Below are 48,672 nucleotides of genomic sequence, written 5' to 3' on the forward strand. Positions count from 1 at the left end.
CCTAAAAAGGGGTTTTCTTCATGGGGAATGGGTAAATAGGGTAGGGGTTTATCTCCACCTACGTCTAAAGTCCGAATAATTAATGGTCTATCCTTCCCTAAAACCCGGGCAATACTACTATATATTTCCGTTTGTTCGTCTTCTGTGGGGGCAGATGTCCGCTCCATAAATACAAATTCTGTTCGCAATAAACCGACCCCTTCTCCCCCCAATTTCACGGAAGTTTCTGCCTCGGGTTTCCCCCCAATATTGGCAACAATTTCCATCCGGTGTCCATCGGTGGTGATGGCGGGTTTCATGGCATTAGCTAGATCGGTTTGCCGTTTTTTCGCAATTTCAACTAGCTGGGTTTTAACCCGCTCCATTTCTGCCACCGTCGGATTTAATTTTAATGTGCCTTTACTGCCATCTAAGATAACAGGTGTACCGTCGGGTAAATCTAAGACTTGAGGTTCAGTTCCCGCGATCGCTGGAATTTCCATAGAACGGGCTAAAATTGCCACATGAGAAGTCGAACCCCCGGCAACGGTACAAAATCCAATCACTTTTGAGCGATCCAAAGTTGCCATATCCGAAGGGGTTAAATCCTCAGCAATTAAAATAGTATTCTCAGGATAAATCGGCCCGGTTAAGGTAACTCCGGTGAGAATTCTTAATACCCGTTGCCCCACATCTCGAACATCATTTGCCCGTTGGGATAACAATTCATTTTGCAATTTTGCCAGTTGGGCTGCACTATTTGTAAAAGCTTGTTTCCAGGCAAAAGCAGCACTTTTTCCCTTATCAATGGTGCTGGTAGCAATATCAATTAATTCAGGATCTTCTAATAATTCCTGATGGGCGGCGAAAATAGCTGATTTACTCGGATCGCCCTGGCCATGAACATTAGCGCGTAACGCTTCTACCTCTAATTGGGCCTGTTCGATCGCCGTTTCTAACTTCCGCCTTTCTGTATTGGGGTTTTCGGCCTTTTCCGTCACCTCAATTTCCTGTTCCCTCACCCGGAAAGTTTGACCCACGGCCACCCCCGAGGATGCAGCTACCCCTAAAACCACATTAGGATCGTCCGAACGCCGACGGGGGGCCGGATTCGAGATTTCTCCTTGGGCGACACTGGCGGGGGCGGAAATGGGCAGACTGCCTTCTTCCCCTAACCCGGAACGCATGGCTTCGGTGAGTTCGGCGATCGCTTCAGCCGCATCTGGCCCCTGGGCCACCAAAACCACCCGATCGCCGTTATTGACTTCCATGGCCATTAACCCGACCACACTCTTAACATTGGCGTCTTGTTCGCCCCGTTGTAACCGAATTTTAGATTGATATTTTTTAGCTAAATTGGCTAAGACGGCCGAAGGTCTAGCGTGGAGTCCGGTAGGATTAGGAATAATAATTTCATCGGAGGTAATTGTCTCGGCAGAAATTGGGTTATTTTCAATTACTGTTGGGGCGAAAGTCAGTTCTAAAATAACGGTTTCTCCGGCCACAACATGACCCGAACTAGCTTGAAAAGTTGCCAATTGATCACTATTCGTAATCACAATTTGGGTGAGTAAACTTTTAGCATTTAGAGCGATATAATCGGGATCAAATTCTATTAAGGGATCGCCTGTTTGAATGCGATCGCCCATTTTAACTTTAGGACTAAACCCTTGCCCGCGTAACTTAACGGTATCTAACCCAATGTGCATTAATACTTCTAACCCTTCTGGGGTTTTTAATGTCACCGCATGATGGGACGGATGCAGTTGGATCACTTCCCCATCACAGGGGGCAATTAAAACCTGACTCACGGGGTCAATGGCTATTCCATCCCCAACCATTTTTTGAGCAAATACGGGGTCGGGAACCTGTTCAATGGGTAGAATATGTCCCGATAAAGGTGCTTTTAATAGAACGCCAATCCCTTTAGGAACTGGTGTTACAGTATTAATCATTGTCAAGTCCTATTTAAATGGTGTTTTTTAATCTGGGTGGGTTGTTCAACTCTGGATATTGTTTAAGATACAATTAACCTTTTGCCATTGTTCAAAAGTTTCTATTTTGTTTTAATTTGAAACAATTCTTAATATAAAACGGCAACTTATGGCAATATCAATGTCTACTCATCTTCAACTTCATTTTCATTGATCAAAATATCTTGTTCCTCTGCTTCTACATTAAATTCCACACGACTTTGTAAAACGATTTCTTCAATAACAGATGCACCTTTACCCCGTTCTAAAACCCTATCAAAATGACTCATCAGTTCGGGAATATTAATCACTTCTTCTACAGATTCCATATATTTTCTAACAATAGCTTTAATATTATATTTTTCCGTCGCTTTTTCTCTGATTTTGTTTAAGATTGTTTCAACGGTATGTTCTGTTTTCACAACAAAAGTAATCGGATATCTCTGAACCTTATCAATATCGAGAAAATATTTACCTGCATCAAGAGTTTCTGTGACTTGGAAAAATCTTCCCAGGGGTTTCATTACAAAATCTATACCCCCATCATTTGCGTTGGTTCGACCCGTTTTATATAAAACCAAATATTCCACGTTTAGTTCATCGAGTGACCAACCCCAATATATTTGTTGGTCTGCATAATATTCCTTCAAAATGGCGTAGCTGACAATTTCAAAAACTCTTGCATCTATATTAGGTTTCAGTAAATCTTTAATAAATTTAACCGCTTGTGAAGGATCTTGTTTCTGAATATCGATCATCTGTTGACAATAGATCATAAAGTCATTGAATGCTTGACCACGCGCCGCTATATAAGCATCAATAATATCTTTAATCGCTTCAGCAATATTTATTTGAGAATTATCAATAGAACATTTTAAGAGATTTTCATTAATCCAATATTTATTGGTTTTAGAATCTCTGATTATAGGTACATAAGATGACGTTGGAAAGTATTTTTTAAATTCTTCATTTAGTCTACTATTCAGGGCATGATTTTGGAGTTTACTTCCAAATGGAAGTTCTCGTTGTCTCTGAAGAAGTGTTGTAAATTTTGCCCCTTCATAATCACTATAACTGCCATTAATATGAAACTTATTATTTAGATAGTCCTCGATCAAGACATATATAGCATAATGATTTGCCAATCCTGCTCGTGACTTGGAACCACGATTAGCAGCTTTTGTCTTAATATTTAGATATTGTAATAACTCGCTAGAATCCAAGATTTTACTTCCCTGTTCAGGGAAATATATATTTAAAATTTCAGTAATCTTATCGGTAAATTCATGCTGTACTGTCGGCATTAAAAAGCTCCTTTTGGATGAAATCAAAATTTTGAATATTTTTATTTCTTCTAGTCTGTTTTTTCTGTGGAGGTAATAGCTTCTCACCTTTATATTCTTGCCATCCCAGAACTCGCCTTAGACCAATTTTAAGATACTCCTCTTGAGATTCTATGCTAATAGAAATTCTTCCTAATCGTTTGGCTACCGCACCTGATGTAAATGTCCCTCCAAATGGATCAAGTACAATACCACTCTCCTGACTACTAGCAAGAATTATCCTCTCTAGCAATGCTTCAGGCTTTTGGGAAGGATGGTTTTCGTATTCTTCCATAAGATATCTAACACGAGGAAAATACCAGACATTCCCCGGTACTTTTTCCGAATTATAGGGACTAGGAACAGATTTTCTATAATCAATTAACTTCCGTTGCGCGCCTGTTTTTGCTTCTATTTTAATATTATTCGAGTTGAATACATAATTACTTTTATTTTTAACACAATGAAGTAGGGGTTCATACATTGATCCAAAGTATTTTTTGGCTTGAACTCCTGAACTATCATAATGCCATATAATGCGACTCAGAATTACTATTTTATTTCTTAAATAAAGATCAAAATATGGCATCGCTTGGGTACTTGCCATCACATATAAACTTCCATTAGGCTTTAATATCCGAATACACTCATCTAGTAATTTATAAGCCCATACTGCATATTCTTCATCAGACTCCCACTTGTCATGGAAATTAGAGAATTGTTTCCCGATATTATAGGGAGGATCAATAAAAATTAGATCTACAGATTCAGATGTTATTTCACTTGACAAAATAGGTAAAGAATCACCGTGAAATATAATATGTCCCTGGTCTTCATATCGTTCAAACATTACCATTTTTTAGGAAAGTAATTGATAAACTAATAAAGTGTTTCGAGCTATTAGCGATCGCCCTAATCTAAAGTTACTAAATATCACCTTAGATCAGGACTTATTATAACTTTTTTTCACTATTTAACAACAACTAGAACTCGCAGGAGCGCAACAGGAACTATCAGAATTATTGATGGTAACGTGATAATGCTCTCCCTTGGTTTCTTCCGGTTTACGAATGGCATTCCGTCTACAATCGAATTCCGGGGCTGATTCTAGGGGGATAGTTTCATGGGGTAAAATTCCTAAAATATCTTGATAATAGGGGCCGTTTATGTTACTATAAATTTGGTAGGTTTTATCACAAACTGCCATCCGTTCCCCCCGATATAAAATATGTCCGTCATCGTCCATTACCTGTTTCCAGGGCCCTTTATAAATCACGGCTTGGTTTACATCTAAACAGGGGCCGTCTTTGCCTTTAAATGCAGTAACTGTTAGGGAACGAAACTCAATGCCATCAATCACTTGCCAAGGTTCCTCCTGTCGGGCTAATATCTCAACGCCATAAAATCCAGCCTGTTCAAAACGTTCTAAAAACTCATTTTCCCGAAAAGCTCCCGCAATACAACCACTCCAAAGATCGGGATCATTTAAAATTCTAGGTGTCGGATCTTGATCGCAAACAATATCAGAAATAACTGCCCGTCCGCCCCGTTTTAAGACTCGATAAATTTCTTGAAAGAGTTGATCCTTATCCTGGGGACGGACTAAATTTAAAACACAATTAGAAATAACAACATCAACACTGTTATCGGCAATTAAAGGGTTTTGTTGACGCAGGCGATCGCATTCTAACTCAAATTTCCCTAAGTCTTCAATTGATTGAATCGGATTAACCGTTAACCACCGTTGCACTTGATCTAAATCCAAGGCTAAATCCTGAATTTTTGCCTTAACAAAACTGGTATTCAAATAGCCTAATTTCTGAGCCATTTCCGGTTGATGGCTGCGGGAAAGAGCCAACATTGTATCATTAAAATCCACCCCGATCACTTGACCGGATGATCCCACTTTTTGGGCGATCATATAACAATTTTTACCCGCCCCGGAACCCAAATCAACTACGGTTTCCCCCGGGTTAACATAACGGGTGGGATCACCACAACCATAGTCCTTATCTATAATTTCCTGGGGAATAATTTCTAAATATTGATTTTCCTGATATTCCACCGGACAACATAGGGAAGGTTGTACTGTTTGCGCTCCGGCTTTGTAGCGTTCAATAACTGTTTCTTCAATATTGTAATTCATAGATTGTTGATAGCTTTAATTCAATTATAGTTTACAATTATGTTTCTTTCTCTAGGTTAGATTCGCCTAAATCCCTGAAAAGGGGGACTTTGAACTTTGGTTTTATCCTAGGTTAGATCCCCCTAAATCCCCCTTAAAAAGGGGGACTTTGAACTTGAGTTTTATCTTAGAGGGGTACTTTGAACTGGGGTTTTATCCTGAAAAAACGAGGAGTTAAATTGTCCATTTCCCCCCTTTTTAATGGGGTTAGGGGGGATCGAACATTTAGCCTCCCCAGATTTTTTTAATTACCTGCTCGGGAGAGATATCAGACATTTTGCCCGAAGGAGATTTAATCCCAATTACCCGATCGCTTTTTGGTAATAATTTAGCGGGTTCAGTTGGGCCAAATAAGGCAATTGTATAGGTTCCCACCGCAACGGCCAGGTGCATCGGGGCGCTATCGGTACAGAGCATTAAATTTGCTGAGGCGATCATCGCCGATAATTTACCAATATCCTCCGGTTGGGTGACTTTAACCTGGGGACAAGATTCGACAATTTGCCGCACTAACGCCCCATCTTCTGGCCCCTGGACAATGATCACGGGGAGGTTGGGTTGGCGCTGTTGAATATCTTGAATAATTTTTTGCCAACTGGCCACGGGGTAGATTTTATCAATGCCTTTTAGTTGGGCTAACTGGCTAGATCCGCCATGAATCAAAATATAACCACTATCCTTGACTCCTAAGCGTTTTTGTTCCGCTTCTCCCCAGTCGAGATCCAATTTAGGCACATTAATCGATAATCCTGAAAAGGGGGTAATAATGTCCAACCCTTTGAGCAGGTCATAATACATTTCGGCGGCGTATTGCTCTGGTTTTAAGGGGACTGGGTTGCTAATAAATAGCCCCTCACCCCCGCCTGCGTAACCAATGCGGGTGGGAATACCCGTTAACCACAATAACAATCCCACTGTCCAACTTTGACCCAGGGATACCACCACCTCATATTCCCGGTCACGGACAATTCCTAAAAAATTTCCCCAGTCGGCTAAACTGTTTCGTCCCTTGAAGTCATAGGTGAGAGTTTCAGAAACGGACTTACAAACCCGATAAGCTCCCCTGGCTCTGGGTTCTACCATAACAGAAATTTGGGCTTCAGGATAGGCTTGCTTGAGGCCATCCAGGGTGGGAAAAAACAGGATTTGATCGCCTATTCCACCTGGGACAAGGGCTAGTATTCTCATCATTAAAGAGTTAATCTACAAGATCAGCTTAATTCTAATACGAACACAGAGTTGTCAATCTTACCTCTAAATTTTCACAATGCACTTATTAATTCCGGCGGCGGGTATGGGACGCAGAATGGGGAGCGATCGCAACAAATTGCTCCTGACCCTATGGGACAAACCCCTATTAGCTTGGACACTCGAAGCGGCGGAGGCTTCAGCTTGTATTGACTGGATCGGGATCATGGGTCAACCCGTGGATTTTCCCGACTTTCAGGAAATTTTGGCCAGTGTTAATCTAACTAAACCCGTCGAGTTAATTCAGGGGGGCGAAACCCGTCAACAGTCGGTTTACAATGGCTTACAGGCCTTACCACCGGATGCGGAGCGGGTCTTAATTCATGATGGGGCGAGATGTTTGGCCACACCGGAGTTATTCGAGCGCTGTGGGGCGACGTTGCAGACCTGTTCGGGGTTAATTGCCGCTATTCCAGTCAAGGATACAATTAAGGTTGTTGATGAAAATGGGTTAATTTTAGATACACCCGATCGTCAACAATTATGGGCGGCGCAAACGCCCCAAGGGTTTGAGGTGAAATTATTAAAAGAATGTCATGATCAAGGAATTCAACAGGGTTGGGAAGTTACTGACGATGCGGCCTTATTTGAAAAATGTGGGTTATCCGTTCATATTGTCCCAGGGGAAGAAACTAATTTGAAAGTGACAACCCCTGTGGATCTAAGTGTGGCAGAATTTATTTTAAGATCAAGACTCAAGAATCGTGAATAAAAATATGATCACAATAACAACATTTAAGCAGAACTGGCTAAATATCTTAATTCGGGAGTTTATTAACCTCGGAATTATTAATTTATATTTAGCCTCATCCTTTAGTATTTTAGTAACATTAAATTCCCTAGCCTTAGTTAAATATGGTATTGATGGCTTTAACTACGGGATTACAATTATGGGCGCATTAGTTTTAGGAAAGGTGATTCTTTTATCGGAAAAACTCCCCATTGTAGAACGCTATGAACATAAACCCTTAATCATTTCGGTGGGTTATAAATCCGTTTTATTTACCCTCATTGCTTTATTTTTTAATAGTGTGGAACATTTAATCGTCGGTTTATTTCAACAAGAATCCCTGGAACGGATTTTAATAGAACTGCAAAATCAAGTTTCTCAAATTGATTTGTTTTATCAAATTCTCTGTTTATTAATTGTTTTTATTCCCTTCTTTACAATGAGAGAATTAAATAAAATCTTAGGAAAGGGAACCTTATTCAACTTGTTTTTTACCCGTAGGGATTTTAAGGTTGAGGAAGCTGCTTCAATGCTTGCTGAAGAACTTCTACTCCAGCATGGGTCAGATAGGCATTTTCACTAATATAACGTTTCCAGGCTTTGGTTCCGGGTTGTCGGGCAAATAACTCTAAAAAATGGCGGGTCATACTATTTAATTTTACCCCTTTTTGTAACCAATATTCCAGATAAGGATACATAGCTTCTATGACTTCCTGGCGGGTCAAGGGAGGTGTTTTTTCTCCATAGATTTCTTGATCCGCCGTTGCGAACAAATAGGGGTGATCATAAGCAGCGCGTCCGATCATCACAGCATCAACAAATTGTAGTTGATCTTTGACTTCTGCTAAGGTTTTAAACCCACCATTAATTTCAATAAATAGATGGGGAAACTCTTGTTTTAAACGATGAACTTCTTCATATCTTAAAGGGGGAATAGTCCGGTTTTCTTTAGGACTTAAACCCTGTAACCAAGCTTTGCGAGCATGAACACTAAAGTATTGACATCCGGCGTTAGAAACGATTCTGACAAAATGGGCCATATCTTCATATTTATCCTGGTCATCAATACCAATTCGATGTTTAATAGTCACCGGAATATTAACCACTTTTTGCATCGCTTCTACTGCTTGAGCGACTAACTCCGGTTGCGCCATTAAACACGCCCCGAAATTGCCATTTTGCACTCGATCACTGGGACATCCGACGTTTAAATTAACCTGATCATATCCCCGATCTTCGGCTATTTTGGCACAGGTTGCCAGATGATTGGGATTATCTCCTCCTAATTGTAATACGAGGGGTTTTTCTTCGGGAGAAAATCCTAATAACTGCTCTTGATCTCCATGTAAAATTGCCGCCGTTGTCACCATTTCTGTATAGAGCAAAGTTCGCTGGGTGATTTGTCGCATAAAATAGCGATAATGGCGATCTGTGCGATCCATCATCGGTGCAATACTGAGGGGATAAATCGGATTTAAGGTTAAAGTTGAAGTCGAAAAATTCATTAAATTTAGGATTTTGTTGCTTTTAATTCTAGGGTGATTTTGAGTTTTCCGGTTACGGGGTTAGAAGGTTGCCAAGTTAGGAGCGATCGCCGAATTTGATCAATAATCATCGCCTGTTTGAGATTATTCTCTAAATCCAGATTAGAGTCAATATCATCAAAAATGGCTCGTTGGACATTCCCTCGATCAATGATCATTTCAAAGGTGACTTTTCCATTGATTTCATCAGCTAAATTCAACCCTTGGAAATAACGGTTGAGGTCATTAATTAGGGTGCGATCGCTAATTCCCGTAACTTCAACAACTGTTATTTTTACCGGACTATTTCCAATTAAATTAATATTTGTGGGTTCCGGGCTTATTCCCCGAACGGGAGGGGGCGGTGGCGCAATTTCTGGACTACGTTGACTGCCATAATTATTATAACCAGATGCAGAACGAGTTGGCCCGAAATTAATAGCAGCAGATGAGGGTAATTGAGTGGGCTTGGCTGCGTCAAAAATACCGCCATAACTCACCCCTTGGGGCAATTCTAGGGGAACTTCTACGGTGTGACGAGTTCCATTGGGATCGACCCGAACTTCTTCGCTCACGGCGACAAAAGCGGTATATTCAGACAGTAATTGATAGGCTAAAGCGGTGCGTGTTACCCCTTCAACCCCCGATTTTGTTTCCCCAGAAAACATTTGATTCATCAGGTCTTTAATTCTCGCCCGCCCCCACAATTTAGCAATGGCAATGTTACCCGATTCGTTATTATTGATCTCAGGAAAATTAACGGGTAAGGTTTGTTCATAGCGATCGCCTTTTGCAGTTATTCCGGTAATTTTTAATAAGCCATTGCGACGATCTAATTTACGTCCAAATAAGACTAAGGGTTGATTATCAAACAAATCCGATAAGCTGACCGGATAAATTTCTGGTTTTAATCCTTCTCCTTGCCAACTGATTTCAATATCTGTTAGAATGGGGCTATTAATTTGTCTAAAAAAGGTTTCTACAACAGCTTCTGTGGCTTCATCTTGACGCACAATTTGGGTTGTTCCCCGGCCAATTTCTCCCAAACGATTGAGTAAAAATCTATTTACAGAACTTCCCACCCCAAAGGCATAAAATCTATTTCCGGGTTTAAGTTTATTTTGAACTTCTGCAATCACTTCCTGATCATTTCCAATATATCCATCTGTTAATAGAACAATACTGCGTAAGCGACCCTGAGAGGGAGAGGGAAACTTCATAACCGTCTGGATTCCATTTAATAATTCCGTCCCGCCATTAGCTTCTAATTGATTAATATAATTGATCGCTTTTTGTCGGTTATCTGGGGTATTTTCTAAGGGAGTTTCTGATAAAGTATTGGTGGTATTAGCAAAATCAATAATATTAAAGGTATCTTCGGGATTTAATCCTTGAATAAATCGTTTCATTAATTCTTGAGATTTTTTAAGCGGATCTCCTTCTTGGGAACCGGAAGTATCCATCAGAAAAATAACGTCTTTTGGAATAATTTGATTCGGATTATAACGAATTGCAGGTAACAAATAGGCGGCAAAATGTCCCCCCTGTTGATTCGCTTCTGTTAATACCGTTGCTCTTGTATTTTCTCCTGAAATTTGATATCTTATAATTAGATCTTTATTAGGAATTTGATCGGATTGATCTAAACTAACAAATATCCGATTTCCCTGCTGTTGGGTAATAATTTTATGGGAAGTTGAACGCACATTTTCAATCGAAACTCCGGCATCAATTTCCAGATCAACTTGAATTTTATGGGGGGATTTTGTCTCTCGGTCAATAATAGGAGGCGTGATTCGATCCGCATCGGGAACCTGATTAGTATTGGGTTGATTTTTATTAATTAATTGACCGGGAATATAACGGGGGCCAACCACCATGGGAAACACAAATTCATAGTTTCCTCCTTCAAATTTTAATTGATCAATATAGCGAATAGTTACGGATATTTGTTCGCCGGGTTGAATATTAGCAAGAGATTGGGTAAAGATATTATCTCGCTCCTGCTCTAATAAGGCGGTAGTGCGACCTTGATCTTTTGCCCGTTGATAGATTTCCTTCGCGTCTTCTCGGGTTTCAATTCTGGATTTGATGGTGCGATCGCCGATTTTAATTACCATCTGATCAACGGCGGCTTGATCAGGGAGAGGAAATACATAAATCGCTTCTAAAGGTTCTTTAAATGGATTTTCAAAGGTTTGAGAAACTTCAACCTGTGAAACATTCCCGGAAATTTTAGCTTTAACTTGGGTTTGTTTTAGGGGAAAAACTTGGCTTTGAGTTGCAGACTGAACATATAAACCCCCTAATGGTTTTTCCGAGAGTTGTTGAGGAAGTTGTGCTAATTTCAACCCTGAAGATTGACGATTCAACTGTTGAGGTAAACTAGCAAAAGTTGGGGGTGTATTTCCAATAAAATTTAAACTACTAAAAATCATAATTCCCAAGGAAAGTCTGGCTATCGTTGATAAAGAGTTCATAAATAAAATTGTCATTATTTTAGTTAGACTATCAGTTAGGTCTACTGACTAAGACCCAATTCTGAGTATAAACGTTCCTGAGCTAGATCACTTTTTGAGATTCCCAAGACTCCTGTAGGAAAAGCTAAGTTTGCTGTCTGTGAGTGACGATTGTATCGTTTTTTGCCGCGTCTGAATCATCAGATTTTTAGGAAAATCCAGCAGGGACTCAATAAACGGCTATAATCCATAGTGAGGTTATTAATAAAACGGCTCTAGTCCGTCCTCAAGTTATTAATTATTGATTTCTAATGCTGGCAAATAAACCCCCAATTCGGATTTTTATTAGTACGGGAGAAGTCTCAGGCGATTTACAAGGATCAATGTTAATTGAAGCTCTGTTAAGACAAGCCAAAAACCAAAATATCTCTACAGAAATTATAGCATTGGGTGGGGAAAAAATGGCCGCAGCCGGAGCAATATTATTAGGAAATACTACAGGTATCGGTTCCGTTGGGCTTTTAGAATCTATCCCTTATATTATTCCGACTTATTTAATCCAGCAAAAAACCAAACAATATTTAAAAAGTCATCCTCCCGATATTGTGATTTTAATTGATTATATGGGGCCGAATATTGGCATCGGAAATTTCATTAAAAATCACTTCCCCCAAGTGCCGATCTTCTATTATATTGCACCGCAAGAATGGGTGTGGTCATTGGGTTCAAAGAGTACGGAACAAATTGTGAAATTAAGCCACCGAATTTTAGCGATTTTTCCTGAAGAAGCCCGTTATTTTCAATCAAAAGGTGCTCAGGTAACTTGGGTGGGCCATCCCTTATTAGACCGGATGAAAACGGCTCCCAGTCGAGAAGAATCTCGGATCAAATTAGGGATAGAACCGGATGAAATTGCGATCGCGTTACTTCCGGCGTCCCGATGGCAAGAAATCAAATATTTAATGCCGATATTGTTGGAAGCAGCACAACAAATTCAAGATAAAATTCCTGGAGTTAAATTTTGGATTCCGGTGTCTTTACCCGAATATGAAAATGCCATAGAAACAGCTATTAAAAACTATCAATTAAATGCGGTTTTAGTTTCAACAAAATCAGGAAATTGTCAAACCTTAGAAGTGATATCTGCCGCTGATTTAGCAATTACCAAATCAGGAACCGTTAACTTAGAAATTGCCTTATTAAATGTTCCCCAAGTTGTGGTTTATCGGGTGAGTAATTTAACCGCTTGGCTGGTTCGTCGTTTCTTAAACTTTTCAGTTCCGTTTATTTCCCCTACCAATTTAGTCCAAATGCAAGCCATCGTGCCTGAACTGGTACAAGAAGAAGTAACCCCTAAAAATATTGTACGAGAAGCAATAGAATTACTCACAAATCAACCCAAACGACAGGAAATATTAAATCGCTATCAACAGATGAAACAAGCATTAGGAGAGGAAGGAGTGTGCGATCGCGCAGCTTTAAAAATTCTCAATAGTGTAAAATTGACATAAGATAAAATAAGATTTAAAATAGGAGGAATACACAGATTAACACAGATTAAAAATCCGTGAAATCCTCTTAAATCCGTGATCCCCATTACCTATTAAAAAAAAATTAGGAACTAGGCAGGGAAACAATATAACCCTAATGCCTAATTCCTAAACCCTTGATTAATTTTTTAGGGGTTTTATCTTTCAAAATTGGAAGAACTATCAACCTCATCATCAGAATAGTCTACGGGTCGATATTCAACATAATCCGTTGAATTATCATTCGGACGGCGATCTTCAGAATAGCGATATTCCGAAGAAGCAGAGGGACGACGGCGAGACCGTGGTGCATCAGAAGCAGAAGTTGTCCAATCCTCTCGATCTACCGCAGGCGCTGCGGGAGGACGGTTAGAGCGACTTTTGGGAGGTCTTTGTTGCCGTTCTCTAGGGGGTTCTCCCCAATCCGAGGTCGGTTCTGGACGAGATTCTGGACGAGATTCTGGACGAGATTCTGGACGGGGACGACGTTTGCGAGGACGCTCCTCCGACGGCGGGTAGTCAACGGTGCTACTTTTGCGACTAGAGGGACGCCGACGCACCGAATCATCTTCATAAGCATCGGCTCGGCTCAAACGAGTATCACGACTCCCGCGAATTTGACGGGCCATTGGCTGATATTCTCCCGTTGGTTCGAGTTCGTCCAATTCTGCATCCACCCGATAAACGTCACTGACATAGCGTTCATCGTCTACAATTGGCCCTCGTTCCTTAGCTTGGACAACAGCAATTCCTCTGAGGCGAACACTTTCCACCGCAAAGAAAACTGCACTTCCAGTTAATAAAAATTGACCAAAGGCTAGAATTGGATCAAGTCGCCATCCTTGAAACAACAGAATCCCGCCACAGAGTAAGGCAATGGCGGCAAAGAAAATATCATGATCCCGTGCTAGTTTTGGCCGCCAAGAACGCAGGAAATATAATCCAGCACCAGAAACCGCGAGGGCAATCCCCACTAAGCTGCTGAAATTTAAACCTAAATTAACCATTATTTTTTCTCCTATGCCAGTCCTATTTTAGCGATTTCTTTTGAAAATCTCTAATCACCGACGCTTGGGGCTGGGTATTTTGGCAAAAATAAACATTAGGGGCCATCGATTCAGATAGAATTCTGATTCTTAGCCCCTAAGTCTATAGGTTCAAGCAGGATTTTGGCAAGTCTGCCTAGACCCGTTTCCAGATCACCAGTCTAGGAACGAATGACTTTATCTTTTTTGCTGATAAAGAGCAGACCGACAGTTGCAGGAATTACCACAATTAGGATTCCAGCCAGCAAACTATAGAAAAAGTTCATTAATGAAGGTGTCATAACAAATGTAATCCTTGTCTTAGATTGATTTCTTGGTTTACCAGTTTAACAAAATTTCACAATATTGAGAAGACATTCCTCTATTTATGAGAAAATTTCCCAAAACCGCTAAAATTGATCTGATAAACAGTAACAAAACTTAAAATATTTTTTCTGATCCTATGGATACAACAACGATTTTAACGTGGGGTTTAGGTTTGATTCTGGGTTTGATGACCTTTTTGTTTATTTTCCGAATCGTCCTCACCTGGTATCCCCAAGTCAATCAACAGCGTTTTCCCTTTAACCTAATTGTTTGGCCCACCGAACCCTTTTTAGTCCTTACCCGCAAAATAGTTCCCCCAGTAGGAGGAGTAGATATTACCCCGATTATTTGGGTGGGACTATTTAGTTTGTTACGAGAAATGCTCCTCGGTCAACAGGGTTTATTAAGAATGATGTGAACTCCCCAACAAACAGGAGGATAAAACGGATATTTTCCTTTTCACCCCAAAGGGTGAGAGGTTAACCTTTGAATATTAGTGGATCAGGATTTAGATCAAAACGGTGTATTATGTCCGAAGATCCTGGTCGTTTTGCCCAGAATCCTAATAACAACTATATTTCTAAGTCTATTTATGTTACGCCGAATTATTCAATTTTTCAAACGACTGATTCAACGGCTGTTCGGGAAGCAACCTACTCCTCCATCGCCCTCCGTCCAGACGACTCCAACTCGGACAGATACGGAATATGAAGCCCTATTTCTGCAACTGTTAGACACCTTACAACCCGCCAGCAGTCGGGGACAAATTAAGGGATGGTTGATAGGTAATCGGGTGCAAGAAACGGAGTTAGTGGCTTGGTTGGAACGGTTTGGAACTCGTTTACAGGAAACACCCAGTCAACACGAAGAACTCGCACAACGCTTGGTATTTTTAGCGGGTCTGGATGTTGGTGATTTGGGAGATGTGGCGGGAAGTATTGGGAGAAGCATTTTAGCTCAATTAACTTCAGAAGCTGAGGTGACAACTTCAGATATTAATGAGATTAAACCGATCATTGATGCAGAATTTATTGAGGATGGATTGAGGGTTGCTACTCCGGTGAATCCTTCTAATAATATTGAGGTTTCTCCGATTATTGATGCGGAATTTATTGGGGGTGGTGTTACCCATTCAACAGAAGAAGAAACTCCAATAGTTGACGAAACTCCCGTTAGTTACCAACCGGAAATTATTCCCGAAGAAACTCCAATAGTTGACGAAACTCCCATTAGTTATCAACCGGAAGTTATTCCCGAAGAAACTCCAATAGTTGAGGAAAACCCCATTAGTTACCAACCGGAAGTTATTCCCGAAGAAACTCCAATAGTTGAGGAAAACCCCGTTAGTTACCAACCGGAAGTTATTCCCGAAGAAACTCCAATAGTTGACGAAACTCCCATTAGTTACCAACCGGAAATTATTCCCGAAGAAACTCCAATAGTTGACGAAACTTCATCGGAGGTTAAAGAATGGTTCGAGCAAGGAATTAAACAAGATGAAGCTGGAGATTTTCAGGGAGCTTTAGACTCATTTGATCAAGTGCTTAAACTGCAACCGAATCATATTTGTGTTTGGTTTTATCGAGGTAATACCCTCAGAAATTTAGGCAGAATTGAAGAAGCCTTATCCTCCTTTGAACAGGCGATTATCCTACAACCCGAATATGCAGATGCTTGGAATAATCGAGGTAGTGTTTTAGAAGTTTTAGGGAATATGGAAGAAGCCTTAAAATCCTATCAACTTGCAGTTGATTTAGAACCCAATGATCCCTATATTTGGAATAATCGAGGAAACGCTCTATCGGATTTAGGACGATTAGAAGAAGCCTTAGAATCCTATCAACAGGCGATTCAATTAGAGCCTAATTATTTTAATGCTTTATATAACCAAGGCATTTCACAACTCAATTTAGGAAGATTAGAAGAAGCCTTAATTTCCTTTAATCAGGCGCTGGAATTGCAACCGGATGATGCCGATGTTTGGTATAATAAAGGTCTGACATTACAGGATTTAGGACAAACAGAAGCAGCCGTTGCAGCCTTTGAAAAAGTCAAAGAATTACAACCGGATGAAATCGAAGGTTAAACTGGTAGGGGTTGGGTCTCCCAACCCTCTTGGGCTGTGGGTTTAGAGAGAGGCTACCCTACAAATTTCATCACAAATCCTACAAGGATTACTATTGCTGTGGTATTTTGTGGGGGATTTCATATATAGCAGTTGCCACATCTATTAGGACATTCTTGAAAGCTAAAAGCTACTTATAGTAAGTATTTACCTATTGCCCATTGCCCATTCCCTATTGCCTCTTGCTATAAAATGCGATCGCTATCCTTCCAAAACACCGGACAATAATTAAGGCTGAATATCCTAAAATATTGTGAAACTTTTTGACGAAATTCGTTTTAACCCCTATTTATTAAAGATCGTGACCGTGGTTGCGATCGCATTTTCCCTAAACAGTTGTAGCAGTAAACCCGCCGACTGCATCAAACTAATCGGTATGATCAATGAAGGTCAAACCTTAGTAGTTAACCTCAGTCCTAAATTAGATGGGACAACCACCCAACAACTGTCTCAAGAATTAAACAGTATTGCCAAGGAGATAGAAACCCTAACCATTAAAGATCAATCCCTACAAACCTTTCAAAAAAACTCAACCCAACAGTTTAAAGACTTATCTAATAGTCTCAAACAAATCGCTGAAGCCCTAACCATTGCGGAGAAAGCCCCCGTTACTCCCGAAGGGAAAAAACAACTATTAGAAGCTCAACAAAAGGTCAAAGAAGCCGGAGAAAAAGCCAAACAAATTGTTTCCAACAACGAGGTATTATTCAAAGAATTAGTTAACTATTGCCCCAGTAAAAAACCCTAATGATGAATTTCCAGACTTAAAACATAACGACCCATTTGCAAATTTTCTGACCAGAGTTCGTATTCCAAACGCACATATTCCGGCAGAGGATGTCCGACCAATTCCAACTTCCGAGTAAAATTACGCAGACGCAATTGACTGGCCATAGCTTGTAAATCCGTTTGTAAATAATAGCGACTCAAGCCATACATTCCCTGTTGCCATAAATGACGATAACTATATTTCCCCTGTCCCTGCATCGTCATCACCGCCCGATAGGGAGACACCTCCAGCCACAATAGACGGGGTTTCTGGGGAGGTTTTGCCGTTTCCTGGGGCAAAATATCAGGCTCCCATTCCACTAACGCCGGTTCATGTAACAATAAATGGAATTGATCTCGCTCCTTCTGATAGAGGGTTGCCGACCCCTCAATTAAAGAGCGCAGGGGTAAGTCTACGGCAACTAAAGACAGACTCACGGGGACGCGATAGTGTGTTAACATAACTCATCTCAATATTAGGTAAAATTCTCGATGTTTCCAATTTGCTTAGAGTCGAGAAAGCGGTAGGATCACTTTTAGAAATCAGTGGCCTAATCTAAAATCATAAAATGCAAGAGACTATCGTAACAACAGAAAATACAGAAACTGAGCAAATATTAACAATACACCCCCCCAAATCGGGATTATCCTTACAAGGTCGCATTCGCATTCCTGGGGATAAATCGATTTCCCATCGCGCCTTAATGTTAGGAGCCTTAGCCCAGGGTGTCACCACCATCGAAGGGTTATTGTTAGGAGCAGACCCCCGCAGCACCGCCGAATGTTTTTCTCGGATGGGGGCAGAAATTTCCGAGTTAAATTCCGAACGGGTAGAAGTCAAAGGCATTGGACTGGGTAATCTGCAAGAACCCCTGGAGGTTTTAGACGCGGGAAATTCCGGTACAACCCTACGGTTAATGTTAGGAATACTCGCCTCCCACCCCGGACGATTTTTTAGTGTTACCGGGGATAGTTCCCTGGTACGTCGGCCCATGTCCCGGGTAACTAAACCCTTACAACAGATGGGGGCTACCATTTGGGGCCGTCAAGGGGGATCTTATGCGCCCCTAGCGGTTCAGGGCCAAGCCCTGCGCCCGATTCATTATATTTCCCCTATTGCTTCAGCCCAGGTGAAATCCTGTATTCTGTTAGCCGCGTTGATGACGGAAGGAGAAACCACCGTTACCGAACCCGCCCTATCCCGGGATCACAGTGAACGAATGTTAAGGGCATTTGGGGCTAATTTAACCGTTGAACCGGATACTTATAGTGTAACCGTTAAAGGCCCAGCAGAACTGCACGGTCAGCACGTTGTGGTTCCGGGGGATATTAGTTCGGCGGCTTTTTGGTTAGTGGCGGCGGCCATTGTTCCCGGGTCGGAATTAGTGGTAGAAAATGTGGGGGTGAACCCGACTCGCACCGGAATTTTAGAAGCCTTAGAAAAAATGGGAGCCAATCTGCAATTAGAGAATGAACGGACTGTGGCGGGGGAACCAGTGGCGGATATTCGAGTGAAATATGGCGCGTTAAAAGCCTGTGAAATTGGGGGGGATATTATTCCTCGATTAATTGATGAAATTCCAATTTTAGCGGTAGCCGCGACTTTTGCCGAAGGAACAACGATTATTAAAGATGCGGAAGAATTAAGGGTGAAAGAAAGCGATCGAATTACGGTAATGGCGACTCAAATGAGTCAATTGGGAGCTAAAATTAGTGAACGTCCCGACGGCTTAGAAATTACAGGGGGTTTTGCTTTAAAGGGGACAGAAGTTGATAGCGATACGGATCATCGCATTGCTATGAGTTTAGCGATCGCGGCTTTAAATTGTCAAGGAAAAACCACGATTCACCGCGCCGAAGCCGCCGGAATTTCTTACCCGAATTTCGTTGCTACGTTAACCGAAATTTGTACGGTTTAAAATTATCACAAACACTCAAGAAACCGGGTTTCTGATTATTTGAGAAACCTGGTTTTAATAAGAGCGATCGCAGTTAACCAAACCTGAGCATTATTATACTCAAAATAACCAGTATTTCACAATCAAATGAAGCAGAAACCCAATTTTAATAAGATGCTATTCAAGATTATTCATACACTTGACGGCGATGTGCAATCACAATCACAATAACTATAATTTGCTTTTTTTCCTCATTAATAGAATAGATAACTCGATAGTCTCCAACACGATAACGATAATATCCAGCTAACTCGCCTTTAAGGGGTTTAATATTAGGATGGTAACGAGGGGTAATTTTAATTGTATGAAAACAGCGATCTAACTTTTTCTGAAGGGAAGCAGATGCTTCTTCAAAAAAGTCCTGAGCTTCACTATTAATAACAATTTCATACATAAAATTAATATTTCCGTTTGAGTTTATCAACAGAAATCAATCGTTCTTCTAAAACATCTTCTTTGCCTTTTTCAAAAGATTCTTTAAACCCAGGAATTTTCAGTAATTCTTCTGTTGCTTCTTGACTTTCTCGTTCTGCTAAATACGATAAAAAATCCGCAGCTACCATCAGTTTTTCAGGAGATAGCTGATCAACATACTGTTTAACTTGATTGCGAATATCGGTAACGTTCATAAAGTGCTTTTGAATTTGGTTATTGTCTATTATATAATTTTTTTGAAGAATGCGATCTCTCACCCATAAACCTACTTATAAACACCATTTTTACTAAATTTAACTTTCATCCTTCACCCAATTTGTCATATCTACAAAATCATGTTCATCATATTTTTCAGGTGAATAAAAATTTTTACTAATTTCTTTCATCTCTTGATCACTGACATCAGGAATTAAAACTTGCATTAACGAGAGACGTTCTTCTCTAAGAACTTCTCGAATGCTTTCTTTCATCAGTTGTTTTAAGGTTTCCATTTCCATAAGTTTAGAAAAGCGATCGCTCTTATAATTTAAGTATCTGAATTGTTGCTGATTCGGCTAATATAATCAAGGATTGTTCCTAAATTATTGCGGATTTTTATAAGTTTTTGCAACCCAGTATTAGAAGCTGCTATCGCCTCTTGTTGGTCTTGGCGGGCTTGGGCTATTTTCTTGTCAATTTCTTCATAAACTTGCTGCTCGAAATCCTTCTCATGCTGCAAGATTTGATCTTCTAAATCTTTAGCAATGACTTGAAAATGACTGGTAATATCTCGGCGTATATCTGCCATTTTTTGTTGACGTTGATGCTCATTGTGCATTTCCCAAGCCTCAACCCCAACAGACACTAACGCTAAAGCAGGGCCTAAAAAACTAGCAACATTTCCAATATCTTTAGCAATTCCCACTGCTTGCCAAGGTTTAAACTTAAATCCGACAAATTTGCCAACTTCTAAAACAGCTTGATGCAAACTACTACCCGCTACATCTATAGAATGTAAAAAGCCTTCTGCTCCAGTTTTTAGAAAATTGTTGGTAGCCAGTTTAGAAACTTGTACTCCTGCGGTTTCGCCAATGGCTTTAATCCAGGTGACTTGACTTTTTAGACGTTCCATATCTATGCCTGTGCTAAAATTATTAGCCGAAACTGTTTGATTTTTGTCGAGGCAAGCAACAAAAGACTGAACTAAATTATCCTGAAAAATGGCTTCAAATTCTTGGCGAACATCTTCTACCGCAGCAGTAAGTAGGTGGGCGAGAAAATCAACAAGTATGTAACGAAAAGTTAACTTGGTTGTTGCTCCGAGTGAAATTTCATCCGTTGTGTGGTGTAGTTTCCTCTTTCTGCCCTAGCTTGAATACCATTAATTACCGCATAAGCTAGGTCTAATTCATCCTCAAATGTTTGTCCTGATAGTTCATCTTTTTTGAGATGTTGCCACTCTAATTCAATCGGATTCATTTCGGAACAATATTTAGGTAAACAGAAAATATACAAACCCATACTTTCCCATTTTGGCCAGAGTTTTTTCACCTCATGGCATTGATGTATCGGGCTATTATCTTGGACAATAACTCTCATCCGTCCGGCTTTTTCAGCCTCTGTTGCTTCTTGTTCCATCATTTGGATATAACACTTGCGATTCACACCTCCAATCACCAAGCCGTAAACAAAACTGATTTGCTGTTGCAAAAACCCAATAATACTTAATCTTCGACCCCGACGATGTGTTTGTTCTAAACGTTTTTGTTCCCCTCTAAAATAATAGGTGTAACCCGGTTCACTCCACAGACAAAAACCCGATTCATCTAAATACTTTAAGTCAATTTCTCCAGCCGCAGCCGATAATTCCAACATCTCTAAATCTGCCTGTTTCTGAGCACGGACTATCGGATCTTGTTTTCCTTTGTGGCTCTTTCTGGCTCGCTTCCAATTCACCCCCTTTTTTTGAGCACCCGTCTTAATCTATCGGGACTCAATTTAATCGACCGTTCTTGTTCTAATTTTTGGGCTAATTGCTCAGAGTTGTATGTCCGGGGTTCTCTTCTGAGACATTCTTCTAAAAATACTAAGTCCTCTTCTTTCCACTTGGCTTTCCCCCCGCGACCTGGTTTTTCCCATAACCCTTCTAGCCCCAACTTTTCCCATTTGTGCAACACTTCTCTGACAGTCTGTGCCGTCCAATTGAAATAAGTTGCTATTTTTTCGACGTACCAACCTTGTGAGTTTAAGCGAATCACTTCGGCTCGGTCTTTAACTTTCTGTGGTATATCTGCTGTTCTCAGGTTGAACAGGGTTTTGTCTTGCTCACGAGTTAGAAATACCCTTAAACGAGCACCCATATTTTCATGACCTCGGTAGATTTCTTCTTCCTCTTTATTTATCTTTACATACTTTCGTTTCTTCCTGCCTACCTACTTAATAACATTTTGTAATTCTGCTTCGGCTGTTTCATAATGTTTTTTAACATTCAGTTCACTTTGTTGATTTAAGAGAGCGAAATCTTCTGTTCCTACCGCATTTGCTAAAACTGTTCCTTCTTTGACAATATGTGAGGACATTTTTAAAGTAATATTTTTAACTTTCGTTTGTAAACGACTGCGTTCTTTACGAAGAATGCGGGAAAGACGAGTTAAAATCTCTAAAAAAGCATTATCTTCAGGGGAATTTCGAGTAAAAATTAATTCCGCTTCATCAACAAAACCTAAAGCAATCCGAATGGGAGTATCGAATTTCACGAAAGCAGAGCGTTTTTGAACAAATTTATTTAAAGCATCAATAAAAGTTTGAAAACGACTAATTTCTATCAGAAAATCTTCTTTTTCATCAATACCTTCACAGTAATCTTTTGCATCAATAAAACAAACCGGAAATTCATCAAAACTATAGGGTTTTAGTGCTTGAGCTAAACTTTCACGATAATGAGCAATCAGTTCTTCTTCTTCTCCGGCTCCATCTGACATTTTATTAACAACTAACATCATTTTCCAGCGATAACCTTTGTTATAGGCTAAGTTTTTGAAATTCTCAACTGTGATAGAGTCAAACAGCATATAAGTTAGACAAAATACCAGTAAGTCAGCTTTATTAATTGCCTCGTATGTAATTTGATCATGATCTTGGCGTTCAGTAAATAACCCTGGCGTGTCAATAATTTTAATCCCATTCCAGTTATAAGCGGTTGTTATATCGGTAGCAATATCCGCATCAATTTTAATATCTCTGTTTCCCGTTAATGCAGAAATTATAGTTGATTTACCTGAGCTATATTGCCCAATAAAAGCAACGCTTAAAACCCCATCTTCTCGATATACTTTTAACTCCTCTCGCAGCTTTTTCTGAATTTCCGTCAGTTCCGGGAGATTGGCTTCAGCGAGTGATTTCTCAAAATAAGCCAAGATTTTATTAAATTTTTCACCTACTATAGCTGATTTAAAGATAGAGTTTTGAGCAGCCATTTTTTTCTTCCTTAATTTAAGGTTTACAAGATTTTATTATCATTGATGATTAGATCCTCTTGAAGTACACTCTTAAGTTCTTCTGAGGATTTATTGACCGAAATCTTAACTTTTGTCTGGATCAGAATTTTCTGACCAAAATTTCTCTCAACTTTTTTAATGCTGTTATTGATATTTTGAGGATTTAATTCTTCATCTCGATCATTCAGCCAGTCAATAATTCGTTTAGCATAACCCCGATTAAGCCAGTTAGAATTATCCTTAAGTTCATTATTTGCCTTGTCTAACTGTTTAGCAATATCATCTAATCCTTCGATTAACTTATTAAAATAAACCTCGATTGCTGTGATAATACTTTGACAAGATTGAATGAAATTCTCATCGGCTTGCTTAAGATATTTGCGTTTCTCCTGGTTAAGCTGTGTATATAATTCCTCAGAGATTTTTTGAACGGCTTCTCGTCTTTTTTGCTCCTTAGACTTAAACAAGTTTTTAGCAAAACCTACCAGTCCACCTACAATGCTAACAACTAAAGCTATAGGGGGAGAAACAAACGCTAAAATAGCAGAAGCTATCAGTAAAATACTACCACTGATTCTAAAAATATCGCGAAAATTAATAGAGCCTTGTTCCTTAAAACTAAATTTATATTGTCCAATTTGGGCGACAAGCTCTAGCTCACGACCGACTTCCTCTAATATTTCTTGAACTTCTTTATTAAAGGTTTTACTCGATTCTTCATAACTCCCTCTTAACCGTTGCTCAAATTGTAAGAAGTTAAGGGTTTTCTCCCATCCTAATGTTAATTCCTGTTCCTTAGACTGCCAATGCTGTTCTGCAAAAGTCGGAACTGCATTAATTGCATCTTGAAAAATTGTCTCAGTTTGTTGCAATAAAAAAGCTTGGGTATCTTTTTGGGTTTTCCGAACCTTGGTGAAAATTCCTCCTCGTTTACTCTTAAGAGTCTCGCTAAGTTGATGATAAATTTTTGATTGTTCTTGAACCCATTGTAAGGGTGCTTTTTCAGCAGTTGTTAAGTTAGGATTATCAATTGAGCCAACGGTAGAACCGAGTAAAGTTTGCGATCTTCTGATTTTTCCATGTTTAATTAGAGAAGATCGAATTGAGTCTAAAAAGTTTTGGATTTTACTAGCTTGAAAAAGTTGATCTTTATGATGCTGATGTTCAGGTTCACGGGACATTTGAGCAGCCAATAACATTACAGGAATAATATCAAAGTAATCATTGGCATAATATTCTTGAGCATAACGTTTAATTCGCTCAATATGTCCTTTTAAACTACTTTGACCTTCCATAGCAAACAGTTTATTAGGATCTTTGAGAAATTTCTCTAATTCATAAGGGCCACGTTTTGAGTCTTTAAAGTTTTTGTGAACGTTCAATAGAATAATTAAAGGCTTGGCTTTTTCTTTTAAAAGGCGTAAAAAATGAAATTCGCTTTCTTGAATACTATCATTGGTAACAACATAACAAATAATATCTGATTCATCAATGATACTTTCAGCAATTTCTTCATCGCTTTTCCCTCCCGGCGCACCAATGCCAGGGGTATCAATAATTCTGATATTTTTCCATTCATAAATACGATTAAATCGAGTAGTTCGCTGTTTTCCGACCCCGATCGCATCCCACCCATCATTAGTAATAATAGCGTGAAGTGTCGTTTTTCCGGCTTTAGTTCGACCCATAAACGCAATACTAAAGTAATTCAATGCCTGTCTTTTAGAACGCAGTGAATCTTGTATACTTTCTAGTTGTTGAATAATTTGTCCAGTCAGTACTTCTTCAGTTGCTTTAAGCTGTTTTACGACTTCCTGAGTCGTTAGGTTTGCTTGAGCGTTCCCTGTTTTTTTGTCTTCAATAGATTGAACCGTTAATTTAATGCTTTTCTGTAAATTTTTTAAAGCCGAGTCAGTTTTCACGAATGCTAAATACGCATATTGATAATCTTCTTCTGCAATAGCAGCACATTGACGGATTGCTTGATCATATTCTGGGCCAGATAATAAAATTTCCTGCCGTAGTTGCTCAACTTTTTCGGTTTTCCCTACAAATTTAGCTAAATTATCAATTAGTGATGGGGACAGAATAGTACCCGCTTTTTTCAGTAAACGCGCTCCAATTGAAAGTTCTTGCTTCTCAATACCAATAATTGAATGAGTATCGGAAAATGCACCTGCTTCGATTAATTGTTTCTGAACTTCTCCCTCTGGCCAATTCCAAAGTTGAGCGACCTGTTGCGCCATTTTTCGCTCCAACACAGAACAAAATCCATCAACATAAGCGATCGCTAAAATTTGGTTCATCGCTTCTTGTTGCTGACCGGGTAGGATCTGCTTTGCGATCTCCTCAATGGATAGGTGATCGTCCTCTTGACCTAATATTTTTTCCATTTCTGTGATCGTGCGTTCTCCGATCTGAACTTCAACTGCAAGTTCATGAAGTGTTTTGGATTCTTCACTGTGAATCTGTTGATCAGCACAGACCATGTGAGTCACCAGCAAAAACTGATAGTCGAGGGACGGGTCAACGACTGGGGAATAATTAGACATAATTTACGTTAGGACTGGACGAACGGAAAAATGCAGAAGATGTGGAGCAGTCTTAACGTTTTGAATTATACAACAGAAAGAAAAATTTTAAAATCCCTAACTTAATGGGCGGCGGGAGCTTTTGCACCTTTACCTCCTTTACCTAAAAAGAATAATAACGGTAAAGAACATAAAAATGTTATCCCCACCACCCTAAAAATATCAGCAAAAGAGAGAACCGCCGCCTGGGTATCGACAATTTGGCTTAATGACGCTAAAGCCTGTTGCTGGGCTGTGACTCCATCCATTCCTTTACTTTGGAACATCGCCGTCAGGGTTTCTAACCGTTGATTTGTGGCAAAATCATAGGGAGTCAGATGGGTGAGAAGTACCGCCCGATGGAAGGCTTCTCGCTGACTTAACAAACTGGTGAGGGCGGCAATTCCCACACTTCCGCCTAATTGTCGGGTTAAATTATAAAACCCCGACCCGGCCGATACCGCTTGTTGGGGTAATGCTCCCAAAGTGGCTAAACTCAAGGGTAAAAACATCAACACCGTCACCCCACCCCGGGCAACTAACGGCCAAAATAGTTGATCTGTACCTGTTTGGGCGCTAATAGTGGAGAGGTCAAACATTACCAAAGCTGAACCAATCGCCCCTAAACCAATTAATAACCGAGCATCGACTTTCGTTGAGATTTTTCCTAATAGTATCATCATCACCGCCGAACATAACGCCCCCGGAGCTAATAAAAAGCCCGTTTGCGTCGCGGAAAAATGAAGAATGCTTTGGGCAAAAATCGGGACGACAAATAACGTCCCATACAGTCCCATTCCCAAAATCCCAGAATATATACTCCCGGCGGCTAAAGACCGATACCGCAAAACCCGCAGGTCAACGGCCGGATTTCGGGTCGTGAGTTCCCGCCAAATAAACAACGCCATTCCCACCGTCGCCGTAATCGCTAGAGTCCGAATAAAACTGGATGAAAACCAGTCCTCCTGTTCTCCTTCTTCTAACAACCCTTGGAAACTGCCAACGGCCACCGTTAGCAAAATAATCCCCCACCAATCAACTTTGGTACTTTGGGAGTTGTTTTCTTCATTCTTGGGCAAAAATAGCCAAGCCATCAAGGTTGCTAAAATACCAACGGGCAGATTAATAAAGAAAATCCACCGCCAACCCAGGGTATCGGTCAGGTATCCCCCTAAAGTGGGGCCAATGGCGGGGCCGGCAATTACCCCAACGCCAAACACCGCTTGGGCGATACCTTGTTCATGGGGGGCAAAGGTTTGGAACAGAATGGCTTGACCCTTTGCCAATAACCCACCCCCGCACAACCCTTGCAGAATCCGAGAAATAACTAACATGGGTAAGTTAACGGCTAATCCACAAAGAATAGATGCCAGAGTAAAACCGACTAAGGAGAAAATAAAATAAGATTTACGACCGAAAAAATCTCCGAGCCAAGCGCTTAAGGGAATTAAAATTACGTTAGCGATCGCATAACCCGTGACCACCCAAGCAATTTCCGTCACCGTCGCCCCTAAACTCGCCTGCATATCCGTCAGGGCAACATTCACAATACTGGTATCAATAACTTCTAACATGGCTCCCAAAGCGGCTGTTAATGCGATCGCCCACTTCAAATAACCCTGAATATAATGGGGTTGATTCATAATAGATATTGACGGTTGACGGTTGACGGTTGGCTGTTGACAGTTAGCTATTAGCAAGCGATGGCAAGCGTACCAATATTTTTCTCCCCTGCTCCCCCTGCTCCCCCTGCTCCCCCTGCCTCCCCTGCTCCCCTTNCTCACCGTCACACTCAAACCCGCCCGCAGTTTGTGTTCTGGGTCAGCATTGGCAACAAACGCTAACCGCACGGGAACCCACTGCACAACTTTGTTAAAATTGCCTGTGGCATTGTCGGGAGGTAACAAAGCAAACTGAGCCCCCGTTGCCGGACTAATTCCGGTTACCTTTGCCCGAAACACTTCCCCCGGATAGGCGTCTACCCGCACTAACGCCATTTCCCCGACTCGTAAATCCTTTAACTCCGTTTCCTTAAAATTCGCTTCAATATAAAGGTCATCGGTCTTTAGGGGCACCAGCGCTAATAACGGTTGTCCTGGTTGAATTTTTTTCCCAACTTCCGCCGTCAGTTGACCCACATACCCACTCACCGGGGCGGTAATGGTGGTATAGGTAAGCTGTTGACGAGCTAAGGCAAGGGAGGCTTGCGCCTGTTTGATCTGGGCTTGGGCCAGTTGGGTTTGATCTTGTTTGACAACCACTTCCTGACCTGAAGCTTGGGTTTCTGCAACCTGAGCTTGAGACGCCCCCGTTTGAGCTAAGGATTTTTCTACCTCGGCTTGGGCTTGACTGACTTTAGCCTTCGCTTGTTGGAGTCGAGCTTGGGCGGTTTTTACGGCCGATTTGGCTTGGGCGAGTTCAGCTTGGCTGTTAATAACTTGGGCTTGAGCTTGTTGCAGTTGGGACTGGGCATTATTCACCGTTGCTTGAGCCTGTCCTACCCCCTGTTGCACAACGGTTAAACTCGCTTTAGCTTCTGCAAAGGCAGCTTGGGCTGTATCCCTTTGTTGAGCAGAAACCACATTTTGCTCATATAGAGATTGATAGCGTTGAAAATCCTGTTGGGTTTTAGTCACTTCAGCCTCCGCCTGAGCAACTTTAGCCCGGGCGGCATTCACCCCTAATTCCGCTTCCTGAATTTGAGCGCGTTGGGCGGCAATATTGGCTTGGTCTTGTTGCAGTTGAGCTTGGGCAACATTAACACCGAGTTGAGCCTGTTGGAGTAGGGCTTGGACGGCGATCGCTTCTGATTCAGCTTGCTGAACATTAGTTTGTTCGGCGGTAACTGCCGCTTGTTGCGCTTTTAAATTGGATTGTGCTTGTTCAACTTGACTAATATTAGTATTGGCGGTTAAAGAAACATTATCCTTAGCAGTTTGTAATTGAGCTTCGGCTGCATTTAGATTAGCTTCTTCCTGTTTAATTTTTAATAATAAATCTTGATCTTCTAAAATCACCAAACGTTGACCCGCTTGCACATAATCCCCATTTTTAACTAACACTTTTTGAACAGTAGCCGCAATTTTGGGGGCAATGGGAGAAATATGGCCTTCAATTTGGGCGTTATCCGTTGTGGCGTGGGTGCTTTGATATTGCCACCAACGGGTTCCGAAAACGGCTCCTGTAATTAATGCGATCGCTGCCCCTAACAATAACCCCCAAGGACGTTTTTTTCCAAGGGGTTTGGGTTCCTCAACAACGGGAATTTCTTCCTGGCTGATGGGTTTATGTCCATTGGTTTGAATCTGTTCAGAAGATAAAGGCTTCTGATCTTCAACGGGTTCAGTTTTTAAGTGAGAATCAATAACGGTGTTTGGTTTCATCTTGCTGTTCTCTATAAATTGAAGTGTTATTAGTGGGCAAGGGACTGATACCTTGCACGAAGATATCGACACAGGTTTCGATATAATCTTCGCGGTGGTAATGGATGAAATTGGGGATGGCATTACGTCGCAGCATTCCCGCTAGGAGCATTCCGGTAAATAAATCGATAGCGGGTTCTAATCTTAAATCCAAGCGCACTTTACCCCGCTTTTGGCTATTTTTGAGGTAATTAATCAGTTGTTCTCGTAGGGGTTGGGTGGCTTCGGCAATAATCTGAGATGCGACTTGGGGATGGCGTTTAGCTTCTCCGATAAAAGTTCGAATTAGGGCTTCATGTTCTTCGAGCATGGTGTTATAAAGCCAGCTATAATGGGTTAAATCCTCTTTTAAATCCTGTGTCCACTCTTGTTGATGAGTTAAGGCTTCTGTTTGCAAGGCGGTTGCTTGTTGGACAACGGCCACCAGCAGCTGTTCTTTGCTATGGAAATGACGAAATAAGGTGACTTCATTGACTCCTGCTACACGAGCAATTTGTTTTGTGGTGGCTCCCGCAATTCCAGCTTCAGCAAACACTGCTAAAGCCGCTTTTAATAAGCGACTGCGAGTGAGTGCAGTTTTCTGCTCCTGAGAATTCATAGATTACAACGTAAGTGCTTACTTGCATTGTAACAAATAAAAACAGGAACCGGGTTTCTAATTCTCGGCAGGATTTTTTACACAAACTTAGTCAAAAGTTGGTAAGTTAGTACAGAATTAACAATGTTTGATGGAAAACCAATCTCCGATCACTTTTAGTTTTTCCCTGCCTGTCGGGTTACTGGACAGCCAAGACAGACGACACCGGGACGGGGAAATGCGTCTAGCCACAGGCCAAGATGAATTTTACTTCCACGCCGACTCCCGCAGCTTAGAAAATCCTGCTTATGGCACTCTTATCCTACTTTCACGAGTCATTGTCCAGTTGGGGGAATTATCTCCCGTCACCCCTGAAGATTTAGAAGAACTCTTTCTCTGCGACTGGCAATATTTACAGGAAGTTTACAATACGATTAACCCTCCAGAATCAGCAATTTTTACCACGGGGGAGTTGTAGGCTACCCCCAAGAGGAGTTATATCGGGAGGTAGCCTTTATTGCATTTCACTTTCACTGGTCACGGGAGGAGATTCTCAATTTAGACCACCAAGAACGACAACGTTGGGTACAGGAAATCGCCTATTTAGTCAATCCTCAGTCCTAATCAAACCCTAAAAATATGGAACCATACCCTAGCCCTACCCCTGAGTCAAGTGAGGAAAGGGAAGGGTAGAAATACATGGAAATATTACAGTTGATTTAGAATTTTTATAGTCAAAAATAGTAGTAGCGATCGCATCAAATCCTCTGATTTTTTCTGCTGACAAAACTAAAATTATACTTAAGTATAGATTTGGTTGTCAATTTTATTGATACAATTAATAAAAATGTAACCCGCCTTGGTTAATGTATTAAGCTGCAAGTAATGGGGTCTGATAATGAAAATACGACTAAAAAAACAGAATCGCCATGAAGTAAAATCTGTCAATCAAACCGCAATTCAAGCGAAATCCCTGACAGATATTCGCCCAATAGACAACTACCTCGCAGCACCACAGAAACCCCAAACCGAAGATATAAACCATCAGCAAATACAGAAAAAACAGGGCTTTAATTTTGCGGAAATCTCAATTTTTGCAGGTGGGGCACAGGGGTTAACACCGAGAATACAGCCCAAATTTTTCGCTCGCCCTGAAAATATAACGCAGCAAAGCAGTATTCCCATCATTCAACGCCAACTCACCCCAGACCAAATCAAACACGCCAACCGGATTCGTAAGGCCAGAGGACTCGATCTTCTTCCTCTCGAGGCTGCACAGCAACTCAATAATGTGGAAGAAGCCACCCAGCCTACCCCGGCCGCCAATCAACCTGTCGCTAATCAACAACCCACCGAAGCACCTCATCAATCCGATGCGAAACGGTCAGAATCTAACTTCCAAGTTGTTCATGATTATTCATGGATTAAATCAACCCTTAAAGAATTGAAAAGCTGGGATAAAGTTAAAGAACAATTTAGTAGCGATCAGAAAACCATGTGGCAATTGTTTGACTTTCGCCAATGGTATGTTGATTCATTGATTAGTGTCCTTCGTGATACCTATCCCGGTTTAATTGCCAAATCCGTCGGAAGCGCAGATCCAACCTCAGACTACGATATCACAATTTCTACGCCCGGTTCAGGAAAAGACGTGGAAGCAATCAAATGGTTTAATGCTCAAGTTCACAAGGAATTTGGCGTTGAACCCGGCACAGTGTTTGATACTAACTTGTATGCAAAAGATTATCTGAAAGTTGAAGAAAATATCGATAATGCAGCAAAAGCAGAGCAAAAATCTGATCAAGACCTTGACCAACCCAATCGCGGATTTAGTAAAATAGGTAGCCTTTCACAAGATGTGGCGGCTTTGGTCAAACAACGGCGTTATATGAAGCAAGTCGAATGGGATAATTATGTTAATCAAGTCGTTAACAGTATCGCCGATCCACAGCAGCAAAAACTGATTCGTCATCAATATGAAGAAGCCGATAGTATTTATCAAGTAGCTGCTTATGAATTGCTAGGTGAAGTTAAGCAAGAAATGAGTGATCCTGAAAAACAAAAGATTGAAAAACAGACAAAATTGGGTGAAGATGAAGAAAAAGTTATTAGCAATTTGCCCGATGGCGAATATAAGAAAACCATACGCCAGCAATTATTGGGTGCTGAGGAATTACAAGCAATTACTCATGATAATTCTGATTTAGTTCTCAAAAAGAGTAATGAGCTTTACCTAGACCGAATGACTAAAGTTCGCACACTTCAAGAAACAATTCGCAAGTTAGGTACGGGTGAACCCACAAAAGTTGAAGCCCTCAAAGCTCAAATTCAACAAATTTTAGGAGAGGCTTGCTTCTATGCCGCAGAAGCCTACCATAGTGAAGGGGCAGTTAAACACATTGTGGCAGGTGTACAGGGTGCTAAAGCCTCCTCCGATGACAAAGACAAGATTATGAACTCTCTCAAACCAGAACATTTCTTGCAATCATTTAACGAGCAACTCGGAGATTTTCTCAAGGATTTGAGTCATTATGCCAACGCCCCTGATGGGAAAATTTTCTATCGTTCTTCTAAATATCTCTATCGTTTGTTTTTGGCAGTGGCGGAGTTACGCCAGTACAAATTGAAGAAATTACAAAGCCTAACAATAGAGTCTAAGCGTGCTGATGAAATTGCTAAAGATATAGATAGTCAATTGGTGGCTATTCGTAAAGGCAATAAAAAATTTGACAGTGAAGACGAAAAGAATCAAGCAGCCGTTGATGCAATGAAGGGGATTCTTGGGGTGCAGACTGCATCAGATTTAAAAGTCAAAATTTTAGCAATGGCGCAGGAATTTAATGTCAAGGTTCGTAGTCAGATGACCGAACTATCGACTCCTGGTAGGAATACATCTAAGGACTATTTCAGAAATATCCAATAGCTTATTTTATTTGCTATGGCGCTACGCATTACAGTTTTAGAGACGCGCCATGGCGCGTCTCTACAAAATCCAGCTGTTCTAAGAGTGCGTAGCGCCATAGTGGCGATCGCATCAAATCCTCTGATTTTTTCTGCTGACAAAACTAAAATTATACTTAAGTATAGATTTGGTTGTCAATTTTATTGATACAATTAATAAAAATGTAACCCGCCTTGGTTAATGTATTAAGCTGCAAGTAATGGGGTCTGATAATGAAAATACGACTAAAAAAACAGAATCGCCATGAAGTCAAATCTGTCAATCAAACCGCAATTCAAGCGAAATCCCTGACAGATATTCGCCCCATGGACAACCACCTCGCAACACCACAGAAACCCCAAACCGAAGATATAAACCATCAGCAAATACAGAAAAAACAGGGTTTTAATTTTGCGGAAATCCCGATTTCAGCAAAAAAAGATGAGTCAGCAGCCAGAGTACAGCCTAAGTTTAATTTATCCCTACAAAAAAAATTAACCGTCGGCCAAGCTGGGGACAAATATGAACAGGAAGCGGATAGTGTAGCGGAAAAAGTGGTCAAACAAATTAATACTCCTACCACAGAAAAAGCCACATCTTCTAAAGGAGTACAACGTCAGGAAGCAGAAGAAGAAGTTCAAGCCAAATCTGATATTTCTGACCTGCAACGAGAAGGGGAAGAAGAAGAAGAAGTTCAAGCTAAACCGGATATTTCTGACCTGCAACGGGAAGGGGAAGAAGAAGAAGAAGTTCAAGCTAAATCTGATATTTCTGACCTGCAACGGGAAGGGGAAGAAGAAGAAGAAGTTCAAGCTAAATCTGATATTTCTGACCTGCAACGAGAAGGGGAAGACGAGGAAGAAGTTCAAGCTAAATCTGATATTTCTGACCTGCAACGGGAAGGGGAAGAAGAAGAAGAAATTCAAGCTAAATCTGATATTTCTGACCTGCAACGAGAAGGGGAAGACGAGGAAGAAGTTCAAGCTAAATCTGATATTTCTGACCTGCAACGGGAAGGGGAAGAAGAAGAAGAAATTCAAGCTAAATCTGATATTTCTGACCTGCAACGAGAAGGGGAAGACGAGGAAGAAGTTCAAGCTAAATCTGATATTTCTGACCTGCAACGGGAAGGGGAAGAAGAAGAAGAAATTCAAGCTAAATCTGATATTTCTGACCTGCAACGAGAAGGGGAAGACGAGGAAGAAGTTCAAGCTAAATCTGATATTTCTGACCTGCAACGGGAAGGGGAAGAAGAAGAAGAAATTCAAGCTAAATCTGATATTTCTGACCTACAACGAGAAGGGGAAGAAGAAGAAGAAGTTCAAGCTAAATCTGATATTTCTGACCTACAACGGGAAGGGGAAGAAGAAGAAGAAATTCAAGCTAAACCCCAAAATAAAACAATGGGTGGGGGTGCAGTTTCAACCGATATAGAAACGACAATTCAAAGCGCTAAAAGTGCCGGAAGTCCCCTAGATGCGGGACTGCAACGCAAGATGGGAAAAGCAATGGGGGCTGATTTTAGTGGGGTGAAAGTACATACTGATGGTCAATCAGATAAATTAAATCGCTCCCTGAGTTCTCGTGCCTTTGCAACGGGGCCAAATTTGTTTTTTAAACAGGGAGAATATAATCCAGGAAGTCGAAGTGGACAGGAATTAATTGCCCATGAATTAACCCATGTTGTGCAGCAGGGGGCGAGTAAAATTCAATCTAAGAGAGAATCTGTAACACATTCTACAGGTGCTAATTCAGTGATGTTGCAAATGAAGAAATATACCGTCAAAGACAACGCCCAGGCTAGAGATGAAAGTCTTAAAAATGGGGGAGTAAAATATAAACCTGGTCAAGAAATCGAAATTAGTGATGATCCAAAAGACCATAAAATAGAAGCTACGGGCAATAATAAGTGGTATCGAATTAAAGATAGTAATCCTCCTCAATATATTCGAGCGACCCGATTGCAATTATATGGAACTTATGTTCCAGAGAAAAGTCGGGTAAGAGAAAGTGATGTAAAAACCGAAAATGATGAAAAAGACGGGACAAAAAAAACCTCCAAAGAAATTGTCAAAGACTTACTAAAAGTTGAGAAGCGTACATTTAAAGACAAGAAGGGTAAGGAACAAAAAGAGAGCATGACTCTTGCCAAACAAATAGATTTAAAAAGAGAGTTTTTGCCAGATGAAGCAGTTAAGGCTATCGAAGAATTAAGCACAATACCACAAGGGAAAACCTTTTTATCTCAAAATGGTATGCTCACGCAGGAAGAAGTCGCAGAGATAGCCATAGACAAAAAAGTCTTTGGTGATTGGGAGAGAGTCGAAGAACATGATTTTAGCAATTGGGCTGGAGGCAAGCGGACTGGAGTAATACCTGATGTCCGTGGTGAGGCAGTGTTGAGTCCTATTCAGCGTCTTCAAATTGCTACATATCAACGAGATCTAGGTATTAAGGATGAAAAATTCCGCCAAACTCCAGGGTATTTGCGTTATGAAGCCAACGAGTTAAAGAAAGGGAGTCAGGAACACAAAAAGAATATTTATGAAAAAGATACCAAAATGTGGGAGCAAACCCTTGAAAATCAGACAAACAGTGAAGATGAAAGTTTAGAAAAATACAAAGAGCAAACCGACTCAGCTAATAGTATTCTGCGACGAATTTTTATCATTCTTCATGATGGTTTGAAATATAGAGAGGATGAAAAACCAAATATTTTTAAGGATTGGGATGAATCAGTTGCAGTTGCTCTGTCTCACGGAGGGCGTGTCATGATTAACTTACCACCCATTAAACAAAATGAAAACGAAAATGAGTTTATTCAATGGCTTTTTGGGGCTTCACCTGAATCAGACCTAACTAGAAAACCTCAATCCTACAATAAGATAAAAGATCCCAATAACAAGAGCGACCATTATAAAGCCAAAGTAGATACCAGAATCGCTTCTAGTCATAATGTCAAAGTAACTGAAAGTTCCTTGGAGGAGGAAAAGGGTAATACATTTGATGTCAAGGGTAAAACCGGGTTGAAAAGCACTATTAAACACTATGGTATGGATATACCCCTGGGTGGACTGGGTAACGAAGATCTCGCCGGTGATGCCATTCTACCCGATGGCAGACATGGGCATATTTATATCTACTACAGACCCCCAAGCTTAACACTACCTGGTAGCGTACTCATAGGGGCAGAAACATCAAGAATGGCTCATACAGATGTTTTTGGTATGTATCATGATCAGAGGGGCGCTCCTGCTGAGTTTTCCTCTACAGGTACCAGTAAAGGAGGAAGAATTGGTGGCGAATTTGGTGGCCGAGTTGTTGACTATACTAAAACCGGCACCAAAACTGAAAAACATCTGATTGGGAAAGATACAACAAAAAACGTACTCGAAGTCAAAGACCCCAATTGGTTACAACAGTTACGACAAGCAGAAGAAAAAGTAAAAGCTGGTCTGATAACATCCAAAGAATTAGTGGGTAAAGCCAGTAAAGAAGTTGAAGAAAAGCTGTTTGGCGATCGCCAATCAAAAAGACCAGAAGAACAATCCCTATCAACAGAAAATGCTAACAACTCCGCTAGTTCAGAAATTGAGGATGAGAGCATGAATCAAGAAACACAAAACAATCTGAATACAGAACAAAAAGAAGAGGATCAATCATGAATACCAAAGCTGTTGTTACACCCGTCAAAAAAAGTACGCCGACTCCCATTCCTCAACTGTCACCAACAGTAGGATTAACCAGTGTGCGACCCTTTGCGGATGAACAACTGGCTTTAAAAGAAGATGACAGCAGCAGTGAACAAAAATTAGTGGGGGCGGCTCCTCCTCCACCAGAAATACAACGGAATCAGAATACTAATTCTGGCTATAATTTTAGTCAAATTTCAATTAGTGAATATATTCCCGCAACACCGCAAGCCAAGTTAGTCGTCGGCGCTCCGGGGGATAAATACGAAAAAGAAGCCGATGCAATGGCGGATAAAGTCGTGTCTACGGTTGTTCCGGTGCAGCCATCGGCGGAGCAGGGGAGCAGGGGAGCAGGGGGGGAAGATGAGCAGGGGGAGGTTAACCTCAAACCGACAACGGACGCCATTCAAGCTCCACCGGAGGAAGAGGGAACTATTCACCTCAAACCCACAACGGACAGTATCCAAGCTCCACCGGAAGACGAAGGAACTATTCACCTTAAACCCCTAACCGAAAGCATCCAAAGCGCCACCGAAGAAGAGGGAACCGTTCACCTCAAACCCCTAGCTCAAACAATTCAGCGATATGAGCAAGAAGCAACCCTTCACCTCAAACGGTTAAGCGGAATTCTTCAACAAAAGGAAATAGAAGGGGTCGTTCACCTCAAAGCCATAGACAACCATATTCCATCAGGGATTAGCCAAACCCTGAAACAGTCTACCTTGATCTCCCGCCAAGGAAACGGCGGATTTACAGCCAGCGAGAATATTGAAACCCGCGTTAAAAGTAGTAAAGGTGGTGGTAACCCCCTACCCGATGAAACCCGTGACTTCATGGAAGACCGATTTGGGAATGATTTTAGTGGGGTCAAAGTTCACACGGGTTCCGATGCGGTTCAACTCAGTAAAGATCTTGGTGCTCAAGCGTTTACCCATGAGCAAGATGTCTATTTTAATTCAGGTAAATATTCACCCCATACCGACGAAGGAAAAAAACTCCTCGCCCATGAACTCACCCATACAATTCAACAAACTGGCCCTAAAATTAAACCCAAATCTCTGAGTCGGAAAATTCAAAAAAAATCCCAAATTCAGCGTCAAATCCAACCTTCTGCTGTTAAAAATAGAGTTAAAAAAAATCCGCCCTTGAATCTCTCCGGCTTAAAAACATTACCTGAAAAATCTCTACAAAAAGAAGATAAAAATAAGTCTCAACCTGCTACCTCAAAAACCGAAGACAAAAAAGCGACGACAACCGATACAAAAACCGAAGCAAAAACCGAAACAAAGACTGAGGAAGCATCAGTTACTAAAGGAGACACGAAAGAAACAGCAGAAACGAAGGCGGAGGAACGGAAAAAGAACGTTGAAAAGGAAAAAGAAGAAGCTAAAAAAGAATTAGCTGAAGAAGGGAAAGATAAAGAGGATAAAGCTGCTGAAATGAAAAAATATTTAGCGGCGGAATCCCTGAAAAAAGTTGAAACTCAAACCGCTAAAGTTAAAGAAGATACGGATACCGTTAAAAATAAAGTTAAATCCGGTGAAAGTGGGGAGAATTTAGGAAAATTAGAGAAAGAAAGTGGGGAAAAAATAGAATCTCAGGCTAAACAAGAAGGTCAAGAAGCTGAAGCAAAAGTTAAAGATAAAGCCGACGAAAAAGGCAAACAGGATGCAAGCGGTCAAACTCCTTCTAAAGAGAGTGTACCGCTTCCGCTTAAAGTCGAACCTGGGGCTGTAGAAAATCCTCAAGGCCCTCTTGAGCAAACGGATCAGCCCGAAGCCGTCCCACCCATCCCGGAAGGGGAAGCGAAAACCGCCGACACTTCGCCGATCGCAGTTCCCGAAGTCAGAGGTGATCAAGCACCAGCAACACCCGAAGCCGACCCCGCTTTTGGGGCGGTGATTAAACAGTCCAAACAACAAGCCGATCAGCAAGCCAGTCACCAGTCACCCAGATCCGCAGCCGAGGAAGCCCAAACCGCCGCCAAAGATCCCGATCAACAAATGCGGGAAGCCCAAGCGACAAAAATGGATGATCTGAATGCTAAAAAACCGAAACCCTTTGACCGCAAAGTTTTTGAAGATAGTTTATTAGAAAAATTACAGTTAGTTAAACCCAAAAACGCCGATCAAGCCGATAATTTTGCCAGTAGTGGCAAAACCGATGATATTAAAAATGCCTTAAATACCGAAGTTAAGGGAGCCAAAAAAGAGTCGGGTGGGGGTTTACCAGAGGAAGCCAAAGCACCGCCTGAACCCGCAGCCGAACAACCTAAAAATGTTGACGAACTGAAACCGACTCAGGAAGTTGTGGGGACTGTACCCCCAGAAATTGAAGCAGAAAAAGCCGTTCCCAAGCCAAAAACAGACAAGGAAATTGAAGAACCTTTAGCAAAAACAACCGAGAATTTAGAGGGTGCGTTTGGTGAGATTCAGGCGAAGTCAATGGTTGGCTCTAGCAGTGATCCTGATGAAGTTCAAGCCGATCAAATCGCTGAACAAGTGATCACACCACCCCTAACCTCCCCTAACCCCTCCTTGGTAAGTGAGGGGATGACAGATGCGATCCCCCCAACCCCCCTTACTAAGCAGAGGGGGGGGGAAACCATTCAACTGCTTCCTGAAGTCTCGATTCAACGCAAAGAAGAAGTTAAACCCCAGTCCGTTGCCCAACCGGATACAGAAGTTCCCCTGGATGTAGACCGTTTAGAAACCTGGAAAGAAGAGGGCGGGGGACAAGCCTTAGATGCCTTAAAAGAAGCCAAGACCCATGGCACCACAGAAGGCCCCCAAAAATTCCGTCAAGGGGAACAGGAAACCCTGACTACAGCCAAAACTGACGCCCAGGCATCGGCGAAACAATCCAATCAGGATATGTATGCGACTCGTACAGAGTCAATGCAGCAGACCGGAGATTCCCAAGAGGCAACCAAGACTCAGGATGAAATTAAACGGACTGAAATTAATGCCAATATCCAAAGTATTTTTGACAAAACTCAGGGGAATGTTAAAGCTATTCTAGGGAAAATGGATAGTGATGTTAATACTGAGTTTAATCGCGGGATTAGTGCGGCTAAAAATGCCTTTGAAGGTCATGTTAAAAGGAGAATGGCTGAGTATAAAGATAAACGCTATACTTTGGTATTTCCGATTAAATTACCTAAGCCTTACTGGTTTGGGATCAAAATGGTGAAAGTTGGAGAACTTCGCATTTTTGACTTCATCACCTGGATTAGAGATAAGTTTGCGGGCTTACCCGATGAAGTCAATGTTTTTTATGAAGAAGGAAAAAAACTATATATTGAAGAAGTTAAAAAAAGTATCTCTAATATTGGTGGAATTGTTGAAAAAGGATTAACCGCAGCCCAAACAGAAGTTAATCAGGGGCGAGAAAAGGTCAATGCTTATGTACAAACCTTACCGAAAGACCTGCAAGAAATTGGTGCGCAATCGGCGGCGGATGTGCAAACTAAATTTGATCAACTTGAGCAGAGTATTAGCGATAAACAAAATCAACTCCTGGAAGATTTAACTAAAAAATATCAATCTAGTTTAAAAGAACTTGATAAACGCATTGAACAGTTAAAAGCCGAAAATGCCAGCTTAATTAGTAAAGCTTTAAAATTTATTGGAGATTTAGCCAAGAATATTATTAAACTTCTCCTCTGGCCGATTAAGAAAATTTTAAGTGTTTTTATTGGAGCTCTAGCCGAAGATGTGATTGACGCCCTGATCGATGATCCGGTGCTATTTATGAAGAATCTCTTTAAAGGGATTGGAGATGGAATTAAGAATTTTGCCAATAATATTGGGAAACATTTACTTAATGGGTTAATTACTTGGTTATTTGGAAACTTAGGAGACTTAAAACTTCCTGAAAAATTTGATTTAAAAGGATTCTTAGATATTATTTTACAGGTTTTAGGTTTAACAAAAGACTATATTTTTGGCATTGTTGAAAATATTTTAGGTGGGCCAGCTACGAAATTAATTCAGTTTATTCTCGATGTCGTCCTCAAGAAAGGCATCGATAGTCTCAACTATCTTTGGGATTTAGTTAAATTGGTCGTAGAAGCTGGCCCCGATGTGATTATGACTTTAATTAATGAAGGGGTAGAAGCCGTAGAAACTTTCCCTGATTCTGTACAGAACATCTTAGGAAGTATTAGTGGTGGCCTTGGCGGTATTCTGGGATTTGCTAAGGATTTAATCGGGTCTTTAGGAGAAGATGCCCTTGACTTCATTTCAGGACTGCAACCGGGCGTAAAATTTATTTTTACCTTCTTTAGTACCTTAATTAAAGATGGTATATCAGGAGTTTGGGAGTTCATCAAATCCTCCTTGGATGATATGAAAAAAATCTTCCTCAAAGGTTTGATGGAAATGGCAATTGTGGAAATTGTCAAGGCGGGGATTAGTTGGCTGATTGGCATGATGAATCCGGCGTCAGGAATCGCTAAAATTGCTAAGGTGATTTTTGATGTGATTTCCTTTTTTGTGGAAAAACGGGAAGACATTAAACTCTTTGTGCAAGCTATCTTAGACACTCTAAAAGCGATTTGTGATGGCACCCCGGCGGTGATGGCGATGATGATTGAACAGGCTTTAGCTAAAATGATTCCTGTTTTATTAGGATTCTTAGCTTCCCTAATTGGTGTTGGGGGAATTCCTAGTAAAATCAAGAAAATTGTCACGACATTAAAAGCACCCGTAGATAAAACCATCGGGGGAATATTTGCGGGAGCAGCAGGTTTCTTTGGAGGGAGTAAAAGCAAGAAAGGAAAAACAGCCCGCAAAGCCAAAGGTGTAGGGAAAGGCAAAGGCAAAGGCAAAGGTAAAACGGCTAAAGACAAGAAAAATAAAGATAAAAAACAACCTCAGAATGATGCCAAAAAACAAATTAAAGGTGCGGGTCATCACACTCAAAATATAGCGAGAAATCTTCGAGATCCTGATGCCGTAGGTCAAAAACTCTCAGGAATTCAATCTAAACATAAACTCAAACAGTTGAAGTTGACTAAAAAAGGTAAAAATAAATATCAAATTGTCGGTCAAGTGGAAGCCACTAAAGTTCAACGACAGGTTGATTCGGGAGTCAGTCAAGAAGAATTACCCCTAAATCTGATGGTGCAACGGTCGGCTGAATCTGTTTGGAAAGACAAGAAAAATCAACTCGTTGTCAAACAGAAAATTACAGGAAATAAGAAGAAAGCTAGTTTGACATTAACGGCGAAATTAATGGCGAAGAATAAGATTTTGCCTAAAGTTGCTCAGAAACTCAAATCAATTATTAATAAAAAACCCAAACCAAAAGCAGTTAAAAGTCAACTTCCGGCTCTGAAATCTCAATATAAACTCAAAACCTTAAGTCTAAATACCCTTAAACCCGATGGTAGTAAATATGTGATTATTGGGGTGCTTCCCGATGACGAGCAATCAACAAAAGCCCAGCGTCAAGCTGCCGGAACTGATCAAATGCCTGATGCCCATTCTGGGGTAGAAACCGCGATTCAGCGTTCCCTCGGTCAAGGTCAACCCCTACCTGCCCCCGTGCGGGAACCGATGGAAAATGCCTTTGGTTTTGACTTTGCCCAGGTACGGATTCATCATGATACGGAGGGCGATCGCCTCAGTCGTTCCCTCGATGCCCGCGCCTTTACCACCGGATCTGACGTTTTCTTCCGCCAGGGTGCTTATGCTCCCCACAGTCCTGGCGGGACAAGGCTCCTCGCCCACGAACTTACCCACGTTGTCCAACAGTCCGGTGAATCCCCCACAGCACCTTCCCCTCTCCTTTATCGCACGGTGCAGCGAGTCAGTCAGGAAGTGCCTTACTTCGTCCAGAGAGAAGCAGAAAACAATTCAGAGGGTTCAGAGGCTTTAGATACTAATGAAAATCCCTCAAAATCCGATAAAAGCAGCCAAACAAAGGCACTTGTGGGTGCGGGACTTCTGATTGCAGGTAGTATGTTAGTATCAGGTCTTAGCATGGGCTTTGGTGGCGGTGGTAAACAAAAAGAACAGGCCAATATCACTAAAAGTATTCGCGGTAACAAACTGACCATGCGAGTGATGATTACAAAACAGCAAGATCAGGATGAGCAACAAAATCAACGCAAGAAAAAAGGTTCATCCGTTGCTAATAATCTGGCTTTACCCGATGATATTGTCGATGATATTGTGACGTTAATTCAACAAATTGTTAATCAATATCCAGACCCCGATATTGTTCAGAAAAAACTGGATAAACTTTGTGTTGATTTTGATTTAGATTTGCTAAAAGTTGTGGGTTCTGCAACAATTGGTAGTAGCATTAGCTATGATATTCAGGTCAAAGGTCGTCCGCAGGAACCGACGGATGAAAATACGGCGGCGATCGCTAAAAATTTAGATAATCTCACACCTAAAGAAGAAGGAACTCGCTCCCGCAGTCCTAGTTTATTCGGCAAAGGATCTCAATCCCAGAAAGAAGCAGGAACCCGCTCTCGCAGTCCTAGTTTATTGGGCAAAGGATCTCAATCTGAGAAAGAAGCAGGAACTCGCTCCCGCAGCACTAGTTTATTGGGCAAAGGATCTCAATCTGAGAAAGAAGATAGGGCTAAAGAAGATCAACCTAAAAAAACATCAGAAAAAGCCACCAAAGAGCCTCAAAAGCCGATTAAGGATGAAACAAAAGAAAACCAAGCATTTGAGAAATTAGCAGACGAAAAACAAGGGTCTCAACCTCAATCAACCAAGGCTAGTAAGGGTCAAAAAACACCCCTTGATGTTAATACTAAAGTTAAACGAATTGATCCTGCCACCGTCGAAATTTCTGTCCGGGCTGATCCTAAGAAAAAATAGACTTTCCTTACCTTTGCTCACGGGACTTATCTGGGTTGATTTAGACTAAAGTAGAATAGGATTTGTACAGTAATTATGTAATACTAACGGCAGGATCAACAATTAATTGCTTAACGAAAAATTAGTGTAAGGAAATTAGTTTAAATGATGAATATTGAAACAGTATTACAATTCTTGCCAATTGATCGAGAGTTAATATTTAGGGAGGATTCTGATAATTTATTGGCTTTTAAAGGCATAGCGATCGCCTTTAACAAAAAACCCAACAATCACTATGATCGCTGCTGTTTAAAACTTAATATTAGTGATCAACAATATCAAAATATTCTCAAAAATCAATTATTTAACCTAAAAAAAAATGCCTTAATTCCCATCAAAGAGGGAGAATTTAAACCCGGTTTAAATCTGGATTTAGTCATAGAATTACGTCCCGATTTATTACCCAAATTCTCAGAATGTCAGACCAACGATGCTATTATTGATCACCTCAACGCTGCTCCTGCTAATACCGATTCTGATCAAGAGTTAAATTATACAGAAAATTGGTATTGTTTAATCGTAGAACAACAGCAAGAAACCGATATAATTGTATATCGAACGGTTTGGGATTATCTCAAATTAAGTGCAGCCTTTAACACCCTAAATGGGGCTTCAGAAATTTTACAATCCCTTTCTAATTTTATCAAAGAAACCTTTAATCAAATCGAAACTAATGAAGTTGAGAATGATCAATCAAATGGTCAGATTTCCCTAGATACAAATAATTTTATTAAATTTCTCAAAACCATTGATCCCGATGAAAATAGCATTAATCAATCTCGCTCAATTTCTGAAGTTATGCGAGAATTCTTTAGCGAAGATGATTGGGAATTTGTAGAAATGTCGGAAGAATCGATTTTACAAATGGTGTTTGAAGGAGATCATGGACGTTGGACTTGTTTCGCTTTATCCATAGAAGAAAATCGACAATTTGTATTTTACTCCCTGTGTCCAGTCAATACGCCTCCCGAAAAAATATCAGCTATGGCAGAATTCTTAACTAAAGTTAACTATGGCACAACAATAGGTAATTTTGAACTAAATTATAGCGATGGTGAAATTCGCTACAAAACCAGTATTGATGTGGAACATGAGCGTTTTACCACCGGACTTGTGAATAATTTAGTTTATATTAATGTTTTGACAATGGATAAATATTTACCCGGAATTATGGCTATTATTAATAATAAATTATCCCCAGATGATGCGATCGCCTTCGCCGAATCATATTCCTCAGAACCGGAGTAAAATAGGATCACGGATTTTAACAGGATTATGCAGATTAACACAGATTAAAATCCGTGAAATCCTCTTAAATCCGTGATCCCCATTACCCATAATAAATCGTGACAGTACCTAAATTTAAACCCAAAGTTCCCCGCCGTAGCGTTGAAGAATTCAAAAGACAAGGGATGTGGACAATCACTGGCAGATTGAGCTATTTAACCTACGGATTGCGCTATGGAATCTACAATTTATTACCTCCTTACCTACGTTGGTTTCTGCCCTTAATTCAAGAAGATATTAGGGACTTATTTAGACCGGAAACCGAAGAAGAAACCGTCGCCGAAGAAATTTCTTCATCCGTTGAAATACAGGAAGAATTTTTATCTGGTGGTTTCCCCCTTTATGAAAAATATCGCTGTCCATTTAAAAACCCTTTAAACTGTCAAGAACCTCGACAAGCGATCGCAGATAATCCTGAACTAAAATCCTGCCCCAAATGTGGATTTCCCACCCCCTTACCCCAGCAGGGAGAAATTCAAGGGAAACGGGGACGTTATCGCATTGAACGCTTTATAAATAGTCGAGGTCAAAAGCGAATTTATACCGGGATTCAGTTATTAGAAGAACAACCCGTTATGATTCAAGAATATTTACTTCCCAAACGTTATTTTAACGAAAAAGAAGCAATTCAAACCCAAATTGCCTTTGAAAATATTAGTGGCTTATCCTTAGCTGATGGCAGAATCCAAACCGGGCGAATTACAGAAGTTATAGAAGCGATTAGCGATCGCAATGATCGTGAACGATGCTATCTAATTACTACTATTAATGATGGCATCACCGCCCGCACCTATTTAAGCCGCAAAGGGGCAATGTCTCCCCGCCAAATGCGTTACTTTCTCAACCAAGCACTGCAAAGTTTAGAATACCTTCACGGTCAAAAATTTCGCTTACCAAACGGCCAAATTCAAGCCAGTTTTGTTCATGGCAATCTGAGTCTCGATAGTGTGTTCATTTCACCTCAAGAACAACTTTATTTCCACGATCCTCAATTTCGCGTTTATTTAGGAGATTTAGCCCTTTGGGAGAGGTTATTTGATCCCCCGACCGATGTCCGTCTGACTCCTACCGTCCCCCAGGATTTAAAAGCATTAGGTTATGTTTGTTTTTATCTGTTAGCAGGAGTGAACACCGATGACAATGATCGCTTTTTTGAACCCAGATCAAATCAAGATTGGGGTAAAACCGATATCGCCCTGAAATTGTTTTTATGGCGTTTATTAGAACTTGATACCCCCTTTAGTAGTGCCACAGAAGCCCGTCGTGCCCTATTAAACCTACCCGAAGAAAACCTCCTAGACGAGATTTATAGGGATTCCCTTCCGACCGAGGAGACCCGTAAACGCCAGAAGAAATGGTGGTGGTGGCTGTTGCTATTTTTCCTTTTGGGTTTGTTGGTAAGTGGGTTAGTCTGGTGGCTAGGTTGGCGACCCGCTCCGGTGGCTAAGAATAATATTCCCTGCTGTATTAGTGATGTGGCCGGAGTTCCGACCGGGAAATTTACTTATAGTGGGGAGGAGAATGGGATTTGGAATTATATTTGGCGACAGCCTAACCTAATCAAAAAAGATCAAACCTTAGAAGCAGAATTCGCCCAACGACGACCTCAACTTCAGTTAAAATATCTGCCCCAACCCACAGGGGAAAAAGCGATCGCCGAAGTTCAATCAGGAAATGTTGATTTTGCCATTAGTAGTCTAACAACAAATCTTAGCAACGATCTCAAGGCGCGAACCTTTGCCTATGACGGTTTAACCGTTTACGTTCCCTTTAGTTATGAACAACGGGATTTGTCTCTCCCGAAATATCTTAACGGCCAAATTAGCATTCAACAACTGCAACAACTCTACACCGGACGCATTACCAACTGGCAACAGTTAGGGGGGCCAGACTTACCTGTGCGGCTGTATATTCCCGACAGTCAAGAAGCTATCCGTCTTTTTGAGGATCGCGTCCTTCAAGAAGCCGAATTAATTGCACAATTTAGGAAAATGGTAGAAAGAGGCGATCGCACCTCTCGATCAGGGAATTTTGAAGGGAATCTCCCGAAAATCGTACAATTGCCAACTATTTCAGCGTTGCGGACTGTTTTGCAAGAGTTTGAAAACGAACAAATTGGGGCGATCGGATTTGGGGCGATCTCTCAAGTATTTGGCCAGTGTTCAGTATATCCTTTAGCAGTAGGCGATCGCAATAACAAGTTCATCCAACCCCTGATCCAAGAAAATCAGCAACCCATTGATCCGACTACCGATTTGTGCAGTCAAAAAGGCAGTTATTACCCAAATTACCAGGCTTTTCAGACAGGTGATTATCCCCTAGCCTACCCCCTGGCCGTTATTTTCAGGCGCGATAACCGTCGAGAAGCCATCGGTGATCGGTTTGCCGAAATTTTGAACACCCAAGAAAGCCAGGAATTGCTGAGTAAAACGGGTATTATACCTATTCTTAATCCGCGAAACCCGTGAAATCCGTTTAATCCGTGATCAAGATTCGACCTTTGGTTAATACCTACCAACCTCCCGATTTTTTATACTAGGCATAATTGGCAGAGGTTCGCTCATTATGGCATTCAATCAAGACATTCCGCCAAATTGGAAACCCATCCACGAATTAAATGCCCCTGCGGGTTACGGCGCCTCAGCCAAAATTCAGAGCAATCAGTCTGATAGCGACTCTGAAACTAATTTTGATCACCTCTGCAATATTGCCGAAGAAATCAGAAACGACCCCTTAAAAATGCGGTTGTTAGCTGACCGAATTTATCAACTGATGTTAGAAGATTTACGTTGGCAAAAAGAACGTAGTATGAATTATAGAGGTTGAATATAAAAATCATGCAAAAAAATTATATTACCGTTAATCGCTTCTATGTTGAAATGGAAAGCGAAGTTAAAGCTTCCTTTACCGAGTGTTCGGGTTTGGGAGTTAATGTTAAAAAAGAAACCTATTTAGAAGGAGGTGTTAACGATCAACAAAGAATTATTTTAGGTCATGCTGAATTTACCGATGTCACTCTCAAACGGGGAATGACCGATGATTTAACATTTTGGCAATGGATTAATTCTGTTCTCAGTGAGATACCCAAAAGCCGTCGAAATGTTAATATATTGCTCTTTAATCAAGCTGGAGAAACCATGATGTGTTGGACATTAATTGGTGCAGTTCCGATTAGTTGGAAAGCTCCTGGATTTCAAGCCGATGGCAACTCAGTGGCGATTGAAGAATTAACTTTAGCCTATGAAGGTTTACAAGTTAAAACCAACCAAGGAGGAGGTCGGGCAAGTGTTGGCTTAAGTCGAGGTAGTGTTGGATTTTTTCCTAGTAATTAGACAGGTATTTTATTGATGGCTGAGTCGATGGAAAATCAACAGAATATTAATCAAGAAAGTGCCGAAATAACCCCAGAAGAAGAAGCTCTAGGAATTAAAAATCCTCTTTTGACCCCAACGACCTTGGGACAGAAATTTTTGTCCATGCAATCAATATCACCTCTGGGTTCACGGTCAATTAACCTAATTAATTGGTCATTAATTTCTCCCAATCAAACCCTATTACAAAGTTTTCAGGATCATGAAAATTGGCAGGATTATGACCTCAATGAATTTCGACCCTTTACTAAAAATTCATTAACTGAAAATTCACCAATTATTGAACCACCATCTGACAAAACTGTATCCCCTTCAATCCCAATTCAACTCTCATCAGAATTACCCATACAACAACAAAAAGAAACCCCATCCACAGATTCAGAATTACCCATACAACAACAAACAGAAACCCCATCCACAGATTCAGAATTACCCATACAACAACAAACAGAAACCATTTTTCCTTTTAGGATAGATCAAAAAATACGAAAAAACTCTGTTATTCAAAACAGTAAAAGTTCCACATCTCATTTTTTTCAAAAAAAATCGGAATTTCCTAGAGAAAAAATAAGCCAAGAACCCATTAATAAATTATCAAAAAAATCATCAGAAAACCAGGAAACATTAACAACAGAAGAATCAGTTATTGATTCTATAGAAACTGATTCTTTAAAAACAATTAGTTCCACAGATAGTAGTGATTCCCAGGATATTATCAACCCAGAAATATCTAATTATCCCCCTCTGCAAAAACAACCAGATTCCACAACTAATCCCAGAGATATTATCAACCCAGAAATATCTAATTATCCCCCTCTGCAAAAACAACCAGATTCCACAACTAATCCCACGGATATTATTAATCCAGA

At 40.8% G+C, this 48,672-nt stretch carries 36 protein-coding genes (1 of these 36 cut by a window edge); 17 read left to right on the forward strand and 19 right to left on the reverse strand.

Features of this window, described 5'->3' with window-relative positions:
* From ptsP to PL11201_RS24875, 5 genes are all read right to left on the reverse strand, one after another.
* Positions 1–1,934, reverse strand: partial view of a phosphoenolpyruvate--protein phosphotransferase gene (gene ptsP, locus PL11201_RS24855; protein WP_079681511.1) — the 5' portion only. It extends 610 nt beyond the left edge of the window; 1,934 of the gene's 2,544 nt are visible here — the first part of the coding sequence; it begins with the start codon at positions 1,932–1,934; its stop codon lies beyond the left edge, outside the window.
* A gap of 164 nt (positions 1,935–2,098) precedes the next feature.
* Positions 2,099–3,256: a restriction endonuclease gene (locus tag PL11201_RS24860; protein WP_079681512.1), complete on the reverse strand. Its 1,158-nt coding sequence runs from the start codon at positions 3,254–3,256 to the stop codon at positions 2,099–2,101.
* Positions 3,237–4,130: an adenine-specific DNA-methyltransferase gene (gene yhdJ / locus PL11201_RS24865; RefSeq protein WP_234996834.1), complete on the reverse strand. Its 894-nt coding sequence runs from the start codon at positions 4,128–4,130 to the stop codon at positions 3,237–3,239. The genes PL11201_RS24860 and yhdJ overlap by 20 nt, the downstream gene beginning before the upstream one ends.
* Before the next feature lie 117 nt (positions 4,131–4,247).
* Positions 4,248–5,420 carry a methyltransferase domain-containing protein gene (locus tag PL11201_RS24870; protein ID WP_079681513.1) on the reverse strand — a complete coding sequence of 391 codons (1,173 nt, stop codon included), beginning with the start codon at positions 5,418–5,420 and terminating at the stop codon, positions 4,248–4,250.
* A gap of 264 nt (positions 5,421–5,684) precedes the next feature.
* On the reverse strand, positions 5,685–6,647 hold the full coding sequence (locus PL11201_RS24875; protein ID WP_079681628.1) for a glycosyltransferase family 9 protein: 963 nt from the start codon (positions 6,645–6,647) through the stop codon (positions 5,685–5,687).
* A 79-nt stretch (positions 6,648–6,726) separates the two neighbouring features.
* Here PL11201_RS24875 and ispD point away from each other — a divergent pair, with 79 nt between their 5' ends.
* Both ispD and PL11201_RS24885 read left to right on the forward strand, forming a co-directional pair.
* Positions 6,727–7,419, forward strand: coding sequence for a 2-C-methyl-D-erythritol 4-phosphate cytidylyltransferase (gene ispD, locus PL11201_RS24880; protein ID WP_079681514.1), 693 nt, complete (start codon positions 6,727–6,729; stop codon positions 7,417–7,419).
* A gap of 4 nt (positions 7,420–7,423) precedes the next feature.
* Positions 7,424–8,020: a hypothetical protein gene (locus tag PL11201_RS24885; RefSeq protein WP_079681515.1), complete on the forward strand. Its 597-nt coding sequence runs from the start codon at positions 7,424–7,426 to the stop codon at positions 8,018–8,020.
* Here the strand turns inward: PL11201_RS24885 and dusA are convergent.
* Together dusA and PL11201_RS24895 are read right to left on the reverse strand one after the other, a co-directional pair.
* Complete coding sequence (dusA, locus tag PL11201_RS24890) at positions 7,944–8,942, reverse strand: tRNA dihydrouridine(20/20a) synthase DusA (RefSeq protein WP_079681516.1); 999 nt, start codon at positions 8,940–8,942, stop codon at positions 7,944–7,946. The two genes, PL11201_RS24885 and dusA, sit on opposite strands and share 77 nt — an antisense overlap.
* 5 nt (positions 8,943–8,947) lie before the next feature.
* The gene (locus PL11201_RS24895) at positions 8,948–11,440 is read right to left on the reverse strand and encodes a VIT domain-containing protein (protein ID WP_234996835.1); all 2,493 of its coding nucleotides are present in this window, start codon (positions 11,438–11,440) and stop codon (positions 8,948–8,950) included.
* Between the two features lie 290 nt (positions 11,441–11,730).
* On the opposite strand from PL11201_RS24895, the gene lpxB reads away from it, so the two are divergent.
* Positions 11,731–12,930: a lipid-A-disaccharide synthase gene (lpxB, locus tag PL11201_RS24900; RefSeq protein WP_200816865.1), complete on the forward strand. Its 1,200-nt coding sequence runs from the start codon at positions 11,731–11,733 to the stop codon at positions 12,928–12,930.
* Between the two features lie 176 nt (positions 12,931–13,106).
* Here lpxB and PL11201_RS24905 read toward each other — a convergent pair whose 3' ends face one another.
* Together PL11201_RS24905 and psbX are read right to left on the reverse strand one after the other, a co-directional pair.
* A complete protein-coding gene (locus PL11201_RS24905) occupies positions 13,107–13,955 on the reverse strand; it encodes a Ycf66 family protein (protein ID WP_079681518.1) in 849 nt (282 codons plus the stop codon).
* Positions 13,956–14,155: 200 nt separating this feature from the next.
* Entirely contained in the window at positions 14,156–14,275 is a 120-nt protein-coding gene (psbX, locus tag PL11201_RS24910; RefSeq protein WP_071782561.1) for a photosystem II reaction center X protein, read from the reverse strand.
* 161 nt (positions 14,276–14,436) lie between these two features.
* On the opposite strand from psbX, the gene PL11201_RS24915 reads away from it, so the two are divergent.
* From PL11201_RS24915 to PL11201_RS24925, 3 genes are all read left to right on the forward strand, one after another.
* On the forward strand, positions 14,437–14,718 hold the full coding sequence (locus tag PL11201_RS24915) for a YggT family protein (RefSeq protein ID WP_079681519.1): 282 nt from the start codon (positions 14,437–14,439) through the stop codon (positions 14,716–14,718).
* 174 nt (positions 14,719–14,892) lie between these two features.
* Positions 14,893–16,386 (forward strand): tetratricopeptide repeat protein, encoded by a 1,494-nt coding sequence (locus PL11201_RS24920; RefSeq protein WP_079681520.1) that lies wholly within the window; start codon positions 14,893–14,895, stop codon positions 16,384–16,386.
* Between the two features lie 292 nt (positions 16,387–16,678).
* Positions 16,679–17,173 carry a hypothetical protein gene (locus PL11201_RS24925; RefSeq protein WP_079681521.1) on the forward strand — a complete coding sequence of 165 codons (495 nt, stop codon included), beginning with the start codon at positions 16,679–16,681 and terminating at the stop codon, positions 17,171–17,173.
* On the opposite strand, the gene PL11201_RS24930 is transcribed toward PL11201_RS24925, so the two are convergent.
* The gene (locus PL11201_RS24930; protein WP_079681522.1) at positions 17,170–17,655 is read right to left on the reverse strand and encodes a hypothetical protein; all 486 of its coding nucleotides are present in this window, start codon (positions 17,653–17,655) and stop codon (positions 17,170–17,172) included. The genes PL11201_RS24925 and PL11201_RS24930 overlap by 4 nt on opposite strands.
* Positions 17,656–17,762: 107 nt before the next feature.
* Here PL11201_RS24930 and aroA point away from each other — a divergent pair, with 107 nt between their 5' ends.
* Positions 17,763–19,112, forward strand: coding sequence for a 3-phosphoshikimate 1-carboxyvinyltransferase (aroA, locus tag PL11201_RS24935; protein WP_079681523.1), 1,350 nt, complete (start codon positions 17,763–17,765; stop codon positions 19,110–19,112).
* 166 nt (positions 19,113–19,278) lie between these two features.
* On the opposite strand, the gene PL11201_RS24940 is transcribed toward aroA, so the two are convergent.
* From PL11201_RS24940 to PL11201_RS24985, 9 genes are all read right to left on the reverse strand, one after another.
* A complete protein-coding gene (locus PL11201_RS24940; protein ID WP_079681524.1) occupies positions 19,279–19,545 on the reverse strand; it encodes a type II toxin-antitoxin system RelE family toxin in 267 nt (88 codons plus the stop codon).
* A gap of 4 nt (positions 19,546–19,549) precedes the next feature.
* Positions 19,550–19,780, reverse strand: coding sequence for a hypothetical protein (locus PL11201_RS24945; protein ID WP_079681525.1), 231 nt, complete (start codon positions 19,778–19,780; stop codon positions 19,550–19,552).
* 99 nt (positions 19,781–19,879) lie between these two features.
* The gene (locus PL11201_RS24950) at positions 19,880–20,083 is read right to left on the reverse strand and encodes a hypothetical protein (RefSeq protein ID WP_079681526.1); all 204 of its coding nucleotides are present in this window, start codon (positions 20,081–20,083) and stop codon (positions 19,880–19,882) included.
* Between the two features lie 29 nt (positions 20,084–20,112).
* Entirely contained in the window at positions 20,113–20,697 is a 585-nt protein-coding gene (locus PL11201_RS24955; protein ID WP_079681527.1) for a LeoA/HP0731 family dynamin-like GTPase, read from the reverse strand.
* Positions 20,698–20,867: 170 nt separating this feature from the next.
* Positions 20,868–21,925, reverse strand: a protein-coding gene (locus tag PL11201_RS24960; RefSeq protein ID WP_144017631.1) for an IS630 family transposase whose coding sequence is annotated in 2 segments (ribosomal slippage) — positions 20,868–21,530 and positions 21,533–21,925 — 1,056 coding nt in all. Because the reading frame shifts where the segments join, the coding sequence is not laid out codon by codon here.
* Between the two features lie 72 nt (positions 21,926–21,997).
* A complete protein-coding gene (locus tag PL11201_RS24965; protein ID WP_079681528.1) occupies positions 21,998–23,041 on the reverse strand; it encodes a GTPase in 1,044 nt (347 codons plus the stop codon).
* 23 nt (positions 23,042–23,064) lie between these two features.
* Positions 23,065–25,614 (reverse strand): GTPase, encoded by a 2,550-nt coding sequence (locus PL11201_RS24970; RefSeq protein WP_079681529.1) that lies wholly within the window; start codon positions 25,612–25,614, stop codon positions 23,065–23,067.
* Positions 25,615–25,715: 101 nt separating this feature from the next.
* Complete coding sequence (locus PL11201_RS27240) at positions 25,716–29,015, reverse strand: DHA2 family efflux MFS transporter permease subunit (protein ID WP_234996836.1); 3,300 nt, start codon at positions 29,013–29,015, stop codon at positions 25,716–25,718.
* A complete protein-coding gene (locus PL11201_RS24985; protein WP_079681530.1) occupies positions 28,993–29,652 on the reverse strand; it encodes a TetR/AcrR family transcriptional regulator in 660 nt (219 codons plus the stop codon). The genes PL11201_RS27240 and PL11201_RS24985 overlap by 23 nt, the downstream gene beginning before the upstream one ends.
* Before the next feature lie 130 nt (positions 29,653–29,782).
* Here PL11201_RS24985 and PL11201_RS24990 point away from each other — a divergent pair, with 130 nt between their 5' ends.
* From PL11201_RS24990 to PL11201_RS26605, 10 genes are all read left to right on the forward strand, one after another.
* Entirely contained in the window at positions 29,783–30,109 is a 327-nt protein-coding gene (locus tag PL11201_RS24990) for a hypothetical protein (RefSeq protein WP_079681531.1), read from the forward strand.
* Entirely contained in the window at positions 30,079–30,255 is a 177-nt protein-coding gene (locus tag PL11201_RS27590) for a DUF6760 family protein (protein ID WP_339394377.1), read from the forward strand. Before PL11201_RS24990 ends, PL11201_RS27590 begins: the two co-directional genes overlap by 31 nt.
* 274 nt (positions 30,256–30,529) lie before the next feature.
* Positions 30,530–32,554, forward strand: coding sequence for a hypothetical protein (locus tag PL11201_RS24995; protein WP_079681532.1), 2,025 nt, complete (start codon positions 30,530–30,532; stop codon positions 32,552–32,554).
* Positions 32,555–32,805: 251 nt separating this feature from the next.
* Positions 32,806–36,237, forward strand: coding sequence for an eCIS core domain-containing protein (locus PL11201_RS25000; protein ID WP_234996837.1), 3,432 nt, complete (start codon positions 32,806–32,808; stop codon positions 36,235–36,237).
* Positions 36,234–43,106, forward strand: coding sequence for an eCIS core domain-containing protein (locus tag PL11201_RS25005; RefSeq protein ID WP_079681533.1), 6,873 nt, complete (start codon positions 36,234–36,236; stop codon positions 43,104–43,106). The genes PL11201_RS25000 and PL11201_RS25005 overlap by 4 nt, the downstream gene beginning before the upstream one ends.
* Positions 43,107–43,250: 144 nt before the next feature.
* The gene (locus PL11201_RS25010; RefSeq protein WP_079681534.1) at positions 43,251–44,393 is read left to right on the forward strand and encodes a type III secretion system chaperone family protein; all 1,143 of its coding nucleotides are present in this window, start codon (positions 43,251–43,253) and stop codon (positions 44,391–44,393) included.
* 98 nt (positions 44,394–44,491) lie between these two features.
* On the forward strand, positions 44,492–46,900 hold the full coding sequence (locus tag PL11201_RS25015) for a substrate-binding domain-containing protein (RefSeq protein ID WP_079681535.1): 2,409 nt from the start codon (positions 44,492–44,494) through the stop codon (positions 46,898–46,900).
* A 97-nt stretch (positions 46,901–46,997) separates the two neighbouring features.
* Positions 46,998–47,258, forward strand: a complete 261-nt coding sequence (locus PL11201_RS25020; RefSeq protein ID WP_079681536.1) for a hypothetical protein — start codon at positions 46,998–47,000, stop codon at positions 47,256–47,258.
* A gap of 11 nt (positions 47,259–47,269) precedes the next feature.
* A complete protein-coding gene (locus PL11201_RS25025) occupies positions 47,270–47,764 on the forward strand; it encodes a phage tail protein (protein ID WP_079681537.1) in 495 nt (164 codons plus the stop codon).
* 15 nt (positions 47,765–47,779) lie between these two features.
* The coding region (locus PL11201_RS26605) for a hypothetical protein (RefSeq protein ID WP_159451579.1) at positions 47,780–48,672 on the forward strand (893 nt) is incomplete at its 3' end.

Source organism: Planktothrix sp. PCC 11201 (assembly GCF_900009135.1).
Lineage (GTDB): Bacteria > Cyanobacteriota > Cyanobacteriia > Cyanobacteriales > Microcoleaceae > Planktothrix.

What these genes read in the sequence shown, in the direction of transcription:
- PL11201_RS24860 (WP_079681512.1), bottom strand. Translation starts at nt 3,256, where the DNA reads ATGCCGACAGTACAGCATGAATTTACCGATAAGATTACTGAAATTTTA.
- yhdJ (WP_234996834.1), bottom strand. Translation starts at nt 4,130, where the DNA reads ATGGTAATGTTTGAACGATATGAAGACCAGGGACATATTATATTTCAC.
- PL11201_RS24870 (WP_079681513.1), bottom strand. Translation starts at nt 5,420, where the DNA reads ATGAATTACAATATTGAAGAAACAGTTATTGAACGCTACAAAGCCGGA.
- PL11201_RS24875 (WP_079681628.1), bottom strand. Translation starts at nt 6,647, where the DNA reads ATGAGAATACTAGCCCTTGTCCCAGGTGGAATAGGCGATCAAATCCTG.
- ispD (WP_079681514.1), top strand. Translation starts at nt 6,727, where the DNA reads ATGCACTTATTAATTCCGGCGGCGGGTATGGGACGCAGAATGGGGAGC.
- PL11201_RS24885 (WP_079681515.1), top strand. Translation starts at nt 7,424, where the DNA reads ATGATCACAATAACAACATTTAAGCAGAACTGGCTAAATATCTTAATT.
- dusA (WP_079681516.1), bottom strand. Translation starts at nt 8,942, where the DNA reads ATGAATTTTTCGACTTCAACTTTAACCTTAAATCCGATTTATCCCCTC.
- PL11201_RS24895 (WP_234996835.1), bottom strand. Translation starts at nt 11,440, where the DNA reads ATGAACTCTTTATCAACGATAGCCAGACTTTCCTTGGGAATTATGATT.
- lpxB (WP_200816865.1), top strand. Translation starts at nt 11,731, where the DNA reads ATGCTGGCAAATAAACCCCCAATTCGGATTTTTATTAGTACGGGAGAA.
- PL11201_RS24905 (WP_079681518.1), bottom strand. Translation starts at nt 13,955, where the DNA reads ATGGTTAATTTAGGTTTAAATTTCAGCAGCTTAGTGGGGATTGCCCTC.
- psbX (WP_071782561.1), bottom strand. Translation starts at nt 14,275, where the DNA reads ATGACACCTTCATTAATGAACTTTTTCTATAGTTTGCTGGCTGGAATC.
- PL11201_RS24915 (WP_079681519.1), top strand. Translation starts at nt 14,437, where the DNA reads ATGGATACAACAACGATTTTAACGTGGGGTTTAGGTTTGATTCTGGGT.
- PL11201_RS24920 (WP_079681520.1), top strand. Translation starts at nt 14,893, where the DNA reads ATGTTACGCCGAATTATTCAATTTTTCAAACGACTGATTCAACGGCTG.
- PL11201_RS24930 (WP_079681522.1), bottom strand. Translation starts at nt 17,655, where the DNA reads ATGTTAACACACTATCGCGTCCCCGTGAGTCTGTCTTTAGTTGCCGTA.
- aroA (WP_079681523.1), top strand. Translation starts at nt 17,763, where the DNA reads ATGCAAGAGACTATCGTAACAACAGAAAATACAGAAACTGAGCAAATA.
- PL11201_RS24940 (WP_079681524.1), bottom strand. Translation starts at nt 19,545, where the DNA reads ATGTATGAAATTGTTATTAATAGTGAAGCTCAGGACTTTTTTGAAGAA.
- PL11201_RS24945 (WP_079681525.1), bottom strand. Translation starts at nt 19,780, where the DNA reads ATGAACGTTACCGATATTCGCAATCAAGTTAAACAGTATGTTGATCAG.
- PL11201_RS24950 (WP_079681526.1), bottom strand. Translation starts at nt 20,083, where the DNA reads ATGGAAATGGAAACCTTAAAACAACTGATGAAAGAAAGCATTCGAGAA.
- PL11201_RS24955 (WP_079681527.1), bottom strand. Translation starts at nt 20,697, where the DNA reads ATGGAACGTCTAAAAAGTCAAGTCACCTGGATTAAAGCCATTGGCGAA.
- PL11201_RS24965 (WP_079681528.1), bottom strand. Translation starts at nt 23,041, where the DNA reads ATGGCTGCTCAAAACTCTATCTTTAAATCAGCTATAGTAGGTGAAAAA.
- PL11201_RS24970 (WP_079681529.1), bottom strand. Translation starts at nt 25,614, where the DNA reads ATGTCTAATTATTCCCCAGTCGTTGACCCGTCCCTCGACTATCAGTTT.
- PL11201_RS24985 (WP_079681530.1), bottom strand. Translation starts at nt 29,652, where the DNA reads ATGAATTCTCAGGAGCAGAAAACTGCACTCACTCGCAGTCGCTTATTA.
- PL11201_RS24990 (WP_079681531.1), top strand. Translation starts at nt 29,783, where the DNA reads ATGGAAAACCAATCTCCGATCACTTTTAGTTTTTCCCTGCCTGTCGGG.
- PL11201_RS24995 (WP_079681532.1), top strand. Translation starts at nt 30,530, where the DNA reads ATGAAAATACGACTAAAAAAACAGAATCGCCATGAAGTAAAATCTGTC.
- PL11201_RS25000 (WP_234996837.1), top strand. Translation starts at nt 32,806, where the DNA reads ATGAAAATACGACTAAAAAAACAGAATCGCCATGAAGTCAAATCTGTC.
- PL11201_RS25005 (WP_079681533.1), top strand. Translation starts at nt 36,234, where the DNA reads ATGAATACCAAAGCTGTTGTTACACCCGTCAAAAAAAGTACGCCGACT.
- PL11201_RS25010 (WP_079681534.1), top strand. Translation starts at nt 43,251, where the DNA reads ATGATGAATATTGAAACAGTATTACAATTCTTGCCAATTGATCGAGAG.
- PL11201_RS25020 (WP_079681536.1), top strand. Translation starts at nt 46,998, where the DNA reads ATGGCATTCAATCAAGACATTCCGCCAAATTGGAAACCCATCCACGAA.
- PL11201_RS25025 (WP_079681537.1), top strand. Translation starts at nt 47,270, where the DNA reads ATGCAAAAAAATTATATTACCGTTAATCGCTTCTATGTTGAAATGGAA.